The sequence below is a fragment of the Sphingobium sp. DN12 genome (assembly GCF_051058005.1).
Classification (GTDB): domain Bacteria; phylum Pseudomonadota; class Alphaproteobacteria; order Sphingomonadales; family Sphingomonadaceae; genus Sphingobium; species Sphingobium yanoikuyae.
The window spans coordinates 169433-223936 of the sequence record NZ_CP173718.1 but is presented as its reverse complement, the minus strand read 5'-3'; the positions used below and the strand labels follow the sequence as shown (position 1 = coordinate 223936).

Sequence of the window (54504 nt, the reverse complement as noted above, 5' to 3'; positions counted from 1 at the left end):
GCGAGCTGCCTGCGGGCGAGCGAATTGCGATCCTCGCCGCGCTGCTGGAAGTGGACTCATAGGCCCCTGTGCATTATTCGGCCACAGATTCACGGTAGGCGAGCTTGAGGGACGTCGGCGCCAGCTTCTCTGCCAGGGATTGCGCTACGTAAGCCGTCGCGGCCACACAAAAAGGCCGGCACAACGGCCGGCCATAGTTTTAGGAGAGGATGCCTGAAAGGCATCCTCATGCTGCACCTGCGAGCAGCCGTGCGCAATACAAATCCGCAGGCACCGTTGGTGAAGGCGGCTCCAGTGTCTATCAGGCGGCCAGCATGTCCTTCATCGTTGCGGGGTCAAGCCGTCACCGGCGCAGTTCTTCGATCCCGAGTTCCTGCCATATCCACCCGAAGTCGTACGTCGCCATCGGATCATCGATGTCAGCGTGTCTCCCACTGAGATTTTCGAGATGTTTTAGCCACGTGGCGAGTTGGTCGCGTCCGGCCTTGCTGCCGGCGCATTGTCGCGGCGTTTTGTCGCCGAGCATCGGGACAGGCTCATCGAGGAGTGTCCGGTATTGACGATCGAGCATGCCGTGGACAAGCGGGGTGGCGACCTCGACCGGGATGTCCGGTGCCGGCTCCGACACGGTTCGTCCTTCCTGACGCGCAGCCATCGCCTGTTCGATCGTCTCGATCTCGGTCAAAGGTGTTCCCACCAGGGCGCCGAGCGCCTGGGTGACGAGTGCAACGCCGCGTTCTGCACGTTCGGCCGAGGTGACGGAGAGGATCAGAGCGCGGCCCTTGAGTTCCAGATTCCCAAGCACCGGCGTGCCGTCTTCCATTGACACACCCCACGCCATCTGGCCGGTGCCTTTCTTGCCCTGTTTTGTTCTGGTGCCGAGCCAGTTCCAGAAATGTGACGTTTCCCGCTGCAGGGCGGGCACGGTATCGAGGCGGTCGCCGATGAGTGCCTGCGTCGTCCCCCGCGTGAACGGAAAACGGACACGGTGGAAAACAACCTCCTCGCCATCGGCGTTATGCAGCGTGGGGATGGCGACAGGCTCGAGCATCCTGGGCAAGATGTCGAACAGCCAGACCATCGAGATGAGCGGCGCCAGGTCGCGCAGTTGATCATCGTCGATCACTAGTTTCGCGCGCGGGCCGCGCTTGCCCTGTCCCAGGCGCAATGCCTCGAGAAGGGCGCTGGTGGCTTCCGCTGTAAAGGACAGCAGGCCGCCTGCCAGGATCCTATGCCCGCTCACCGGAATGATGCGCACGCCGATCCGATCCCACGGGCCCAGCGTCCTGGACGCGGTGCGCTCGCGGACCTGGACGGGATCACCGCCCCGGATCAGATCTCGCGCGAGGAAGCCGACGCCGGGCTCGATCGCGCTGACTTCATAGACGCTCATGACGGAGGTCTTCAGCGCGCGCATGTAGAGCTTGTTGGGGCCGGCCTCGTTCCATCCGCGGCGCTTGAGATATTCGTCCACGATGTTGCGGCCATCGGGCTCGAAGACGCGGGTCACCAGGTCCTCGAACGCGCAGCCCCACAAGGTCATGGCCCAGTGATCCCCGATGATGCCGGGCAGTTCGTCGGAATCGATGTCGAACTGCGTGAGAACCGGCCCCAGATGATCGTCGAGCGCGTCATGCAGGTCGTCGGCCCACTCGGGCCGTGTCGCGAACTTCATCAGCCCGGTCAGGTCGTGGCCGCGTTTCATGCCGGTAGCTCCATAGTCTGTCGGTGCGCGGCGACGATGCGCGAAACGGTCGGCTCGCTGACATGATAGAGCCGCGCCATCTCGGCGCCGGATTTTCGTCCGGAGATGACGGACTCCGCGATCTCGCGCCGTTGCTTTTCGCCGAGTTTGCGCCGGCGTCCGCCGATCCGCCCTTCGGCACGCGCCTGGGCGAGGCCGGCGGAGGTGCGCTCGCGGATCATGGCGCGCTCGAACTCGGCGAAGCTCCCGACCATCTGCATCATCATGCGACCTGCGGCCGTGGTGGTGTCAATCGCCTCGGTCAGCGAGCGGAAGCCCGCGCCCGCCGCCTCGATCCGCTCCATAATGTGCAGCAGATCCTTGAGGCTGCGCGATAGCCGGTCGAGTTTCCAGACGACGACGACGTCACTGTCGCGTAACTGGCCGATCATCTCCAGGAGCTTTGGCCGGTCCCAGCGCCCGCCACTGGCAATTTCCTCGAACACGCGCCTGCACCCAGCCGCGTCGAGGGCGCGGCGCTGGGCGGCGTTCGACTGCTCGTCACCCTTCGACACCCGCGCATAGCCGATCAGATAGGGTGCCCTGGTCAAATCCTGCCTTTCACAAACGGCCGTATCTGCAGGTCTTTACGACACGAACGGATTTCCGCGTCCTTCCGTCTTTCACAATCCTCTTGCAGAATTAAACTGAAAGGCAAGCAGTTTTTGGAGGTTCGTAAGTGCCCGGACGCATTCCGATGACGAAGCGGCAGCGCGCCACCCTGCTGGCGCTGCCCGAGGACGAGGCCATGATCGTGAAGCACTATAGCCTGTCTGACGATGACATGGCGGCGGTCGGCACCGCGCGAACCCCTGCGACCCGGCTCGGCTATGCCCTGCAGCTTTGCTGCCTGCGGTATCCGGGTCGGCATCTGCGTCATGGCGAACTGCTGCCGGCACTCATGCTCGACCATATTGCCGAACAGGTCGAAGTGGATGCGGGTGTCGTCGCTGATTTCGCGAGACGCACGCCCACACGCTACGACCAGCTCGCCGCGATCAAGACGCGGTTTGGCTTCAGCGACCTGAGCCGGCCACAGCGCGCGGAATTGATGAGTTGGCTGACAGGCGAGGCTGCGATCACCATCGACGGGCGCGAACTGCTGGACCGGCTCCTGGATGAGATGCGTGTCCGCCATATCGTCATCCCCGGTATCAGCGTCGTGGAGCGCATGGCGGCCGAGGCTATACACCATGCGGAAACGGATCTCGTGGCCGCAATCGATGGCAGCCTCACGCCCGAGATGCGTCAGCATCTCGACACGCTCATCGATGACAAGATCCATGACCGACAAAGCCGGTTGTCCTGGCTGCGCGAACCGGAACCGCGTGTAGCGGCCGGTTCGCTTATGGAACTCATCGAGAAGGTCGCCATGATCCGCAGGACCGGTGTGTCGGCCTTGTCGATCGATCCCCGCGCCACACCACGCTTGGCGCAATTTGCCCGGGAGGGCGTGCGTTATACAGCGCAGGCTTTCCAGCAGATGCGTCCCGCCCGCAGACGGGTGGTGCTTCTCGCGACGCTGCGCGAGCTGGAAGCAACGCTCACCGATACCGCGATAGATATGTTCGGCGCGCTGGTCGGCCGCTCTCATCTCCGTGCCCGCAAGCGGCTCGAGCAGCGCGTGGCCGTTTCCGGTCGCGAAGGGCGCGAACGGTTGCTGCGCATCGCCAGAATTCTGGAAGCGATGAGCCAGGCAAAAAGAACTGGCGGCGATATCGTCGCCGCGGTCAGCGCCGTGACATCCTTCGATACGATCGACGCGGACGCCGCGATCATTCGACGGACCGCTGCACCGCACCGGGATGAAGTGCTCGATGAGATCGCCGCCGAATATCGCACTTTCAAGCGGACGGGGCCGCTGTTCGTGCGTGGTTTCGATTTCCAGGGCCGGGCAGGCATGCAGGAGTTGCGCGAGGCGATGGCAATCCTTGCCGATCTCGACGGAGATTGGCGCAAGCCACTGCCTGCCGGCGTACCGCTCGGTCACATCGAGCGGCGCTGGCGCCGGTATGTCGTTACGCCCGGTGGAATAGATCGCACCCATTGGGAACTGGCGACCTATAGCGCCCTTGCCAATGCGTTGGCGTCGGGTGGGATGTGGGTGCCAACAGCCCGCATCCATCGATCGCTTGGCGTGCTGCTCACCCCTCCCATCGGTAATGCCCTGTCGAAGCAAGCATTCTCGCTCGGCGATCCGCATGCCTGGCTCGAGGAGAGAGCGGCACGGCTCGACGACGCCCTGCGCGATGTCTCCAGCAATCTCGACAAGCGCGACCCCGCGCTCTTCGCCGGAGAACGGCTGCGGTTTCCGAAAGAGCCGGCTGAAGAGGCCGGTCAGGATGATGGCCGGCAACTCGCGCTTGCCTGTTACGGCATGGTGCCCGTGACCCGGATCACGGACGTACTGTCGCAGGTCGAGTGCTGGACCGGGTTCATCTCGCACTTCGGTCATGTCTCGACGGGCCTGCCGCCTTCCGACGAACGCGCTTTCCTCGCCACGCTGATCGCCGAGGCAACGAACCTCGGTCTGTCCCGCATGGCCGAAGTCTGCGGTGTTGCTTCCCGGCGCGTCCTCTTGCGTATGCAGACCTGGCATATGCGCGAAGAGACGTTCCGCGCCGCGCTCGCCTGTCTGACCGACGCCATCCATGCCGAGCCGCTCGCCGCCTGGTTTGGTGCAGGGCATCGTGCCTCGGCTGATGGCCAGGCTTTTTATCTCGGTGGGCCCGGTGAAGCCGGCGGGACGATCAACGCGCACTATGGTCGCGACCCGGTGGTCAAGATCTACACCACCATCACCGACCGATACGCGCCACTCCATCAGACGGTGATTGCCGGCACAGCAGGCGAAGCCATCCATGCGCTCGACGGGGCTCTGTTGCAAACATGGGGCACGGCCGCGCGGCGTCACCCAGTTGGGGGATTAGGCAGCATTGGCGAAATGCTTATTGAGCATAATCATGGTTTCGGTCAGGGCCGAGGGTCCAATTCCGAATGCTCTTTCAACCAGGCGCACCTCCCCCATGATACCTGGCTGCAGGCACCATGCCTGGGCCTGTCCTTTGCGTAGGGCGCGCATGACCTCGAAGCCCTTGATCGTGGCGTAGGCCGTTGGCATCGACTTGAAGCCACGTACCGGCTTGATCAGCATCTTCAGCTTGCCGTGGTCGGCCTCGAGCACGTTGTTCAGATATTTCACCTGCCGGTGCTCGGTTTCCGCCGCCAGTTTGCCTTCGCGTTTCAGCTCAGCGATTGCTGCGCCGTAGCTGGGTGCCTTGTCGGTATTGAGTTTGGCCGGCTTTTCCCAGTCCTTCAGGCCACGAAGAGCTTTGCCCAGAAAGCGCTTCGCCGCTTTGGCGCTGCGTGTCGATGACAGATAGAAATCAATCGTGTCGCCCCGTTTGTCGACCGCCCGGTACAGGTAGGTCCATTTGCCCCGCACCTTTACGTAGGTCTCATCCAGACGCCAGCTCGGATCAAAGCCGCGCCGCCAGAACCAGCGGAGACGCTTCTCCATCTCCGGCGCGTAGCGCTGCACCCAGCGATAGATCGTCGTATGATCGACATCGATCCCACGCTCGGACAGCATTTCCTCGAGATCACGGTAGCTGATGCCGTATCGACAATACCAGCGCACCGCCCATAGGATGACCTCGCCGGTAAAATGCCGTCCTTTGAAATCGTTCATCGCAACTGACCTTGACAGTACATGAGCCCAATCTTGGAAACCGTGTCAGAGTTTGCAACAGAGCCGTCACGCCCAATCGGGGCGGTGCGCCGCAGCACCTGTCCGACCGCCCAGCCCCCCACGACTACAGCGCCGAGCCCGACCGCCTGCCTCCGACTGAGTGGCCCCGGCACGCTCAACGCCCTCCGGGCTTGCTGCGCGCCGTGGCGACGAGGCGGCGGAGCGCCGGCAGATCGACCGCGCCGGCCACGACCTGCGAGCCGACGATCAGCGCCGGCGTCCCATTGAACCCGATCGCTTCGGCAATCGCATTGGTGCGTGCGAGCAGCGCATCGATTTCCGCGCCACGCGTCTTCAGGTCACGTTGCAGACGCGGCCAATCCACCTTGGCTTTCACAGCAGCTGCCCTGATACCGGCGCTGTCGAGCCGCGCCGGCGAGGCAAGCAGCGCTCCATGGAAGGCGGCATGCCTGCCCTGCCACTGGCTCGCGACGGCCGCCCGGGACGCCTCACGGGAGGCGGGTCCGAATATTGGCCAATCCCGATACACGATCCGGACCTTCGGGTCGGAGCGAAGCAGCGCGTTCAGCACCGGCTCCATGCGACGGCAATAGGGGCAGTTGTAGTCGAAGAACTCGACAACGGTGACGTCATAGGCGGTGCCGGCCCGCTTGGGGGCTACGGGATCGTCGACGACTGCCTTGCGCGACAAATCAGGCTGCTGCTGCCCGACCGCAGGTGTCATCGGCACGGCGAAAGCAAGCGCGGCTAGAGCGCCGCGAAAGAGAAGGTTGCGGCGGTTCATCGGTGTTTCCTTGCCTTATCAATTCCATCGGCGAGCGCGGCGCGCGACAACTCTCCGAGCTGAAGCTGCACGATCGTGCCATTCGCGGCGACGAAGGCGGTTGCGGGATAGCCGGCGACTTCGAAGGCTCGGGAAAGCCTACGGTCGGGATCAAGCGCGACGTTGCCGGCACCGATGCCTTCGCGGGTAAGGAACTGGGTAACGGTCGCCGGCGCCTCACCCTGATCGGCGAGCAGAATCGGAACCTCTCCACGGCGCGACGCAGCAGCATCGAGCATCGGCAGCTCGCGCCGGCATGGGCCGCACCATGTCGCCCACAGATTGACCACGAAGGGACGACCCCGGAAACGATCAAGCGGGAGCGGAGCGCCGGATGGCGTCGTTAGGGCGAGATGATAGGGAAAGGGGCCGTAGGTCACGGGCGGGATCAGCGCCTGAAGCGTGAACCAGAGGCCGCCAGCTACGGCAAGCGCTGCCCAGCCTATCGCCAGAGCGCGCGTTCGGCCGAGCCGGAACGCCAGCGTTACCGCAGCGCCGGCGAGGCCGGCGACGGCCGAGAAGCCTCCCTGCCATATAGCTAGGATGGAAAGTGGAGCATCGGCGTAGCTCGCCCAATGCGTCGCGACATAGCCGATCCGGGCCGTCACCAGCCCGACGACAATAGCACTGGTCGCGACCATCGACACTCGCGGGAAGCGGAACCGTCCCGCCAGCGCCGTCAAACCGAGGAACACGGCGACGCACAGAACCGCCAATCCGCGATCGACCGCCATCATCAGCGGCCCGATGGCAATTGCGCTGCCCATCACAGAAACGCGCCTGCGCTCTTCCAGAGCATATAGGCTGCGACCACGAAGATCAGCATTGCGAAAACCGTGGTGAGCGTACTGCCCGTGCCCAGACGCTTAGCGATCCGCGTACCGATCAACCCGCCGATAACTCCACCGCCGATGAAGGCGAAGGCGAGCGGCCAATCCACAAGCCCGGAGAACGCGTAGTTGGCAGCGGTCGTTAGCCCGAACGCGGTGACGGCGATCAGCGACGTGCCGACGGCGTTGAGGATCGGCATGCCCGTCGATCCAATCAGTCCGGGAACGATCAGGAAGCCACCACCGATGCCAAAGAAGCCTGAAAACAGTCCGGTGCCGAGGCCATAACCCAGCACCTTGGGCGCCTTCTCCCGGTTGCATTCTGCACCGGGATTACCAGCGTCACCCCGCCCGCGCAGCATCACAACGCCGACGACGATCATGACGAGCGCGAATAGAAAGAGGAGCTTGCCGCCATCGACGGCCTTGCCCGCGGTGGATCCGAGTAGCGCACCGATGACGCCGGCAGTCGCATACATGCCGCCGCACCGCCATTTTACGGTATGAGCCTTGGCATGACCGATCAGACCGGTCGCGGCATTGGCCGCCACGGCAAACGCGCTCGTACCGATGGCGAGGTGCGCGTCGGGAACGCGCACCAGATACACCATGAGCGGCACGGCGAGGATCGAGCCACCGCCACCGACGAGCCCGAGGGTGAATCCGACCAGGCTGCCGGACAAGGCGCCAAGCAGATACTGGATTGGTTCGAGGATCATGCCGCCTTGCCGATCTCGTGTGGAGCGGCCATCCACTCACGGCCTTTCAGCATGCCCTGCCAGTAGATCGGGGGCAGCATCCGCTCTTTCAGGAACCACGCGGTGCGCGTCGGACGCGTTCCGTCCAGCAGCCAGGATGGGAAGCTGGGCAGCAGCTTTCCGCCATAGCCGAACTCGGCGAGGACGATCTTACCGCGTTCGACCGTGAGCGGGCATGAGCCGTAACCATTATAATCGGCAACGGGGGGTCTGCCGTCGAGCGCGGCCAGCGCGTTGACTGCGACCACGGGCGCCTGGACGCGAGCAGCAGCGGCGGTCTTGGCGTTGCTGGTGCCAGCGGCATCGCCAAGGCCAAAGATGTTTTCAAATCGCTTGTGCCGCAGCGTAGTCTCGTCGACCTCGACGAAGCCGCTCGCAGCCGCAAGCGGGCTATTTGCGACGACCGCATGTGACACCTGAGGTGGCACGACATGGAGCATATCGAACTCACGTTCGATCCGCTCGGAGACGCCGTCCTGCTTGCGCTCGAACGTGGCGACGCGGCGATCGGCGTCGACCGCGACCAGGTTGGACTCAAGCCTGAGATCGATACCGTACTTCTCGACATATTCCATCAGCGCCGGGACGTAGGTCGGGACCCCGAACAGGGCTGCGCCGGCATTATGGAACTCGACGTCGATAGCTGGGAGAACGCCGCTATCCCGCCAGATGTCGCAGGAGAGATACATCGCTTTCTGCGGTGCGCCGGCGCACTTGATCGGCATGGGTGGCTGCGAGAACAGCGCCCGCCCCTGCCGCAATTCCTTGACGAGCTGGTAGGTGTAGGGTGCCAGATCGTAGCGATAGTTGGAGGTGACGCCGTTGCGGCCGAGAGCCTCAGGCAGCCCTTCGATCTTCTCCCACGCCAGGCGCAGCCCGGGCGCGACGACCAGAACGCGATAGGTCAATGTGTCACCGTCTTCGAGCTCGACCGTGTTACGGTCGGGGTCGATGGCAACGGCGGGCAACCGTACCCACTTAACGCCCTTTGGCATTATGTCGGATTCGGCCTTGCGCGTCTGTTCGGGAGTGAAGACGCCGGCCCCCACCATCGTCCAGCCGGGCTGGTAATAATGGTCGGTCGCCGGATCGACGACCGCGATCGTCACTTTGGCGTTGCGCTTCAGAATGCTGGAAGCGGTCGCGATGCCGGCGGCACCGCCCCCGATGATGACGATGTCGTAGGTCATTGATCAGCCCTTTCGGAACGGCGCTTCAGCGCAGGCGTGAGATCGGCAAGGTCGTACCCGGCTGCCTTTGCTTGGTCGACGATCGTCGCCGGGTCGGCGCGATCGGCCTCGGCCAACGCCCACAAGGTCGCCGCGCGCGTCCCGCTACGGCAGAAGCCGAGCGTCGGCTGTGACAGCGTGGCTAGCGCCTCCTTCATGCGATCCGCATCGGCGTCAGTCGCCTTGCCCGGTACGATAGGGACATGGGCAAACGCGAGACCGTGGTCGCCTGCCATTCGGGCCATTTCTTCCGCGCTTGGCTGGCCCGCCTCCTCGCCGTCCGGGCGGCTTGAGATGATCGAGCGATATCCTGCCTTCGCGGCAGCGGCGAGGTCGTCTTGCGTCAGCTGGGGGGCGGCAGAGAAGGACGAGGTGATCTGCTTGAAAGCCATGTGATGTCTCCTGTCTGATCAGGCCGAACGGCGGGAAGTGAATGCAAAGCGGTGGACGGCAACGCCGAGGGCCATTGCAGCGATGAAGACCAGTGCCGGCAGAGGCTGGATCGCCAGTGCGGCAATGGCGGGACCTGGGCACAATCCGACGATGCCCCAGCCTATGCCGAACAAGGCCGCACCGCCGATGAGGCGCCGGTCGATCGGCGAGGTGGCGGGCGTGTGGAATTGTTCGGCCGCGATCGGGGTCGAGCGACGCCGCACGACGAACCAGGCTATCGCCATCGGCAGGATCGCGCCTGCCATGACGAACGCCAAGGTCGGGTCCCACGCGCCGGTGACATCGAGGAACGCGCGCACCCGCGCCGGATCGATCATTCCGGAGATGGCAAGGCCGGCGCCGAACAGCGTCCCGCTAGCGAGTGAAATGAGGTTCTGGCGCATCACAGTATCACCCCGGACAGACGCATGATCGTGACCGTGACGACGCCGGTCGCCATGAACGTGACGGTCGCGGCGATGGACCGGGGCGACAGGCGGGACAGGCCGCATACGCCGTGACCACTGGTGCACCCGGACCCAAGCCGCGTTCCGATACCGACGACCAGACCGGCGACGGCAATCAGCGAAAGCGATGCCGGAAAGCTGGCTTTCACGCCCAAACTGGTCGCAGCAATACCCGCGCCCAAGGGCAGACCCGCGGTAAAGAGCAGCGCGAGGGCCCATGGTGGACCTCCATCGGTAAGACCCAAAACTCTTGCGAACATGCCGCTGACACCGGCGATGCGCCCGTTGCCCAGCAGCATGATCGCCGCGGCGACACCGATCATCAGCCCGCCGATGAAGCCTTCGAGCGGCATGGCATGGGGAAAGCCTGGCATCACAGCGCATCCAGCGGAATTTTGAGGTAGCGGGTGCCGTTGGCTTCCGGCTCCGGCAGATGACCACCGCGCATGTTCACCTGGATCGAGGGCAGGATGAGCTTCGGCATCGACAAGGTGGCGTCGCGACTGGTCCGCATCGCGACGAAGTCGTCTTCGCTGACCCCTTCGTGGACATGCACGTTGCCGACACGCTGTGCGCCTACAGTCGTCTCCCAGACATATTGGTCGCGACCCACCGCCTTGTAGTCGTGGCAGAGGAACAGGCGCGTCTCGTCCGGCAGCTGCATGAGCCGGCGGATCGAGCGGAATAGCTGGCGTGCGTCGCCACCAGGGAAGTCTGCCCGCGCGGTGCCGTAATCGGGCATGAAGAGCGTATCGCCGGTGAAGACCGCGTCCCCAATCGCATAGGCCATGTCCGCCGGCGTATGGCCGGGCACGTGCAGCGCAATGGCGTCGATGTTGCCGATGGCAAAGCGGTCGCCGTCCTCGAACAGCCGGTCGAACTCGGAACCGTTGCGCTCAAAATCGGTGCCGGCGTTGAAGATTTTGCCGAACACGTTCTGAACCCGGATGATCTCACGACCGATCGCGAGCTGCCCGCCAAGCGCCTGCTGAAGATAAGGTGCCGCAGACAGGTGATCGGCATGAGCATGGGTTTCCAGCAGCCAATCGACCGTCAGTCCCTGATCCCGCACGTAAGCGATCACTGCGTCCGCCGACGCGGTTTTGGTCCGGCCAGCCGCGGCGTCAAAATCGAGGACGCTGTCGACGATCGCAGCCTTTTTCGTCGCCACGTCCCAAACGACGTAGGTCGCTGTGTTGGTAGGCTCATCAAAGAAGGACTGAACGACCGGCGATCCGGCCGCTTTTGCGCGTCTGATCTGGGCGTTGGCTTCGCTCAAAACCGGGTCCATGACCATCTCCATTTAAACAAACTCATGGTTTATGTATCTGTGTAAGCGTATTGCGTCAACGGGGTGTTCGTGCCATTTGGGAGGAATGGAAATGATGGAAGCGAACATGCCGCGCTCGCTGCGCATCGGGGATGCAGCCCCGAACTTCACCGCCCGCACCACTCAGGGCGAGATTGCGCTCGATCAGTATCGTGGGCGCTGGATTGTGTTTTTCTCGCACCCTGCTGACTTCACGCCGGTTTGCACGAGCGAGTTTGTGGCCTTGGCTAAAGCGGCCCCTCAATTCGAGGAGCTGGATTGCGTATTGTTGGGGCTGTCGGTCGACAGCCTCTACTCTCATGTCGCCTGGCTTCGCGCGATCCACGACGTTTTTGATGTCGAGGTGCCGTTTCCGGTGATCGAGGATCCGTCGATGGCGGTTGGGTATGCCTACGGCATGCTCGACGAGCAGGCTGGCGATGCCTCAACGGTACGTGCAACCTACTTCATCGATCCCAAAGGCATTATCCGCGCACTCAGCTGGTATCCGATGAATGTCGGGCGCTCGGTCGACGAGATGCTTCGCACGGTCAGGGCGTTGCAGCGTTCGGCCGATGGCGAGGCCTATACGCCCGCTGACTGGCAGCCGGGCGACGACGTGCTCCTGCCTCCCGCTTTGCCGGGGAACGCAGGCGCCGACTGGTTTCACCAGACGAAGGCTGACCGGTGATGGCGATCTACCAGTCCCGCGCGCTTGCCGACGTTGCAGTCGAGAAGCTGCGCGTGTTCGCGCAGCCGCAGCGCCTTATGATCCTGTCCTATCTGCTGGGTGGCGAACGGCAGGTGGCGGACATCGAGGCGGCCACGGGCGTGACCCAACCAGCGCTCAGTCAGCAGCTTGCCGAGCTGCGGCGCGCCGATCTGGTGAAGACCAGGCGTGAGGCGAAGCAGGTTCACTACCGTCTTGCCGACGATGCAGCCGCACTGTGTGTGCGAACCCTGGAGGCGATGTTCGGAGCCGACGATCTGTCGGCTCCCCAAACGGCCCCGGCCCCCCGCCCAGTGCGACCGCGCGAGACGCCGTCCGTGGTTCGACCGCAAAACATCGGTGCGGCCGTTTTTGCGAGAGTTGGCTGATCATTTCGGCTGAAGAAGGAAAAAGCGGATGCGTATGCCAATCATTGCTCTTGCAGGATGCTTGTCACTCATGAGCAGCGTCAGTGCTTCAGCCGGCGTGCCTAGGCAGGCGGTGATACCGGGATATGGCGCGATCACACCCGTCGAAGGTGCTGCGGAACGGCCCGATCGCAAGTTGCGCTATCGCGTGCTGTTCAATGTGACCAAGGCCGCGGCAACGCCGGATAAAATCAATCCATCGCTGGAGAAGGTCGCCCGCTTTTTGAACCTGCTGGGCAACGATGGCGTTCGTCCAGAACAAGGCGATGTCGTCGTGATCGTCCACGGTCCGGCGACGCCCATCGTTACCGAAGATCGCGCCTATGCGACAAAGACGGGAGTAGCTGCGAACCCCAACCTTGCCTTAATTGAGGCGTTGAAAAAGGCGGGTGTATCCGTTCGGGTATGCAGCCAAGCTCTTATCGGAAACGGGATCGACCCCGCTACGGTAGGAAAGAGTGTCGAAACTGACGTGTCTGCGCTGACGACTATGGCGACTTTGCAACTGCGTGGTTGGGCACTGATCCCCGACTGATCACGCCGACACGTTTACTGTTTCGCCGTTCTAGTCCGTAACGCTGCTGGTGTCATAACCGGTCGGGGCTGTTGAAAAAGGCGCCGCTGGTGGCCGGGTCCGGTTGGGGGCGGAATGACACCCCAACGCATAGCGATCCCGTCTCGCATGGGATGGTGTTTTGGGAACGCAGGCTGCTGATGTTCGCAGTTGCGATATGGTGCGATTAGTGCTTATCTAGAGGTCTTCGACGGACCCGGATTGATTCGGGTGGCTCGGCCCGGCGCCTATCCCCGGGATAACCTTAGCGAATTTGGGCCTCGCTTCCGAGCATCGTTGATTGACCGCGTCTGACGGCGTGCGCCCCTCGCTATTGCGATCAGGTTTCCACATGACATTTGCTACTTCGCTTCGACGCGAATGGCTCTCGAACCCGCGCGCGGACGTGCTGGCGGGTATCGTTGTCGCGCTCGCGCTGATCCCGGAGGCTATCGGCTTCTCGATCATTGCCGGCGTCGATCCCAGCGTCGGGCTGTTTGCCTCCTTCTCCATCGCCGTCATCATCTCGCTCGTGGGCGGTCGCCCCGGCATGATCTCGGCCGCAACCGCGGCGATCGCCGTTCTCGTTCTGCCGCTGATCCGCGATCACGGCGTCCAGTACCTGTTTGCCGCCACCATCCTCATGGGGCTGATCCAGGGCGTCGCCGGTTTCCTGAAACTCGACCTGCTGATGCAATATGTGTCGCGCTCGGTCATCACCGGCTTCGTCAATGCGCTCGCGATCCTCATCTTCATCGCGCAGCTTCCCCAGCTCACAAACGTCGGATGGGAAACCTACGCGATGGTCGCGGCGGGTTTGGCGATCATCTATCTGTTTCCGCGCCTGACCAAGGCGATCCCGTCGCCGCTGGTTGCGATCGTGATCCTCACGATCGTCTCGATCTATGCCGGCATCAAGGTCAACACGGTGGGCGACATGGGCAAGCTGCCCTCGTCGCTGCCGGCATTCGGCATTCCACAGGTGCCGTTCACGCTCGAGACGCTGCGCATCATCTTCCCCTACTCGCTGACGATGGCGGCGGTGGGCCTGCTGGAATCGATGATGACCGCGCAGATCGTCGATGATCTGACCGACACGCCCTCGAACAAGCGGCGCGAGATGAAGGGGCAGGGCATCGCCAATTTCCTGACCGGCTTCTTCGGCGGGATGGGTGGCTGCGCGATGATCGGACAGTCCGTCATCAACGTGAAGTCGGGCGGCTCGACCCGCCTCTCGACCTTCGTGTCGGGCGCGTTCCTGCTGTTCCTGATCGTCGTACTGGGGCCGCTGGTCGCCCGCATCCCGATGCCGGCGCTGGTCGCGGTGATGATCATGGTGTCGATCGGCACTTTCTCATGGGGATCGATCAGGAACCTCAAGAGCCATCCGTGGCAGTCGTCCGTCGTCATGTTGGTGACGGTACTGGTCGTCGTCTCGACGCACGATCTGGCGCAGGGCGTGGTCGCAGGCGTGATCCTGTCTGGGCTGTTCTTCGCCAGCAAGGTCAAGCGCCTGTTCGACGTGGCAACCGAGCTGAGCGCGGACGGCAGGACGCGGACCTATCGTGTCTCGGGTCAGGTGTTCTTCGCCTCGTCCGAACGGTTCGCAGACGCCTTCGACTTCAAGGAGGTGCTGGACAATGTGGTCATCGACCTGACCGCCGCGCACTTCTGGGATATTTCGGCGGTGGGGAGCCTCGACAAGGCGATCCTCAAGTTCCGCCGCGAAGGCACCCATGTCGAGGTCATCGGCCTCAATCAGGCGAGCGCGACGATGGTCGATCGCTTCGCCGTCCATGACAAGCCAGGCGCCGAAGCAGCGCTCGGCGCCCACTAAAGGAGAGGGCTTATGAACCGCATATTGGCCTGCATCGACGCATCCACTTACGCCACCAGCGTCGTCGATCTGGCGGCCTGGGCCGCTACCCGGCTCGGTGCCGATGTCGAGCTGCTACACGTCGTCCAGCGCAAGGATGCCGTAGCATCGCGCAACGACCATAGCGGCGCGATCGGCCTAGGCGTCAAAAGCGAGCTGCTGGAAGAGCTGACCCGCATTGAGGAAGCGGCGGGGCGTCTTGCTATCGAGGAAGGACGCATCCTGCTGGACGCAGGCGGTGCCCGCCTGAAGGAGCAGGGCATCACGGTCGCGTCCATGCATCTGCATGGCGGAATCGTGGAGACGATCGTCGAGCGTGAAGCCGATGCTGAATTGGTCACCATCGGCAAGCGCGGCGCGTCAGGCGAGTTCGCGACCGACCATATCGGCTCCAAGGTCGAACGGGTCGTGCGCGCCAGCGACAAGTCGGTGCTGATCGCCTCGCGCGAAGCCAAGGCACCTGGCGCGGTGGTGATCGCGTTCGACAACAGCCCGGCCGCCTGCCGTGCTGTCCGTCACGTCGCTACCTCGCCGTTGTTCGGCGGTTTGCCGGTCCACCTCGTCATGGCGGGGCCGGATGATAGCAAGCATCGCGATCAGCTCGACGCAGCGGCAGCCACGCTGCCCGCCTGTTCCGAACCCGTCCTGCGTGACGGCAAGGTCGAAGCGGTGATCGGCGACCATATGGCGGCGCATCCCGGCGCGATGCTGGTGATGGGTGCCTATGGACACTCGCCGCTTCGCACCCTGATCGTCGGCAGTACGACGACGACGATGATCCGCACCGTCCGCGCGCCAGTATTGCTGGTGCGCTGACATGGCCGGGGACGCAGCGATCCTCGATGCGCCGCGTCGGCAACTGCTGGCGCTTCGCGATCAGCTCGTCGCTGACGATGCAGCGGCCGAGGAAACACGCGCCCCGGTCGCGCTCGATCAGGAAAGCGTCGGCCGCCTGTCGCGGATCGACGCCATGCAGGTACAGGCGATGGCTCTGGCGGCGCAGCGGCATCGCCAGGCCGAACGAAGCCGCATCGATGCTGCGCTGATGCGGATCGACAGCGGCGACTATGGCTGGTGTGCGCGCTGTGGCGAAGAAATTGAGGCCAGGCGCCTCGATCATACGGCCGCGACGGCGATGTGCCTCGCCTGCGCCAAGGAGGGCTAAGCTCGGAAGGAAGGCATCATGCCGACCGGAACGATCAAATATCTCGACCGTGGCGGAGCCTGGGGCTTCATCTCGCGTGACGACAAACAGCCCAAAGTCTTCGTCCACGTCCGAGCGGCCGAGCGCGCCGGCTTTACCGAGCAACGACGCGGACAGCGCTGGCGCTTCACCCTCGTCGAGCGCCCCAAGGGCGGATTTGAAGCCGACAATCTCGAATTGCTTTTCGACGACCCGCCACCGCCCGGACGGTAGATGACGCAAAGCCGGATTTCATAGTATCCCGGTTGTAATCGGTCCGAGGCAATGCAATGAATGCATCTGGGTGTCCGCTACATTTGGAGCAGGCAGGTTCTTTACGTTGGTCGGGCCGCCAACGACGAACCCTTATGCCTGGAGTATCGGCTTGCCCGATCAGCCCCCTTTTTGCCTCACTCTCACTGTTGGTGCCGCCGGCATGATCCCAATCCGATCTGTGCTGCCCGAGGCGATGCAGCCATGACCTTGCTGACCCTCCTCTGTTTGCCCTTCCTTGCTGTTGTCGCTCTGATGGCGGCACGTTGCGCATCTCGCCGCACCCATATGCTGATTGCTGCGACGGCCAGCGTGGCCGGGCTGGTGATCTTGCTCTCGCAGGCAGGAGTTGCGCTGTCAGGGCGTCCGCTGATGACGACGATCGCGTGGATTCCGGCGCTGGGCCTCGACTTCGCGTTGTGGCTTGACCCGCTGGCTTTGCTGTTCGCCGGCCTGATCCTGGGCATCGGACTGCTGGTCGTTATCTATGCGCAGGGATACCTGAAACCGACCGAGCCGACTGCGCGCTTCCTGTCGTTCCTGATGCTGTTCCAAGGAGCGATGGTCGGCATCGCCCTATCGCGCAACGTACTGCTGATGCTGGTATTCTGGGAGATGACCAGCCTTGCCTCGTTCCTGTTGATCGGCTTCTGGCGCGACAAGGCGGAAGCGCGGCAGGGCGCACGCATGGCGCTGACCATCACCGGTGGCGGGGGCCTTGCCCTGATCGCGGGGATGGTGCTGCTGGGCAAGGTTGCCGGCAGCTATGACCTGGCAGCCATCCTGTCGCGCGGTGATCTGGTCCAGGCCTCGCCCCTATACCCTGCGATCCTGCTCCTGATCCTCGCCGGCTCGTTCACGAAATCGGCGCAGTTCCCGTTTCACTTCTGGCTCCCGCACGCGATGGCCGCACCGACGCCGGTCAGCGCCTATCTTCATTCGGCGACGATGGTGAAGGCAGGCGTGTTCCTGCTCGCGCGGCTGTGGCCGGTGCTGGCCGGAACCGATCTGTGGTTCGGTATCGTGACGACCGTTGGGCTGGCGACGATGCTGTTCGGGGCGGGCGTCGCGCTGTTCCGCCATGACCTGAAGGCGATCCTTGCCTATTCGACGATCAGCCAGCTCGGGCTGATGGTGATGCTACTGGGCTTCGGCACCGTCGCGGCGGTGAGCGCGGCGGTGTTCCACGTCCTGAACCACGCCGCGTTCAAGGCGGCTCTGTTCATGCACGCCGGGATCGTCGACCATGAAACCGGTACGCGCGATATCCGCCGGCTAGGTGGGCTTGCTGCCATCATGCCGCTGACTGCAACGCTCGGCGTACTGGCGGCGGCCGCAATGGCGGGTCTGCCCCCGCTCGGCGGGTTCATTTCCAAGGAAATGATGCTGGAGGAGGCCACGCACACGTTGTTGGGCGGACAGGCACTGCTCGTGCCCGTGCTCGCCACCATCGCGGCCTTGCTGTCGGCAGCCTATTCGATACGCTACGCCGTCGCCCTACATTTCGGCGCTCGCCGCACAGGGGACGTGGTGGCTCCCCATGATCCGGGCACGCTGCTGCTCGGCCCGCCTGCGCTGCTCGGCCTATTGGCGCTGGCCTTGGGGTTGCTGCCCATGACGCTGGCGGGGCCGCTGGTCGCGGCGGTTGCCGCCGCAGTGACCGGTGGCACGACCCCCGAACTGCATCTGGCGTTGTGGCACGGCATCAATCCGGCGCTGCTCATGAGCCTTGGCGCTGTCGCGGTCGCAGTCGTGCTGCTGAGCCGCTACCGATCGGTCGCGGCGCTGGTGACCCGGCTGCCGTCACCCGATGCCAAGCGCTTGTTCGATGCCACGATGGCACAGACCGTCGCAGCGCTGCGCCGTCTGTTGGGCGTGATCCATGTCGCGTCGCTGCAACGGTATCTCCTGATGCTGTTTGCGGTTGCGCTGGCGTTCGGGATCGAGGCGGCACTGCGGAACGGTATTTACGCTGGTACGCGCCCGACGACCCCGGCATCCCCCGTCGCCGTGGTTGCCTGGTTCGCGCTGGTTGCCGCCACCATCGCCGTCGTCACGGTCGATCGCCGACGCTATCTGGCGTTGATCTTCATCAGCGTCATCGGCCTCGTCATGGCGCTGGCCTTCATCCACCTGTCCGCGCCCGACCTTGCGTTGACCCAGATTTCGGTGGAGGTCGTCACGATCCTGCTGATGCTGCTGGCGCTGCACTTGTTGCCGGGCAATCCGCCGCGCCTGTCGGCTCTGCCCCGCCGACTGCGCGACGCGGCCATTGCAGTGGCGGGGGGTTTGGGCGTCGGATGGTTGGCCTGGGCGATAATGACCCGGCCGGAGCGCGAGGGCATATCGCGCTTCCACTGGGACAACAGCTATTCGGGCGGAGGCGGCACCAACGTCGTCAATGTGACGCTGGTCGATTTCCGTGCGTTCGATACGCTGGGCGAGATCATCGTGCTCGGCATCGCCGGGCTTGCCATCTACGCGCTGCTCGAACCCGCCGCACGGGGGGTCGCCGGACGACGACTGCGGGAATGGCGATCGAACGACCGGCACTCACCCGAACGGCATCCGATGATGTTCGTGATGGCAACGCGCCTGCTGCTGCCGCTGGCGCTGCTGGTCGGCAGCTACATCTTCCTGCGCGGTCATAATCAGCCAGGGGGCGGGTTCATCGCCGCGCTCGTGTTCTCGATCGCGATCCTGCTGCAATATCTGGCGTCCGGGTTCGACTGGACCGACGAGCGGCGCAAGTTCGGCGAACATGCGCTGATCGGCGCTGGCGTGCTGATCGCGGCTGCCACCGGCCTTGGGTCGCTGCCATTCGGCGCGCCGTTCCTGTCGAGCAGCTTTGGTTATTTCCATCTGCCGCTGATCGGTGAGTTCGAGCTGGCCACCGCGATGGCGTTTGACCTGGGCGTCGCCTGCGTCGTGGTAGGGGCAGTGCTGATGGCTTTGGCCCAGCTCGCCCAGGTCGCCCAGCGCGCCGCCAAGGCCGAAGCGGAGGAGCAGGCATGAGCCTTGAGTTCCTCGTCGCGTCCACCATCGCCGTGCTGGTCGCGGGCGGCATCTATCTGGCGCTTCGCGGGCGGACGTTTCAGGTCGTGCTCGGCCTCACGCTGCTGTCCTATGCTGTCAATCTGTTCCTGTTCGCGATCGGGCGACTGATCGTCGACCGGCCGCCGCTCTATGCGAAGGATGTCGTGCAACATGCCGACCCGCTGCCGCAGGCGCTGGTACTGACCGCAATCGTCATCACCTTCGGCATGACCGCGCTGACCGTCATCCTCAGCCTGCGCAGCTTTCTCGAAAGCGGGTCGGATCAGGTCGACGGCGATCCCGATCCGGTTGGGAAGGATGCGGCATGACGCTGATCGATCATCTGTCGGTCGCACCGGTCGTCATCCCCGCCATCGTTGCGCCGGTCACGATGCTGGTGATGCGCCGTCGCCGGGTGTTCAGCCTGATCCTGTCGCTCGGCGGCTGTGTCGCGATGCTGGCCGCCGCGTGCGCGCTGTTCGGCATCGCGCAGGACGATGCGATCCGTAGCTATGCGCTGGGCGCATGGGTCGCACCGTTCGGGATCGTGCTGGTAGTCGACCGGCTCGCCGCGACGATGCTGGTGCTGGCGGCGGTGCTGGCGTTGGTGGTGCTGCTACATGCGATCGTCACCGGTGCGGATCGCAAGGGCTGGCATTTCCACCCAATGTTCCATTTCCAGCTATTGGGGTTGAACGGCGCGTTCCTGACCGGTGACCTCTTCAATCTGTTCGTGTTCTTCGAAGTGCTGCTGATCGCCTCCTATGGCCTGATGCTGCACGGGCAGGGCGCGCTCAGACTGAAGGCGGGGATTGCCTATGTCGTGATCAACATTGCCGGCTCGGCGCTGTTCCTGATCGCGCTGGGGCTGCTGTATGGCCTGACATCGACGCTGAACATGGCCGATCTGGCCGTCCGGGTCGCGAACCTCCCCGCGGAGGATCAGGGGTTGCTGCGTGTCGCCGGACTGCTCCTGATGGCGGTGTTCGCGCTAAAGGCGGCGGTGGTGCCGATCCACCTGTGGATGCCGCGCACCTATGCCGCGACGATGCCGGTGGTAGCCGCGCTGTTCGCGATCATGACCAAGGTCGGCGTATATGCGATGATCCGCACCGTGCCGCTGATTTTCGGCGGCCAGGCCGGCTCGGCAGCATGGGTGCCCGCGCCTTATTTGCTGCCCGCCGCGATGCTGGGCGCGGTGCTTGGCTTCGTCGGCGTACTAGTGGCCCGAGGAATGCGTGAGCAGGCGGCCTATGCCGTGCTGGCCTCGACCGGCACGCTGTTGATGGCAGTCGCGACCTGGCGGGAGGCGACCTTGGCCGCCGCCCTCTATTATCTGGTACAGGCGACGCTGGCCGGTGCCGCGCTGTTCCTTGTTGCCGACGCGACGATACGTCGCCGAGGGCAATATGCCGACGCAATCGCGCCCAGCCCACGCTTCGCCGGACAGGATGTGACGGGCCTGCTCTATCTGGTCGCTGCCGTCGCTGCGGTCGGCCTGCCACCACTGGCAGGATTCGTCGGCAAGCTGCTGATTCTCGACGCGAGCTTCGCCGTCGCGTGGTGGGGTGCGATCTGGACCACCATCCTTGGCTCGACGCTGATCGGCGTGATCGGTTTCTCGCGTAGCGGATCGACCCTGTTCTGGAAGGCGGCACCGCCCGGCACCGATGTCATCGCTGCGCCTGCACGGTCGCGCGCAGATTTCACCGCGCCGCTCACGCTGCTGATGTTGCTGGCGGTGCTGACCGTTGCCGCCGGGTGGGTGACCGCGCAGACCCGGGCGACCGCGCGACAGGTAATGGCCCCCGATCGCTATATCACCGCCGTGCTGGGGCGCGCGGGATGAACCGCCTGTTGCCGCATCCCGCGCTGTCAGCAATGCTGCTGATCGTTTGGCTGCTGATGGCCAACAGCATCACCGTCGGCGGTATCGTGCTGGGCGGCGTGTTTGCGCTGATCCTGCCGAAGTTCACGCAGCCCTTCTGGCCCGACCGACCGCGGATGCGCTTCGGTCGCGCCCTTGTCGGTTATCTGGTGATCGTGCTGTTCGACATTCTGGTCGCCAATTTCCAGGTGGCGTGGCTGATCCTGTTTCGCCGTAACCGCGACCTTCGCGCCCGCTGGCTGGTCATTCCCATCGACCTGACCACGCCGGAGGCGATCACGATGCTGGCCGGCACGATCAGCCTGACGCCGGGCACGGTATCGTCGGATGTCTCGGCCGATGGTCGGTTCCTGCTCGTGCACGCGCTCGACGTCGATGACGAAGCGGCGGAAATCGCGCGGATCAAGAAGCGCTACGAGGCGCGGTTGCAACGGGTATTCGCATGATCGGGATCGCACTCCACATCGCTGCAGGCTGTATCGCGCTCGCGCTGCTGCTCAACGGATGGCGATTGCTGCACGGACCGGCCCTTGGCGACCGGATCGTCGCACTCGACACTATGGTCATCAACGCCATCGCGCTGATCGTGCTGATCGGCATGATCGGCGGCAACGATACCTATTTCGAAGCGGCGCTGCTGCTGGCGATGGTAGGGTTCGTCAGCACCATCGCATACTGCAAGTTCATCCTGCGCGGGGATATCGTCGAATGAGTGTTATCGCCGACATTTCCATTGTTGTCCTGCTGCTGCTCGGCGCCGGCTTCGCGCTGATCGGCAGCTGGGGGCTGGTCCGCCTGCCCTCGACGATGGAGCGCCTGCACGGCCCTACCAAGGCGACGACGCTGGGCCTCGGCGCGCTGCTCCTCGCCTCGGTCGTGTATTTTCAGGCGCGGCTCGGGATCTGGACCGCGCACGAACTACTGATCTCGCTGTTCCTCTTCATCACCGCGCCGATCTCGGCCAACATGATCGCCAAGGTCCATCTCCATCGCGTTCGCGTCGGTGCGATCAGCGAACCTGACAGCATCGCCGGAGCGCCGCCCCGTCCGGGCGGGGAGGGCGACTGGGCAACGTTTGAGGCGCCTAAGCGCGACAATCCCGCCTCGACCGCCAATACCTGATTCCTGGTCGGCCATGGACGGAAGCGACGCGACGCCACACTATCACCTGTACCGGCGCAGCCGGACGCCGGTCTGGTTGGCCCTGTCGTGGCGGGCTTTGCTGGCATTCGCGCTGATCGGCATCGCGCTGGCGGTTCACTGGTTCGATCGCGACGGCCTGCGCCAGTCGTCGGGTGCGCCGGTCACCTTCGCCGACATCCTGTACTTCACCATGATTACCGTCACGACGGTCGGTTATGGCGACATCGTGCCGGTCACGCAGCAGGCGCGCCTGTTCGATACCTTCGTCGTCACGCCGATCCGGCTATTCGTATGGCTGATCTTTCTGGGAACCGCATATGATTTCCTGCTCAAACGTGTCTGGGAACGGTGGCGCATGTCAGTGATCCAGAAGCAGCTTCGCGACCATGTCGTCATCGCAGGCTTCGGCAACAGCGGATCGGAAGCAGCAAGCGAGCTGATCCGTCGCGGTGCCCATCCCGATACGATCGTCGTCATCGACGAGAACCCTGCCGCGCTGCGCAGTGCGGAGGCGCTCGACGTTGCCGTCATGGAGGGTAACGCCACGCGCGATGCCGCCTTGCAGGCCGTCCGCGTCGCCACCGCCAGCGCCATGATCGTGGCAGCCGGTCGCGATGATACATCTATTCTGATCGTCCTCACCGCACGCCGGATTGCACCCACGCTACCGATCAGCGTGGTGATCCGGTCGCAGGATAACGAAGCGATTGCACGCCAAGCCGGGGCCGACACCGTCATCAATCCGGCGAGTTTCGCCGGGCTGCTGCTTGCCGGATCGACGCATGGCGCGCATCTTGCCGACTATATGGCCGATCTCGCGGCGACCCATGGTCGCGTCGCGCTCCGCGAACGGGCGGTCACCGATGCGGAGGTCGGCATTGCGTTGCGCGCGATAACGACCGGCCTCGGACACCGCGTCTATCGCGGCGATGCCATGTACGGTTTCTGGGAAGCCGAGGTCGAGCGACTGGAGGCGGGCGACATCATCCTCGAAGTCATTCCCGCCACGTCCGCCGATGCGACGCCGCGCCGGTGACCCACCTGCTGGCGCTCATAGCCGCGCATCGCCCGATATTGGGGCTGGTAGTCATCGTCGCTTTATTCGTCGCGTTCGCGCTCGAACGCTTCCCGCCGGTCACCATCGCTGTCGCCGGGGCAGCGCTGATGATCGCGCTGGGCTGGCTCACCCCGCCGCTCGTCACCGCCGCCTTCGCCAATTCCGCGCTGATCACCATCGCAGCCTTCTTCATCCTGTCGGGGGCGCTGGTCCGTACCGGCACGATCGAGGCGCTGGCCAGTCTGATCGTCCGGCGAGCGGGTAAGGCACCTCGGCGCACGGTTGCAGAAATGCTGACGGGCGCCGCGATCGCGCCGGCGTTCATTAACAATACGCCCGTCGTGATGGTGCTGATCCCGCTGGTACGCCGGCTCGCGCGATCAGTGGGGATACCTGCCACGCGGCTGCTGATCCCGCTGTCCTATCTCTCGATCCTTGGCGGAACGCTGACACTGGTCGGAACATCGACCAACCTGCTCGTCGACGGCGTTGCACGCGCGAACGGGCAACCGGGGTTCGGCATCTTCGACATCACGCTCGTCGGGCTGGTGACGATGGCAGCGGGGGTTGCGACCATGCTGCTGCTCGGACCGAAGCTGCTGCCCTCGCGCCCCGACAATGCCATCGCCGACCGACATCAATTGCCCTATCTTACCGAGATTGCGCTGTTACCCGAAGTGCTGGGCAAATCTGTTCGCATCACCGACCTGCCCTTCCTGCGGCGTGATGCAGTTCGCTTGATCGCGGTCCGCCGGGGGACACGCGTCGACCGGAATCCGTCGCTCGAGCTGACGATCAATGCCACCGACCGGTTGATCGTCAGTGCGACCGCCGATGAGCTAGACGACCTGGCGCGTAGCGAAGGCTATCTGGTCGGGTTGCAGAATGTCGGTCGCCCGATCCGCCTTGCCGCCAGTGCGCGCAGCGACGACGTGCAACTGATCGGCCTGACGATCAGCCCGACCCACCCTGCGCTCGGCCGTGAGCTGCGCGACATTCCCTTACTGTCGAACCTGCCCGCGCGCGTCCTAGGGATCGGGCGGGCGCGGCACTTGCCCGGCCCTGATCTTGGCAGTGTCCGGTTGCGCGCGGCCGACAGCCTGCTGGTCGCGGCAAACGATGCCGCCATTACCGAACTGCGCGCGAACACCAACCTGATCGCGGAGGATACAAGTCATATCCGCCGCTTCCGCCGGCACCGTGCGCCGATCGCGATCGGGACGCTGGCCGGCGTCGTCGTGCTAGCGGCGCTAGGCGTTCTGCCAGTCGCGCTGCTGGCGATGGTCGGCGTCGGTATTGTCCTTGTCACGCGCTGCGTCGATGCCGAGGAAGCGTGGCGATCGATCGACGGCAGCGTGCTGGTGCTGATCTTCGCAATGCTTGGTATCGGCAGCGCGTTGGAGGCGATCGGGACGATAGATCTGATCGTCAGCGCAATCTCGCCATGGCTGGCCACGCTGTCACCGCTGGGGTTGATCCTCATCCTCTATTTTCTGACTTCGGCGCTGACCGAGACAGTGACGAACAACGCAGTCGCGGTCATCATGACCCCGGTAGCAATCGGGCTGGCGCAAGCCACAGGGCAAGACCCCCGTGCATTAATCGTTGCGGTCATGTTCGCCGCATCCGCCAGCTTCGCCACACCGGTCGGGTATCAGACCAACACCATGGTCTATGCTGCTGCGGATTACCGCTTCTCCGATTTCGTGAAAATTGGATTGCCGATGAATATTGTGGTCGGATTGGCGACCTGTTTTGCGATCAGCGTTTGGCTGTGATGGGACGATCTCGCTGGGCAAGATTCTCTGCACCCGTATAGGGCTGCTCGAACGCGGATTTGCCGCCGTGGTGATCGCGATCGGGACCTACATTACTGCATCGTCAATCTAAGTCGTACCTTTCCCACAAACGAAGGTCGATCGAGATCCTGGGCCGCAAACCGGCTACGCCTCGCGGCTCCGGGGCTGATTTTCCCGAAATATGTTCCCGATTGTATTTTCCCGAAATGCGGCATCGGACATGGAGTTTCGGGAAAGGTCAGCCGCGTGAAAACCAGGGTAACCAAGCCCGCTGCTGGCGCAGCGGGTCCGGGGTCAGGAGCCGTGAGGTAATGGCATCAGCGGGGGCAGCGCTGCGCTGTTTGGATGGCTCCACGCTGCCCCCGCTGCTACCAGACGGTGTCATTTCTATCTGGTGACGATTATGTCTTCTCTAAATCGCGGGAACATATCGAAATGATCTTGTGTTGCTGTTTTAGCTGGAGTTTGTGGCGGGCGGCAACCGGATCGTCATAGAGGTCGCGCAGCGCTCGGAAGCGAAAGGCATTCCACCATCGCTGCCAGCGGTGTTCCTCGGCGTCGTGGAGGATGTGGCACCGCTGGCAGAGCGCGGCGAGATTGGCGGGGCGGCAGTTGCCAGGGTCATGATCGAGGTGCGCGCAGGCGAGAACGACATAGGTCGTTCGCACCAGGTCGAGCGAGAAGCCGGTGGCAACCTTGACCTTCCTGCCGCGCCCGGAGCGCCAGGCGCGTGCTTCGACGTCCCACCAGCGGCCGTCACCCAGATGCGCGACACGCCGCTTGTGCGGTCGGCCGCACTGTTCGCAGCGTCCCCCTGCCCGCCCGAAACGGATATGATCCGAGATTTGCGGCCAGTCGATCGGGTAAAGCCAGCGGTTTTCGGGGCGGATCGGCATCGATGACTCTATGAGTCATCGCGCAAAAGAACAAAAGGGGAAAAATGCGTTCCCCTGATGTTCCTTTGCGGATTATCATGCGCGCATGTCGACCTGCGTGATTCCCCTCTCCCGTCCCGTTCCGATCGCCCACATACCCACTGACCTGTGCCTCAAGATCGTCAGCGCAGCAGGGGCCGGCTTCCCTTCACCCGCGCAGGATTGGGAGGAAACGGCGGTCAATCTGGTCGAGTTGCTGCGCCTCGATCGCGCCGCCAGTTTCGTGTTCCGGGTCAGCGGACATTCCATGCTCGACGCGGGCATCCATGACGACGATGTCGTCGTCGTCGACCGGGACGTGACCCCGTCCAACGGACGGATCGTCATCGCCGTGGTCGATGGCGGGTTCGTCATCAGGCAACTGGTATGGCGCGAAGGAAAGCCGACGCTGGAGGCACGCAACGCTCGCATGAGATACGAGCCAGTCGTCGCGGATGAAGCCGTCGAGATCTGGGGCGTCGTGCGCGCCACTGTCCGCAACCTGCAAGGCTAGACAGGCGATGTGGGGGATAGCGGACGTCCAGAATTTCTATTGCTCGTCGGAGCGGGTCTTCGATCCCTCGCTCCGGGGCAAGCCTCTCATCGTGCTGTCGAACGGCGACGGGTGTGCGATCGCCCGCTCGGAGGAAGCCAAGGCGCTGCACATCAAGATGGGCGCGCCGCTTTTCAAGATCCGGGACATCGTGCGCGAGCACGGTGTCCAGTGCCGATCGAGTTCATACGAGCTTTACGCGGACATGAACCGGAGGTTCAACCAGGTGCTCGCCGATCACAGCGACACCATCGAGATCTACAGCATAGACGAATCCTTCTTCCGCCTGCCGGTCCTGGCGAACGGACTGGGCGACGTCGAGAGCGCGCATCGCATCATCGCGGACGTGAAGCGGGCGACAGGCTTGCCGATCCGGATTGGCCTTGGACCGACGCGGACCCTGAGCAAGGTCGCCAATGCGCTGGCGAAGGCGTCAGAGAAGGTCTGGCGCGGGGTGGTCGACCTGCACGATGTCGAACTGCGCCAGCGCATGTTCGCACAATGGCCGGTCGAGGAAGTCTGGGGCATCGCGCGCGCGATGACACAACGCCTGCGACCGCTGGGCGTGCGCACCACGGCCGATCTTGCAGCGCTTCCGCCCGAGGTCGCGCGCGATGTGGGGACCGTCGTGCTCGAGCGCCTCGTGCGTGAGTTGAACGGGGTGGAATGCACCGATTTCGAGCCTGAGCCGCCGGCATCCAAGGCAACCGCTGTGACGCGGTGTTTCGGGGAGCCGGTGAGCGACGTGGACGCGCTGCGCGAAGCGATGGTTCGGCGCGCCGTTCGCGCGGCCGAGAAAATCCGCAATCAGGGTCTGGCTGCGACGAGGCTGATCGCGTTTGCGCATGGCAGCAGGTTCAAACCGAACGCGCCATCGGCATCGCGCGTCGGTCGATTGTCGCCGGCAACCAACGATCCCCGCGTCATCGCCGGCATGGCCGCGCGCATGGCCGAAGCGATGTTCGAGACGGGCCGGGTCTATACCAAGTGCGGGGTGATGCTGGAGGGATTGGAAAGGATGGCGGCGCATCAGGCCGACTTGTTTGCAAAGCCCGACCCGCGATCCCCTGCCCTTCTGTCCGCGATCGACGGGCTCAACGGTCGCTTCGGCCGCAATACCATGCGCCTTGCATCCGAGGGGTTCGGAACCAAGTCCTACGATACGAAGCGAGCGTTCAAAAGCCCGTCATGGACGACGCGGATCGATCAGGTGCCGATCGCGCGGTGATAATGTCAGCGCGCCCCGTTCCCGCATGTGCAGTGCCTGTTCGATCGGCGGAGAACAGCCAGGTCTTCGCGGCTTCGTCGTTGTCGAACAACTTGCCATTCTCACCGATCAGTCTCTTTGCCTGAAGGCGCTGAAGGGAAGAATCCGATCCGACCACCGCGATGCGTCTGGCCAGCTTGCCATAGAGCGGAATGAACTGCGCGATCTCCTCGGCGATCGGTAAGCGGTAAAAATCCCCCACGTGGCCTTGAGAACGGGGCTGTAATTTGGACGATCAGGCGGCGCTTGCGATGCTGCTCAGTTCGAACGAGGTTTGCGCGGCGTTGGCATCGGTCCAGCAATAGGGCAACAGATCGTCGATCGGATCGGTATCCGCGCGGGTGATGATCCGGGTAAGGACATCGCAGAGATAGGCGTAGGGGTTGATGTCCAGCATCTTGCAGGTTTCGACCAGCGAGGAGATCGCCGCCCAGTTTTCTGCACCGAGCTGGTGGCCGGTGAAGAGTGCATTTTTTCTTTGGAGAGTCACCGGCCTGATAGCCCGTTCGGCGGTGTTATTATCGATCTCGATCCTGCCGTCGTCGAGGAACCGGGTGAAGCCCGCCCAGCGCTTGAGCGCATATTTCATCGCATCGCTCGTTGCCGATCCGGCCATCATGCGCGGTGCGGTGGCGGCGAACCAGGCATGGAGCTTGTCGACCAGCGGACGGGTCCGCTCCTGCCTGACAGCGAGGCGTTCTTCGGCCGTGCGCCCACGGATTTCCTTTTCGATGCCATAGATTTCGGCAATGCGCTGCAAGGCGTCCTGCGCGACCGGAGCATCGCTGCCTGCATCGACGAACCCGCGCCGCAGATGAGCCCAGCAGTAGGACTTGGTGACGCCGGTGTCGGCGCCATCGTCCTTGCCGAACTGGTCATAGGCCTGCCAGGCATCGACCTGCAGGATGCCTTGGTATGACCCAAGCAACTGCTTGGCCCACATCTTTCCGCGTCCTGGCATATATGTGTATAGCGCCAGAGGCGGATCGACGCCGCCATGAGCGCGATCGTCGCACACTATGACCCACATATAGCCGGTTTTCGTCTTGCCCGTTCCCGGCGCCAGCACCTTGACCGTGGTTTCGTCGACGAACAGACGGGCACGGGCAAGCGCATCGGCGCGCATCCTGTCGGTGATGGGCATCAGCGCAGCGATGCCACGACCAACCCAGTTCGCCATAGTGGCGCGGCTGATCTCGATGCCTTGCCGGGCGAAGATCTTCGATTGCCGATAGAGCGGCAGGTGATCGCAATATTTGTTGATCAGAACATCGGCGATCAGCGCTTCGGTCGGCAAGCCGCCCGGCACTACATGCGCCGGGGCCGACGCTTGGCGAACGCCGTCGCTGCAGCAGCGGCAGGCATAGCGGGGGCGGATCGTCACCATCACGCGATGCTGGGCCGGGATGATGTCGAGCCGTTCGGAACGGTCCTCGCCAATCTTGTGCAGCGTCCCGCCACAGGCGCATTCCAGGTTTTTGGGCTCGATCACCGTCTCGAAGCGCGGCAGATGGGCCGGCAGCGATGCGCGCTCGGCATCTGGAGCCCGCCGGCGACGCGGCCTGAGGCCGTAACGTCCGGCCTCCTCGGCCGCCTTGTCCTGCAAGCCATCGGCTTCACCAAGCGCGACGTTCTGGTCTTCCAGCGTCAAGGCCAGTTGATCGACCGGCAGCTTTTCCGAACGCTTGCCGAAGGTCGAGCGGTTGATCAGCTTGAGGATATGTTCGAGCCGTGCCGCGCGAGCGCGCTCGGCCAGCACCATCGCCTTGAGCTGCTCCACATTGTCGGGAAGCTCGTCATATCCAGCCTCCGGGCCGGTCTCGACAGGGGGTTCGGGATGCGCCACCACGCCCGCATTCTAGCCAGTTCCCCACGTCTGGGAACAGCCTTGCGTCAGGTAGAATCAGGCGTGCGATCTACTGCGCATGAAGTGGCTTTGGCACCCGCGGCACGTGCATGCGCGACCAGTCCAGCCCCTCGAACAGCGCGGAAGCCTGGGCCGCCGACAGCTTCATCACTCCGTCTCCCGGGCGGGGCCAGCGGAACTTCCCATCCTGCAGCCGCTTCGTCACCAGTACGAGCCCGGTGCCGTCCCACAGGAGGAGTTTTATTCTGTCCGCCCGGCGTGCCCGGAAGACAAAAAGCATGCCTGAGAATGGGTCGAGCCGCAGTTCCTGCTGCACCAGTGAGGCGAGGCCCGCCATACCCTTCCTGAAGTCCACAGGCTGCGTCGCGACAAGCACCTTCAACGGTCCGGGCGGAATGATCATGTGTTCACCTGCGCGGCCAGGAGCACCCGCTCGATATGGTCGGCATCCACGTCGGACGGGATGCGGATCGACAGCCCGCGGGTCTCGATAATAATCTCACCGCCACTCCTCGAACTCGCGGGCAACGATGACACTGCAGGCGCCGGTGGCCCAGAAGATGGCGACGGTACGGGAGGTGCCGGCGGGCTTTCAATCACCGCGGGAACAAAGCCCATCCCCTCGGCCCGTTCCCGGAAACGCCCTCGCCAGTTATAAAGCTGTTGCGGGAGCATGCCGTGACGCCGGGCTACCTCGGCCACATTCGCGCCCTGCTTGAAACTCTCCTCGATGATCCGCGCCTTCGCCGCAGGCGTCCATCCACGGTTGCCATTCGACAAGGGAATGACGTCAAGACGCTCGACCTTGCCTGCCCTCCCACCCCTTTCAGTTTCGAAACTGGTTTCGAAATCACCACTCATCACCACCTCGCAAATGCAAGGCTCAACACCTACCAAATCGCGAAATCATGAGAATGTGGGGGATTTTGACCGCTTACGGCGATCGTTCGATCCTGAACCGGAAATCCGTTCGCATTGACCAGGATATGGCCTTCGCCGGGCGTTGCTCCGTTGGCTATTGCACGCTGCAATACAAGCCGGGCCTCATCGTGGAACCGAGCTAGGACTTCCCGCGTCCAGAAACCCCGCAATTCGACGTACAGAAAGCGGCGTGCCATATCGTGATTCAGTCGAAACATAAGACATATCCCCTTTCTTCAAAAAGGCTGAGCGGTCGCAACGACCTCTCCACCCTTTGAATATGCTTTTTACAAGTAAACCGATCATTACGGCGCTGCGCGGCTGCGACGATCTGCGCGAATGCTCATGCCCGCCGGGCAGTCATTCCATGACGAGGACCGTGGCTCGTCTATCTGGCACCGGGGTCGGTCTCGTTGTCCCTGGCGCAGGCGGTCGCGCGGAACCAATGGCAACATGGTGCCAATTTTCAGACAGACTTTTCCAATCCAGCGCGGCCGCGATCGGACGATAGCTGGCGGGATGGACGCCATCGGCGGTCGGCACCGCGCTCAACTGGATGACGGTATCGCCAAAGCTGCGGGCAACTGCTGCAACGATGCGGGAAGCGCGTGCATGGTAGGGCGCCAGCCATGTCACGCGAAACGCCGTCGTGCGGCTGCGCAGTGTCGTGAGATTGCGGGCGAGCGCTGGGTTTTCAGGGTCGTTCGATCCGAGCGCAATCAGAGCGAGCGGTGCTGGCGATCGCGACCGGGGCATGCGGGCTATCTCGGCCGACGGCGCACCGACGCGGGCATGGACCTCGCAGCGGATACCCTGGGCCGCCAGCGCGGATGCGGTGCCGATCGCGGTGCTGTCACCCAGGATGAGGCAAAACAGTATCATCAGCGAACTTGCTGCCCGGGGAGGGTTTTGGACGGGGGCTTCTCCAGAATGTGCAGTCCCTCAGCTGGCAAAACGTGTACGCCGTGATTGGTATAAATCGCGATCCGGTCGGAAGTCTCTGCAATGGGATAGCCACGAACCCGAATATTGCCGGATTGATAGAAGGCGCAGCAGCCCTTCTGAACCTTCGCAATCGTCGCTTCGCGCTCGAACTTGGCGGCTTCGACCCCGGCCGGTCCTGAGCTGACGGCTACGACAACGACTATGCCCCCAGCGATAATGTAATTAGGAAGATTGACGACGCGGTTGGCGACGGCGTGCAGGATTTCCAGAATGAGCTCTGATGAGTTCGAACCTTTCCGTTTGCCGTAGACGAGTGCCCCAAGGGCAACAGCGATAACTGACCAAATGAGGAGCGACGACACCATCACCCGCCACAGCCAGTCGAAAAAGTGTGTGATAGTGAGATACAGTACGACGGTGTAACCCTGGCCCATGACCTCACCCGTCGACATTGTCGTCGCTCCGAACGTGAGCCCGAACGATCGCAGGTAGGTGTCGATGTAACTGTAGCCCGCAAAGTAGAGGAACGCGCCACAGACGATCGCCAGCGACGGGATCAGCGCTAACATCGACGAAAAAAGGCCAGTGATCCGAACCGGAACTGCTGAGGCATCCGGGGACGGCGACGTGGGCGCGGGAGGCCGCTCAGGGTTCATGGTCTTGTGGTTTGAACGTCGGGAGGCGGAGCCGAGCCTAATGGCGCGCCGTGTATTTCACCGAACAGCATGATGCCGATCACGGCAACCGCGCATCCAGCGAGACCGAAGACAATGCGTAGCATGCCGATTGTTCGTGCAGCACGTCCGCGCCTGATTTTCAGGAACAGCCGTCCGATGCCCGTGCGACAGGCAAGCCAGCCATCGGCTATGTCGATCGCCCCGAGGGCGGCGATCGGCAGCGCGACCGCGAACACCAGCCATGCCGGCGGTGCATCGAGCAGGATGGCCGTGCCCACCCCCAGTATGAGTGCGAGTGCGGCACCGGCGTGAATTACGGCCGCAAGCGGCGCGATCCTCCACGTCCGGCTCTGGAAAAGCAGCCGGAAAAGCACCAGCGGTCGCCGGCATGTCTCGCAACGGTGGATGCGGTGACCGGGCTCCCACGGCATCATCGCACGATGGCAGTAGGGACAGGGTGTAAGCCCGAAGCCGGCCATCATGTTCATGACGTCTGAACCGTCTGGATCGATTTCTTAGCGATCATCGCATTTCCCGGTCATTGCGGTCTGGAGGGAAGCGGCTGCGTCGTCGGCGTGGACGGTGCGGCAGCAGGCGGCGTCGCAGGCACGAGCCTTGGCTCAAGGCGCGGCCGTGCGTCCCCGATGAGCTTTCTGAAGGCATCGAGGGTCGCAAGCGTGGTGATCTTGCCGATGTCGGTCGAGGCATAGCTGCCGCCCAGAGCGCCTACACCAAGCCCGAGCAGGACACCCCCACCGATCACACCGACGTCTTTCTTGCGCGCCGAGCCACTGGCGACCGCCTCCTGGATGCCGGTGTTGACGTCGACCAGGGTCATGAGGACCTGGCTTTCGAGCGTCTTGGATTTTAGGCCGACCGCACCGCCGAAGACACCCCCGATGCCGCCACCGGACTCGCGGGACTTGGCATCGGAATAGACCACCTTCACCTCGATCAGATAATCAGCTTTGGTAACGGGCCGGGTGGCAGCGGTCGCGCCGGCGATCGCCCGCTCCCGCTCGAGCGCGCTGAAAGCCTCCCCGCGATCGGCTACGCGGAAGCAGTTCGAACGTGCGATCATGAGCTTGACCAGAGGAAGGGCATCGACGCGGGCGGTCGATCCGCCATTCTGCATTTCCGCCATACGCATCAGTGCCTGCAATTGCGGGGAAAGGGCGTCGGCGGGGTCCGCAGCTTTCGTTTCTACGAGCGCTGCGACGCCGAGCGGCACCGGGCATTGGGGCAGTTGCGTCGTCTCGTCGACGCCCGTCCCGCCCTGGCCAAGCTTTTGCGCGAAGGCGATGGAAGGTGTGACGGCCGCAAGCGCGGCCGTCACGGCGAACAGGCAGACGCGCTCAAGCACCGGCCTTATCCTTTTTGGCGTGGGCCAAGGGATCGCAGATCCCCGCGCGCTCTTCCTGCGTCACGACTTTCCTGGCCGCTTCGTCGCAATCCTTGCAATCGGGGCAGTCGGCGCAATCCTTGCACTTGCCCTTATGATGGCGATGCCTGGCATAATGTGCCTTCTTCGCCGCAATCTGCGTCGCAGCGTCGTCTCCAGCCCGCTCTCCGACATAGGCCGACATGGCGACGAGGATGGGCGTTGCCGATTGCGCGCTCGCCGCTGCGGGCATGGCGGCCGAGAGAGCGGCAAGGCTCAGCGCGGCGATAATTTTCAGTTTCATGATGCTGTTCTCCAGTTCTGGCCGATTGTCAGAAGAAGCCGTTGCGTCGGCCGTCGCGACGGTCATCGTGGCGGGTATCGCCATCGCCGAGGGCCGAGCGCCGGACCTCGAGCTCCACCCCATCCCCCTTGCGGCGGATGCGGACATCCTGCGGGGCGAGGTTGTTGCGCTTCGCCCAGCGGTCGGCGTCGGCGTCCGAGCCGAACTCGCCCATTTCCTCAAATTCCCAGTTGCTCATGTCGATGCTCCTGACTGATCGCCTCGCCGGCGCGCGGAGCCGGTCGGGGCGTGACGATGTGCGGGGTTCCGCGCATGATCGGGGCGGCAGTCAGTTGACCGCGCTTCGTCGTCGCTGCGATGCGTCGAAAATCCCGACAGCATTGCATGGTCGCGTAGCGCCACCTCGATCGCGCTGATTTCGTAAGAGGGACGCCCGGGATCGCGACGCACGAAGAGAATGACGGTCGAAGGCCCGGCCAGCCACCGGGCGATCGACACGGGAGCGATGCCTGGCGTGCGGTCTGCGATGCCGGCAATGCCGGTCATCACGGTTGCGCGCACGGTCTCCCCCCAGCGCAGTGCCTGCGGACACGACGGATCGTGACCTGCGACCTCGGCGATCGCGCTGGCGGGCAGCGCATGGATTAGGCGGCGGACCCCTGAGAGCGTCTCTGCCGGCTCATTGCCGATATGGGTGATTGCGCGCAGCAGGACGTAGCGCGCGGCATAGGTGAAGGCTGTGCCGCGCACGTTTTCGACCGGCAGGAACGCTTCGATCGCGGAGGATCTGGCATAGTCGCTCGGATGATCGGCAAAAAAGTCCCAGTTGCCGAGCGCCGGATCGATCAGGACATCGCGGGTCTGGTCGGCAAGCGCGGTGAACGCGTCGCCATCGCCCAGGATGGCGAGGCGGTCGCCCGTGCCGTTTCGGACCGTGCGAAGCCGGTCGGCCGAAGCGGTCTGGACGGTCGCGATCGTCAACAGCGGGCGCGCGGGTTCGCATTCTCTCTGGAAGGAGAGCGGGTAATCAGCGCGCATGGACCCCGCCTCCCCTCTCTTGCATCGCTCTTGAGCGAAGGAAGCGGCCGAGCGGCATGAGGACGGCGTAGGTAAGGCCGAAGATCGCGGCCATCGCCAGGGTTTCGCCGCCCCAGTCGAGAGCGTCCTCATGCTTCGCCTGCTGGATGCACTGGGTCATGGTGTTGGTGTCGAGGTTGCAGGGATGCCAGTGTTTGCTGGCGATGACCTGTTCGAAGGATAGCGGGGCGGCGGTCATGGTCTTGACTCCTTTCGGTGGGGGGCGGCGTCGTGAAACCGGCTGCGCTGCTGCGGCAGATAGCGTTCGAGAAGGCGCTCGATTTCGGGATCGCCGAAGGGATCGTCGTCGAGGCCGGTGTAGGGATTGAGCGACGACAGGCCGGTGTCGAACGCGAGCGGAAGATGGTGGCATCGAGGCAGGTCGAGGTCGGTCTCGAAGGGGCCGGGTTCCCGTCGAGGGAGAGGCATCTCGATCGTGATGGCCCGCGAAGAGACCGACTTTACCGAAGGATGGTTGCCGACCTGCCCTGCTGAACGCGCGCGGGGTGCCTTGGAAGCGCGTCGCTGTATCCGAGGTGCGGGAGCGGCTTTGGACACATATACGGGCGGCTGCGGGGCCTGATAGCGGGCAGACAGACCGATCCACCACATTCCGAGGGCGACAAGGGCAAGGACAGAAATGAGCATGAGCGCCATCACAGTTCCAGTCCGATGTCTTTTTCAGGGAAGGGAAGTTCCGGCGCTTTGGGCTCTACGATTACCCTATGTTTGGTAAGGTCGAGTGAGGGGTCGGTGCGGATATCGATTTTACCGAGAGAGTTGTCCTTGTTGGCTACTTCGGCATTGCTCCCAAGCTTTTCCGGAGCGCGATCGAGGTCCGGCGGAAGCGAGGGGTTGAACGGCTCGTTCGACGTTGCTGCGGGTTGCGCGCCGGCGACGCCCCGCGCCGGATCGACCGAAAGTTCGCCCACGGTCTCGAGCGCCGATGTCTTGTTGCCTTCGTTGCGCTCGATGGCCTGTGTCAGCTTTTCGCGATCGTCGGTGAACAGCTGGATATCGTCGCGGACGCGGGTCACGGTCACGTTGAACAGGCGCTGGTTGGAAAGGTTGGATTCCTTGTGGCTCATCACCGCGATCGCGGTGTCGGTCGTGATGCCCTGCGCCGCGTGCATGTTGAGCGCATAGGCAAGGCTGATCCGCTCCATCATCGGATCGCCTGCCTTGAGATCGTGGATCGTGCCGTCGCTCGCCTCGACGCGGATGCCCGCCTTGTCGGCCGAGATGACGCGGGCGATATCGTTGTTGTTGAGGCCACGATCGCGATCGTTTTTCGTCCAGCGGATCTTGTCGCCTTCGTGCAGCCGGATCTGCTCGCGTTGCGCGAGCTGCATCGCATCGCTTTTGTCGAGGGGCGATATGCGCTGCGGGTCGAAGCTGCGCACACGCGAGCCGATCCGCACCTGGACGCGTCCCTTGTGGTCGACGCCGATGACATCGTAGGTGCCCGGTCCAAGGCCGAGGTCCCTGACGGCTTTCGGGATGTCCAGCACCTGGCCGGGCTTGTAGCTGTGAGCGTAGCGCAGTTCCTCGCGGGTAATGTTGATCTTGTCGAGGACGCCGATCGCGACGCCCTCGCCCTTGATCGCCCCTTCGGCGGCAAGCCCGTCTTGGATGCGCACATTGAGTTCGGCGCGCGCGACCCGGCCCGACGAGAACATGGCCGTCGTCTCGCGCTGTTCGGGCGTAAGGCCCAGCCAATGCTCTGCGGCCGCCTTCACATGCTCGGGGTTGGCCGTGACCTTGTCGCCGAGCACCGCCATCGCCTCGCGCACCTGACCGAGGTTGGTGAGCGCAGCGACCGTGCGCAGCTGGTCGGTGCGCTGGCGCAGGTTTTCGTCCATCCGCGCCAGCGTGATCCCGCCGGCCTGTGCGATCGCGAAGGCCTTGCCGGCATCGACCGCGGTAATCTGCTGGCGGTCGCCGATCATCAGGAAGCGATCGACGCCGAGCGCATTGGCGATGCCGACGAGGTGCTTCATCTGTTCGGAGCCGACCATCGAGGCTTCGTCGAGGATGATCGTCGTGCCGGCGAGCGCGTCACGCGCGCCGTCATAGCCTGCGCCCTTCCCTGCGAGCGCATGGCGCGCATAGCTGTGGACGAAGGAGGAGACGGTGCGACTCTCGATGCCGGTTTCGGCGCCGAGCCGGTCGGCGGTGGCTTTCATGAGCGCCAGGCCGACGACCTTGCCGCCTTCCTGCTCGACATTGCGCGCGACGCTCGCAAGCATCGTCGACTTGCCCGCGCCCGACACGCCCTGCACGGCAACGATCCGATCGCGCGAGATGAGCGCCATGGTGGCGGCGGCCATCTGCCCCTCGTTAAGCTGTTTGTCGCCCGAGGCGGCATTGATGCGGTCGATCACCACATCGGCAGGGACGATCACGCGCCCCTCGCCTTTCCCGCGCTCGATCTCGGCAAGGATACCGCGCTCGGTCGCCAGCGCCTCGGGCGTCGTGACATGGGTCACGAAATCATCGATCCGGTCCGACTTGCCGGGGATCAGCTGCTCATTACGGATCAGTTCGGAGACGCGGGCATCGATATGACTGGCGGTGACGCCCTTGAGACCGAGATCGAGCGCAGTTCGGGCGACGGCGGATACTTCGAACGCCGCTTCACGCTGGGCGTGGATACGGATCGCGGATGCAACAGCATGCTGAGCGCGAATCTCGACGGGCGAAAGACGTAGCCGCTCGATACCTCTGGATACGAGCGGATCGCCGGGGCGGAACATCTCTCCGAGTGTCTCGCGAATAGTCTCGATCACCGCACCGACCCGTTCCATCGTGCCGAGCCGGGTATCCGGCCTGTCAAGACCGGCACGATCCCGGGCGGCATCGACCAGCGCCTTTCCGTCGAACCCGAGCGCGGTTGCCCGATCACGCCATTCCGCGCGCAAGGCATCGCGGTCCTCGACATTCAATTTTGCGTCGCGGGTATTGGTCGTGATCCGGTCGATTGCCTTGGGATTGGTGATCCCCAGTTCAGCCGCCTTGGCCGCTATCTCGGTGCGGCGCTGACTAAAGGCTTCGATGACGGCTTTGGGCACGCCATTGATCTCGAACTGGCCGTGCTTGCCGGTGATGCTGGTTTCATAGCCAATCTTTGCCAGCTCGGCGCGGAACTGGGCATGATAGGCCGCGCCGATGGTGGTGTTGTTCTTCCACAGCTGGCCATTGTGCAGCGCCTGCCAGGCCCCGTTTGCCATCTTCGTCATGTTCGCGACGAGGACGTGGATATGTCCCTGCGGATCGAGCGCACGGCTCGTGTCGTGCTGGAACATGGCATAGACGAGATTGCCGGTTCGCACAGCGTCGCCATGCCTGGAATGCTCGTAGGTCCGCCCTTCGGCAAAGGTCTTCTCGACCCATCCCATGGTCGCACGAACGGCGTTCATATGCGCGGCGAGAACGCGGGCGTCGCCGGCGACATAGGCCATGACGCTGGCCGACTTGGGCATCGAGAAAGTCAGGTCTACACCGGACTGGCGGTTCTGGACCTGCCCGACCTTTTCCCCGTCGGGCATTTCGCCGTTGAGGATCTTCTCGAAGTCCTCCTTGGTGACCTCGCCCGACAGACCGAGCGCTGCCGCCCCCTCCCCGCCCCACGCGGTCGCCTCGGAGGCATGCTCGGCAGTGTAATAGTCGTCCTTGGCGAAATAGTTCGCCGCGCCCGAGGCCGATTTGACGGAAGCGACCGAGAGCATCGGTTACATTTCCGGGTCCATGTCATCGTCGATCTCGGGCGAGCGGTCATGCCCGTGATGACGATGATGATGGTCCTCGGTGCGATCGGTCGCGAACCCGTCGCGCAGTTCGCGCGTCGACTGGTCCTCATGCCGGTCGCCATCGGAACGGTTCGACGGACCTTCATGACTGTGCATGTCGGGGTTCGATCGTGTCTGTTCGGCACCCTGCGCAGCTGTGCGGTTATCGATGAGTGACATCCCCATGCCAGTCAGTTTCGCATCGAGGTTGAGCTGGCCGTGGGTTCCGCGCGCGGTCTCGGCATTGGACGCCGTCCTGCCATCAGCCGACTGCCCGGGTTCTGTTCCGCCGGCTGCTTTGTTCGCTTGTGCGATCTGGATCTGATCCACCACGACCGGCGGTGCGGCGATCACCTCCATCGCCGCTGCCGCCTTCTCCGCTTCGCTCCGGGCATGACCAGCTTCAGACTGCGTCTTCTGTTGCTCTTCTTCCTCGCGCTCTTCCACGCCTCCCACGGGCCGCGTGGGCGTATGCTCACGCCCACCTTCACCCCCCTCATCCGCGCTTTCGTTCCGGCGTCGCCGGTCCTGCGGCGAGACGTATTCGGTCGGCTTGAAGTCCTTCCGGGGAACGGCGCCTGGGGCGATCTCGGGATAGGAGCGTATCTTCAGTTCGATCCGCGAGGCGGGAAAGCCGTCGGGGAATTTGACGAAGCCGTGCAGCGAGGGGAGATTGTTGATGTCGTCGGGCAGGACGAGCGGTTCGATCGCGGTGCGCGGCGTCAGCGTCGAGGCATCGCGGGTATTGTTATAGCCGTAGCTGTAGGCTTCATCCATCTGGCGCACTTCGCGATTGCCGATGAACTCGGAGCATTTTTCGGCGGTCGTGCGGTCGGCGGTGGCGAGGATCAGCTTGGTGCGCGCAAGGCCCGTCAGCGCGGTCGCGTTCTGGAGCCCATAGGTGGCGACCAGCTTGTCGAACGAGTGGATGCCAAGGACGAATGCACCGCCGAAATTGCGGGCGGACTGGAGGCCATGTTCGATGCCCGGTAGCGCATGGAGCGCGTGGACCTCGTCGAAGAGATACCAGGTCCGCAGATCGCGTGTCTTGGGCAGGCGCATGAGGTTGTTGACGGCGAGGTCGATCCACAGCGTGAAGAGCCCGCGGGTCATCTCCAGATCGTTGTACGAGCCGGTGATGAACATGATCGACCCGTCGCGATTGTCGGTCGCGATCCAGTCGCGGATCGAGAAGGCCGGAGGCCCGCCCTTGACCGGGTCCGGCATGAAGCGAAGCGCCTGTCCGTTGACGTTGAGGACGGAGCGGATGGACTCTGCCATCCGCGCCGCCTTTTCGGTCGTCAGCGGGGCAGCGACGGTATCTTCGAGCTTGGCGTGGATCTTCTTGAGGTCGGCCTGCATCAGGTGGTGGGCGATGGCGGCGTTGTTGCCTTCGCCATCTTCCTGAAGCTTCAGGCACATCTCGATGAAGAGCATGCGCGCGGCGTTCTGCCAGAAGGGTTCCTTGTCCTCGGGATGGGAGGGAATGAGCGCGGCGGCGGCCGACACGAAATCAGCATAGTTGCGGCATTCATCGAACAGCGTCCACGGTGCGCAGCGCTCGTCCATGGGGTTGAGGATGACGTCGGTTTCGGGATCGTAGAAGCTTTCGACGAAGGCGCCGGTAAGGTCGAAGATGACGGCGCGGTGGCCGCGCGCACGGATCTGCGAGACGTGACTGCGCAACTGCGTCGTCTTGCCGGTGCCGGTGGTGCCGATGAGCATCGTATGGCTCTGTTCGAGCCTCCATGGATAGGGGATGCCGGCGATGCGGTAGGGCACATGGATGCCCTGGTCTACGCGATCGATGACCGGCGCCTTGGCGACGCGTGCGGGATCGAATGGCGGGTCGTGCTCGGCGCATTCCTTGCGGAAGTTTTTGGCGTTGTGGGCGCGCACGGCATTGAGGAGAACATCGTTCTCGACGAGCATCGCGCCGCGATTGTGGCGCTCCTGGAGCATGTCGCGCCCGCGCTTGTTGGCCCACATGATGAACCACATGATGAGCGGCGCGGCAATGAAGACGGACATGACCAGCGTGGTCAGGAAGATTTTGACGGTCTTCGCCCATGCGTGAACGACATGGGGTTCGTAGGGGACGTAACCGATCGGAACCTTGGTGACGATGCCGCTGGGAAGGGTCAGGTTGATGAGGTGGAACTTGTCCGCGCCGACCCATGTCCAGACGGCGGAATAGAGCTTCATGAGGTCCAGCTGGAACTCATGTTCGGCAAGCCCCAGCCAGACGAAAATGTTGAAGAGGACGATGAAGGTTCCGAGCCAGATCCAGATGGGCACCTGGATGCCGGCCCACGTCATCTTGTACTGGCTGGCGAGCAGCTGTGATCCGCGCGTGAAGTTGCCCGAATTTCGGGTGATCCGTCCGCGTGCGGAGTGATGTTTGACGGTCGCGGCCTGGCCGTTGAAGCGGATGTCGTTGCTACGCATGGAAGGTCTCCAGGCGTTGCTTTGCGGCTGCTAAGAGCTGTGGGACGACGTCACCGTGATCGCGCGTAATGATGACGTCGATCGCCGCTTGCATGTACTCGAGGACGAGCACGGCGCGGGTGATATTGAAGCTATGGTCCGCCTCGGCAAATCTGATGCCGAACATGAGAGCGTAGCGAGCGGCTTCGGACCGGGAACAGCCTCGCTTTGCAGCGATCTGATCCAGTGCCGCCAACTCACTCGGCAAAAGCCGAAAAGCTATGGTTGACTTAGACATGTACCACCCACGGTCAAGTGGATGGTGGGGCTTCCGAGCCTCTTAGATACCGCGATTTGCAGGGGGTTTCCAGCAATAACGTGTAGCTAAATTGCAAACAGAACTTATCGTGCAAAGACAAGTAGTTAGCGTGGGTGTCGTGAGGCGTTTGCACATGCAAACAGGCAAGCGTATGCAAACGGTCGATATTTCAATGTCTTAACCTGCGGCCTGCCGCATAGGGTGTGCAAATCTCTAGGGACTATCGGTGGTTGTCGGGGCATCAGGGGATGTTGTCCGATCGTTGGCTCCGATTCCGGCAGGGAAGCGCCGCAGGCAATCATCCTCGGGATCGTCGGGACGGGGTTTCGCGGAGCAATTCCGCCCCACGACGGACCTGGCCATAGGCCAGTGTCCGTCGCCCTTATGCTGGTCCGGTCAAGACCGGATCAGCGAGCGAGATGGTGGCTCCATATGGAGATGATGCTGCGTGCTATTGTGTCGTCGTCGGCACGCTGGCATCCTGTGTCGTGGAGGCTGGTCACACGATCAGAAAAGGCATGTCCCATGGCACGGAGTATCGAGCAGGAACGCAAGCAGCTTGAGGCGGAGGAACAGCGGTTGAGCGAGCGACGCAAGCAGCTTGCCGAACGGGAGCGAAGCGACCGGCTGAAAGAGGTCGAGAAGTCGGGGTTGATGAAGGCCGACAGCGCGCAGTTTACCGGCATCCTCGAAGCGATCCGAAAACTCGGGGCGACAGAGACGCTCAAGCGCCTGACCGCGTAAGTCGGTCGGCGCTGTGTCGGGCCTCAAGCCCGACAGGCAAAATGATGGGGGAGCGGCCGTCAGGCCCTCCCCCATTTTGCAGAGGCAAAGATTGTCACGGATCTTGTGCCATGCAGGCAGAAAAAAGGGGCACCGGACGAATGTCCGGCACCCCCGACGCAGGGACCGTGGAGGGAGGCTAACCCCAGACCATGCGTACATCGTCGGCGACCGTGGAGGTCGCGGCAATCCTGTCGAGACGATCGAGATAGCTGTGCAGGCCATTGTCGGTCATGGCTTTGCGGATGTCGGGTTTTCCGAGCCGCGCGCGCAGATCGTCGAGGGGAATGTCGCCGCACGCTTCGGTGCCAAGACCCATCGCCTCGAGAACGGCGTAACCGTTCTGGTTGGAGAGATCGATTTCGGCTGCGCCGTCGGGTGAGGAACCGACGCACATGCGGATGGAGCGGGTCGCATCGTCGCGCCAGAACCGGATGGTAAGGCCGCGAAACTGCGCTTCCTCGACCACGGCTATGACGGCTTCGTCATGATCGAACAGGGCGCAGATCGATGCGAGCGACCATGGACATACGCGGGCCTCGAAACTGGCGCTGACAAGCGGGTCATCATCGTCGTCCTCGATGAGTTCACCACGCTCGCGAGCGAAGGCGCGGAACGCGGCGAGCTGGCGAGCGGTGATGATGGCCGGTTTGGCGACGGCGCGCTGCTGGACTGCGAGCGAGAATGTGATCGACATGGGCTTGTCTCCCGATTGAAACCGCATTCCCGATCCCCCTGCTCTTCGACCCGTCAGGGTCGCGCTGGTCGGTTCAGGATTGTCGGTCCGAAGGACCGTGATCGACCCGGCATCCCGGCATCGGGTGCGTTGGTGGTGCGCGGTGCGATCGGCACTGGCGAGGCGTAGCGAACGGGCGACCCGCAGGGGTCGCCGTGACGCGAGCGAGCCGTGCCGGTCGGCTGTCATGGAGGGCGTCCCGGGACCGCGCGAGGCGCAGCGGGTGCGCAGGCGATGCGACGGCATCGCCGCGCCCGCCAGCGAGCCGGACCGGGCGGCGGTGTGCCATGCCCGATGGGTGCCGCGCCGCTCGATGCGGAGCGAGCGCGACACGCGCAAGTGTGGCCGCGATGCGAGCGAGCCGGCGCGGCTGTGGTGCGCGGTGCGATCGGCACCGGCGAGGCGTAGCGAACGGGCGATCCGCAGGGATCGCCGTGACGCGAGCGAGCCGTGCCGGGCGACGGTCATGGAGGGCGTCCCGGGACCGAGCGAGGCGCAGCGGGTGCGCAGGCGATGCGACGGCATCGCCGCGCCCGCCAGCGAGCCGGACCGGGCGGCGGTGCGCCATGCCCGATGGGTGCCGCGCCGGTCGATGCGGAGCGAGCGCGACACGCGCAGGCGTGGCCGCGATGCGAGCGAGCCGGCGCGGCTGTTGTGCGCGGTGCGATCGGCACCGGCGAGGCGTAGCGAACGCGCGATCCGCAGGGATCGCCGTGACGCGAGCGAGCCGTGCCGATCGGCTGTCATGGAGGCCGTCCCGGGACCGCGCGAGGCGCAGCGGGTGCGCAGGCGATGCGACGGCATCGCCGCGCCCGCCAGCGAGCCGGACCGGGTGGCGGTGTGCCATGCCCGATGGGTGCCGCGCCGGTCGATGCGGAGCGAGCGCGACACGCGCAGGCGTGGCCGCGATGCGAGCGAGCCGGCGCGGCTGTTGTGCGCGGTGCGATCGGCACTGGCGAGGCGTAGCGAACGGGCGACCCGCAGGGGTCGCCGTGACGCGAGCGAGCCGTGCCGGTCGGCTGTCATCGAGGCCGTCCCGGGACGGCGCGAGGCGCAGCGGGTGCGCAGGCGATGCGACGGCATCGCCGCGCCCGCCAGCGAGCCGGACCGGGCGGCGGTGCGCCATGCTCGATGGGTGCCGCGCCGGTCGATGCGGAGCGAGCGCGACACGCGCAGGCGTGGCCGCGATGCGAGCGAGCCGGCGCGGCTGTGATGCGCGGTGCGATCGGCACTGGCGAGGCGTAGCGTGCATCGGCAATGCGACGGCATTGCCATGCCGCGAGCGAGCCGGGCCGCTGCCGTCTATGGGCGTCATCGACCGCAAGGTCAGGCCCACGCGGCGCGATGGGGCTCGATGCCCCGGAGCGCCGCCCAGGGCGACGTAAAAAAAGGGAAGGACCCCGGTTTCCCGGAGCCCTTCCGACAGATGCGTCAGGCGCGGCGGCTGCGCGCAGGCTGCATCGGTGCCTGTTCGTTGCGACGGAAGACGTGCAGCGGGACGCCAGCGGTGCGCATCTTGCGGGCGAAGTCGATCTGGACGCCCGATCCTTCGCACACGACTGCCTCGACGGGACGCAGGCTTGCGATGCGGTCGTTGCGCAGGAACCCCGCCTTGTTGCCGTGACGACGCTCGAGCATCATGCGCACCAGCTTGACGTCGCGCGAGGACGCCCATGCTGCGGCGATGGCGTCGGCTCCCTTGTTCATCGCGGTGGTCATCAGGACCATCGAGGGGATGCGGCGCTTGATCTGGTCGAGGCGTTCGAAGAGCTGCTCGTGGTCGTGCCATTCCATGCCGCCCGAGAAGGCGACGACAGGCCCGGTCGGGTTGTGCTCTTCCCGCTTCTTGGCGGCGCGTGCGGCCAGATAGTCGGCTCCGTCGATCATCGAGGCGGTGAGCTTGGAGGAGACGCGGCTGCCGCGCACGGTCGAGAAGGGACGGCCAGTCTCGATGCGATAGACTTCGCCGGCGTGGTCGCGCATGCAGCGCATCGCCTCGGCGCACCCTTCCAGTGTCTGGCAGAGCAGCTGGGTCTCTTCGAGTTCGACAGCGTAGATCTCCGAGGGGTCGTAGCTGCGGACCAGATCGCCCAGCTTCTTGGCGGCGTCATCCTCCCGGCCCTCGATGCGCTTGGCCACCATGTGGAAGCTGTTGACGAAGCCCCATGCGAGGTCGGCGGCGAACTCCTCCATCCGGGTGTCGCGGAACACATCGAACATCGTCGAGAGCATCTGTTCGACGGCGGCTGCTGCCTGATCGGGATCGGGCATTTCCAGCTTCTCGGCTTCTCCCACGATGCTGAGCTTGGCCATCTCGCTGGCTTCGATGAAGCTGCCTTCGTAGGTCTGGCGGGTTTCGGTGTCGACGCGGCGCTCGTTGAACGCGCGGCCCATGTCGTCGAAGTTGCTGTACTTGGTCATGATAGCCTCCATGTGTTGAAAATCTCACCTTCTCTCGGTGAGGAATCTCATCCGGCATGCGGCGGTCAGGGCGGTCAGGGACGTTAACCGGGAAGCCGTGCCGCGCAGACGGCACGGACCCCGGTTAACGCTCGCGAGCGGTGGAGCCGATTTTCTCGTGCCCGAAAGCGGAGGCGCAGCCGGAGTGTCGGGTGCGTGAAAATTGGGGGACCGCTCGTCCTTGACGGCCCGCAAATCCCCGCATGCCAAACTTCCTCATCACAGAGAGAGAAAATATTATGTTGTGGCAGGCACGCCGGGTCGGACCGACGGCGGGCGACGATGGCGTGCCGCAAGGCACGGCATCGTAAAGCGGGCGCCAGAGAGCCCGGGAGGGCGAACCAGCCCGCGCCGCCCCCAAGGAGGACGCCCGGCGCAGCGAGCGGATCGTCACCCGTCAGGGCGGAGACCCCGCAGGGGGCTCCGGGAGGCCCGCCAGGGCCGAGTAGAGCCGCGTGCCCGCCCATAGGGCGGGACGCCCAACCTCTTCTTCTACGCCCTTCTCTCAACCACCATGGCAGGACCGACCGCCCGAACCGGATGCAAGGGAGCGGCGGCCGCGACAGCGGCCGCAGCCGCAGCCGGAGAGGCTGCGCGTTGGATCACGCGGTCATGGATCGTAGTCGTGGCTATCGCCGTCGTCATGGGCGTCCCCGTAATCAGGCATCTGGGTGTGACCCGGATCGTCGGGGTCGAAATTGTCATCGTGATCGTCGGTTACCGGATTGATGTGTAAATCCGGTTCGTCGTCATATCCGGTATGGCCGACAATCCGGTTCGCCGGCTCCGGCTCAACCGCGCTGTCGTCGTCGAACCAGCATTGGCGCGGGCAAAAGAGCAGCAGCCGGTCGCGATGGACGAAGGGCTTGCCGTCCATGAGGATCGGACGGGTCGCGAGACGGCGGCAGGGCTGGTTCCGGCGATCGTAGAAGCCGCATGGCACCGCGAGCGGCGTGGGGGCGACGGCATCGCCGTCGTCACTGCCGCGCGCCGGTGCCGGGATTTCGGGTTCGGGGTCCGGCGCGAACGGATCGCCGTCGAACATGTCGCGCTGGGTGGTCATGATGCCGATCCTTTTCGAGCGGAGGCGCGCGCGCAAGGCGCGATGCGTCAGCATCGCGTCGAGGGCGGCGCGCCGGTCAGAGTGAGCACGCGGCAGGGGCGGTGCCTTGCGGCACCGCCCCGTGCGGTTCGGGTCAGTAGAATTCTGCCCGGTCGGCGATGATCTCGCAGCCGTAGCGGTCGTTGCCGTCGACGTCCTGCCAGCGGGTGTAGTGGAGGCGGCCTTCGATGGCGATGAGGTCGCCTTTCTGGCGGTTGTTGGCGATCGCCTTGGCGAGGCCGTTGAAGCAGGTGACCTTGTGGTATTCGGTTTCCTTGACCGTGAAGCCGTCCTCGCCCTTGTAGGTGTGGCCGTCCTTATTCAGCTTGGGGCGATCGGTCGCCACGAAGATCGTCGCGACGCTGGTGGTGCGGTTGACCTCGCGCAGCTCGGGGGTGCGGGTGATGCGGCCGACCAGGTTCACGTTGTTCATCTCGAAGCCTCCTTGGGATGTGGCCGGCGGTTCGTCCGCCGGTGTCACCTGAGGAGCGCCGGGAGCTGGGGCGCCGCACCGCAGGGCGATCGGGACCGTCGCGCAGGCGGCGGGATCGATCGACCGGAGGGGAACCGCTTTTGCAGGGGTGGTGCGGGCAGCCGCGCAACGCGCGGCAACACGGCCCTGCCAAAGGGGTTGCGGGGTTCCGGCTCCCGGCGCAGGTGACACGAAACGGCGGATGGACCGCCGGTCGCAGCCCAAGGTTCCCGCAGGCTTCGAGATGGACAAGTCTCGTGAACCGACAGGGTCGGGTGCGTCATCCGTATCCCCGGGCGATGGAGTGCGGGGGGCAACCGGACCACCAGCGTCGCGACTCCTTGGGATGGTGGCGACAGCCCGGAGCTGAACAAGGACGGTCACATGCGGACGTGACGGCCGTGTCGAGGAAGCCGGATGCCGCAAGGGCACCTTCGGGCGGAACGCTTGCCAGGGCGATCGCCAGCAACCGCCATCCCCGGCACCGTTCCGATCGCCATCGAAGGCTGCTTTCAGGGCGCTTCCGCTGGCAGGGTGGCGATGGCTTTACAGGCCGCCGGATTGCGAGATCAGGGCCGGTTGGCGGACAGTTGCGATCCCAACCGTCGGGGCGGTGCCGCAAGGCACCGCTCCTTTCAGAGGGCGATTGTCGATGGCGATTGGATGAGAGACCCGTTAGCGACGGTCCAGAGGCTTCAGGAGCCGTGCCTGAATGGCGCGGATGATCTTTGCGAAATATCCCGGCGGGGTTCTACCGTAGAGAAAGCCGCCACTCTTGAGATCGATCACGTCGTGGCCGCGCCAGTCGAACTCATTCGCTTCGTTGAGAACGACATAGCTTTCCTGCGGGCGCGGCAAACCCATAGCGGTCGCGACAACCTCAGGGATCGCATCGGTGTCGCTATCGGGTACCTCGCCCTTGGTGGTGATGGGCGCAACGACGATGCCGGAGGCATCGGCGGCAAGGACTATAACGGGGCGTTCCTTGACGCCTTCGTCCCTGCCCGCCGCGGCGTCGGTGCTGAAGAGATAGACATAGTTGAGGATATCACCCGGGCGAGGCGGCGGTGCCGGGGGTGTCGTGGTCCCATCGATCGGCGGCAATTTCGGCGTCACTGGGAAGCGAGGCTTCAAGACGGGCCGCGAAGTCATTGGGGAAGGTTCCTTCGGAATAGACACGGCGGTTTCCATGAAGCGCAGCGAGCGCAGCTTCGGCATGTTCGAGCCACTGGGCACTGACGACGGCCGCGAACGGACGCTTGTGCTTGGTGAGAATGACAGGCCGCGTCTGGCTTTGATCGACATAGACGCCGGGAGACTTGTGAAAGTCGGTGAGGTTGACGGTGTCGTCGTCAGCGCGGGTCGCCATGATATCCTCCTGCGGTGGAAATGGCAATTATACGCATTGTGCGCGGAATAGCCAGAATGAAGACGGGGACCGCTTCGGGGGGAGCGAAGCGATCCCCGTCGAGGGAGCGAAAGGGGCGACGCATATGCGCCGCCCGTGGTCGATCAGGCGTTCTCGAGCGGCGCGGTGGACTGGCCGAGACCGTCCGGGGTCGGTTCGCTGCCGGTGTCGCTGACGCTGCTGCCATCGGCCCCGAAGGGCGGCGCGATATCCTCGTCCGACTTGATCCCGAGCGCGGACGTCACGTCGCGGCGCTTCTGGGCGCGCTGCCACACGACATTGTACGAGCCGTCGTCCTGGCGGAACGCCGAGACCTGGAGCGGCTGCGCCAGCGAGGGATCGTCGATGCGGCCGTTGAGGAAAGCTTCGCCGGTGTTGGTCGAGGTGAGTTCGAAGAAGGCCCCGACCTGCACCCACGTCCGGCTCGGGGTGAGCGCGTGGATTTCGTAGCGCGGCGCGCGCGGGTTGGCGGAATGCACCGGCTTCAGCGCGATCGTCATCGCCACTGTCAGCGTCGAAATGCGGCCCATGAAAATGCCCGCGTCGTTCTGCTTGATCGATCCGATGTTCATGTCGTGTCTCCGTGAGATTGTGCGTCTGGACCCCTTGTCCTCGACACTTTCTCCCATCCTCCTCCTCTCCCCGGCCCCTTGGCCGGGCAGGGCGCGAAAGCGCCCCTCACCGAACGCGTTCTTCACGCGGACGGTGGTGGTTCGAAGAGGGGCATTTTGGCGACTGGACTGTCGAATTGGGTAACCCTTAAGGGTTACTCACATGAAGATTGTGCTTCAGCTGCATCGTCCGGCGCCTTGATGGGGAGGATATGGAGCGGCGGAGGGATGTAGTTGGCCTGACGGAAATGCTCCATGATCGCCTCGTAGGAACCTAGTTGCGACGCTTCGTCGGCGGTCAGGACGGCCTTCTCGTCTTGTGCGGCGGTATAGACCTGTCGTGGACCTTCGCCGATCCAGATGCGGATTTCAGGTGTAAAATGCCCGTAGTTACCGTCGGACCAGCTTCTGAAAGGCAGGTCGTTATGGCAGCAAAAGTCCTCCATGTCGTCGATATCACCGCCGACCACTTCATGGGCGCGTAGGCAGAGAGGTTCTCCAGAGGGTATCTCCGTCAGCGGCCCCCCATTCCATTCAAGAGAAAGGCCGCATCGGTTGGCGGTTTCGATGAGTTCGGGCACCCGATCGGCAGGGAGTATCCCTCCGATGGTAATGGATACCGAGACGCGATCTGGCATGGTGCAGACTCCTGAGGCCAATGACTTGCCGGTCCCGTCCGAGGCTTGCGCTCCATTCGTCCAGCTGCCAGTCATCACCCTCTCCTCTTCATGCTCCAGTTTCTGCCATTCACTCTGTGCTCATCGGTGAAACGAATTGAGGCGATAAACGGGTTCAACACAACGATGAATTGACTCGTCATGGATGAATGATCGAGGAACTCGTTCCCGGCAGGCAAAAAAAGGGCGATGCCGTAACGGCACCGCCCCTTTGAATTTCAGGCGTCTTCGGCAACGCGCTTGGCGCGACCGCGACCCTTGGCGACGGGCTCCTCCACCGGCGCGGTGGACTGGCCGAGACCGTCCGGGGTCGGTTCGCTGCCGGTGTCGCTGACGCTGCTGCCATCGGCCCCGAAGGGCGGCGCGATATCCTCGTCCGACTTGATCCCGAGCGCGGACGTCACGTCGCGGCGCTTCTGGGCGCGCTGCCACACGACATTGTACGAGCCGTCGTCCTGGCGGAACGCCGAGACCTGGAGCGGCTGCGCCAGCGAGGGATCGTCGATGCGGCCGTTGAGGAACGCCTCGCCGGTGTTGGTCGAGGTGAGTTCGAAGAAGGCCCCGACCTGCACCCACGTCCGGCTCGGGGTGAGCGCGTGGATTTCGTAGCGCGGCGCGCGCGGGTTGGCGGAATGCACCGGCTTCAGCGCGATCGTCATCGCCACTGCCAGCGTCGAAATGCGGCCCATGAAAATGCCCGCGTCGTTCTGCTTGATCGATCCGATGTTCATGTCGTGTCTCCGTGAGATTGTGCGTCTGGACCCCTTGTCCTCGACACTTTCTCCCATCCTCCTCCTCTCCCCGGCCCCTTGGCCGGGCAGGGCGCGAAAGCGCCCCTCACCGAACGCGTTCTTCACGCGGACGGTGGTGCGATCCGGCCATGCCGGGGAGAGTTTCAGTTGGGCAGATGTCCTGCGATCAGCGCGCTATCTGCCGGGTCAAGGCAGTGCCGATATCGGCATGCGCGGCGACAAGGGCGCCGATCGCGCGCGAAACGACAGCGCTCGCTTCGTCGTCGGGCGTCATGCACCAGCGTTTGCCTGCGTGTCGGATGTCGATCAGTCGATCGGTCCGGTTGTCTATGCCGAACGTATAGCCGTCGCGCTCGCTGACGCCCGCAACCGTGACGTCGGTGGTTTTCTGCATGACAGCGACGATGGGCGGGATCGCGGGCGTCAGCGTCACGATGTCGACGATTTCGGCAGGTGGGACCTTCGCGGGTGCAGGCGGCTTGCCGAGACGGGGCATCGCAGGGATGGGCACCAGGCCATTTACGGCGTCCTGGGCCATGTCCGCTGCCATCGCGGTTGCCATAAAGATCGCGGTGCGCGCGAGATCGTGAGCGATGGCCTCGCGATGCGCGTCGGAGAGCGTCGGCAAAAGATGGCAGAGTTTGGTGTCGAGCGCGAAGGCGACGGGTTCGGCATTGGGATCGATGCACATGGGTCATGACCTTTCGGCAGAGATCCGGACCCCATGTCCGGATTGCCGATCCGCTCCCCCTTCCCTGCCGGCGCAGCCGGTTCCGGCATCGTTCGACGATGCCGGGGCGACGATAAGGGTCAGCCAGAGGGATGTGTGGGATGTTCGAGCGGAGGATGCTCGGACAGATGCCTGCGGGCCGTCGCGAGCTTGCGCAGCGTCGAGGCGAGAAAGAGTCCGTGCGACGTCTGGGGATCGACCAGTCCGGCGCGTTTGTTGAGCCGCGTCTCGTGATGTCGGATCGCGTCGACTGCGACCATGATGTCGTCGAGCGTCAGTGCGACGACCGTGCAGGTGACAGGCAAGGGCACGTTGCGCAGCGCGAAGGCGAGAAAATGGGGTGCGACCGGCAAATGGTGGGCGAGTGCCAGTTCGACGGCGTGTCGCAGCTGGTCCCTGTCGTGTACCAGTTCTTCGAGCAGCCGCGACGCCGGCATCGCGGGAACCGCGCGGAACGCGCCATGTTCGAGCGTGATGGCGATGGGATCGCTCGAGGCGAGACCGATGACATGCTCGGAAAGGATGGCGATGACATCGCCCTCCTCGATGCAGGGTGTGTCGAGGCAGGCGTCATACGCCGCTTCGCTGCTGTCGTAATAATGGACGCGGTACATGGCGCTGTTCCTTTCGAGCTGGGAGGGATCAGGCGTAGCGGGGGCGCTCGGCGGGAAAGCGCGCGGGCGGCAGTCCGGAAAAAACGAAGGCCCGATAGCGTCCGCCGCTATAGGTGACCGAGCTGACCGGCGTGCGATGGCGCTGGAGGCGTGCGAGAAGGCGGTTGGCGCGGTGCATCGCGTCGATCGCGGTCCGTTCGTCGAAATGGAGCGCGATCGCGCGGACGAAAGTGCCGGTATCGTAGAACCAACCGCCCTCTTCAGGGCCGCCATAGGCGCGATCGATCTCGTAGAAGGCAAGGATGCTGCGCATGGGGGACTCCGTTGTTGCCGGGGCTGGAATTCATCCCCGATCCAAGTCCCTCGCTTCCCTCTTCCTTCGGTCAGGCGTCCGATGGTGCCGTCGTGGGGACGGTCATGACGCATCGGTCCGTTGGCGACGTATCGCAGCCTCGGCATGGAGACTGTCAACCAGATCGTTGCGGTCCGAGCGGATCTCGCTGTCGGGATCGGCGATGACCGCTGCGGCGCGGTCGAGCAGGTCGGCAAGGTCGCGATCCTTCCTGCCGCCATCGGGCCGTGTCGGGTGCGCAGCTTCTTCCCCGGCCTTGTCGAGCGAGAGGACCAGGATCGTTGGCTTGCGGGCCTCGTCGAGAGAGCGGCTATCGGCGACGAAGCGTCCGCCGCGGGTTATCGCAAAGGCGTTGAACGTCGGCGAGACCCCGCCGTCGGCGTTGGGAATATGGGTGCCGCGGTCGTGGAACTGGATGTCGATGAACCGGGGCGGTCCGCCGTAAGTCTTTTCGAGAAAGCAGAAGGTGACGCGGCGACCCTCGCTTGTTCTTGCGGTGATGGTGAACGCCCCGTCGGGGACGTCGATCGCCTTGTGCGGGACATCGTTGAACCCGGCAAAGCCGATGGCGAGGGCATCGGCCCGGCTCATGACGGGGAGATCGGTAATATCGGCCATGGGAAGCGGTCCTTGCTGGGGTCAGGCGGCGCGCTTGACGTCGATGAGGTCGGCAAAGCGCGCGCGAACGGCGTTTGCGGTCGGGTAAAGGTTGGAGAGATCGTGGCGCGCCAGGATCGGTGCCCGTGACGCCGCGATGATCGCGGCCTCGTCATGGGTCGGAATGCGGGGCGGCCAGCCCCTGACGTAGCGCAGTTCGGGCGGCATCGCGGCTTCGAGGCGGCGACGCTCGGCGGCGTCGGCCTTGGCCGTGCCGATCCGTCGCGCGAGATCGTCGGGTAGCAGGCGCGGATCTGTGTCCGCGAGCCACCGGCCAGGCTGAAAGGAAAAGGTCGAACTCGCTTCGAGATCGACCAGATGCAGAAGCGCGTCGCGATTGGCCGGCGCCGATGCTGACGCTCTGGCGTCGGCGAGCGACTGGAGAACGCAGAAGCGGCAGGAAAGGCGCGAACTGCCATGGCAGGTATAGGCGATGTGGAGCGGGATATGCAGCGTGGCGTGGGCAGCCAGCACTTGCGGCGTCGTCCAGTGCGTCAGCGGGTTCCACAGCATCATGCGGGTGCCGTGGGGATTGCCCGCCGGCGCGTAGCGAGGATCGGGTTTCCATTCGGGCGTGCGAGCGCGAGCGGGACTTTCGTCGCGCCGAAGACCCAGGACATTTACGATGGTCGCGCCGCGGAGGGTTCGTGCGAGGTGCGGCCCGATGACATGGGCTTTCATCTCGGATGTGCAGAACCGAAGCGCCGAGGAAGACCAGGGGCCTATCAGATTGTAGGTTTCGAGCGCCTCGTAGCGCGCCTTGCCGTTGGCAAAGCGCTTGGCCCAGCGATCGAACAGATCACCCGCAGCGCGGCGGACGATCGTGAGGGGCAGACCTGCCAGAGCGGCAAGATCCTCAACCGTCGCCGGGGTCTCGTCCCATTCGGCGCGGCCGAGATCGGCATGGAGGGCAAGGCGACGTTCACGGGGGTGACCGAGTGCGTCGAGCAGCGGGTTGACCGTGAACATCGCGGCCGAGCTGTCCTTGCCGCCCGAAAGGTTGAACACGACCCATGCGCCTGCTGCGATGGCCTCGAGCATGGCGGGAGGCAGTGCGATCGCGGGCAGACCGGATATGCGATGCGATGTATCGGTGTCGAGCATGGCCGATCAGGCCGCGAGGTTTTGCGGAAGTGCCATCCAGTCGAATTCTTCGAATGGCACGTTTTCCCAGGATGCGGCGCGCGAGGGATGATAGACGCTCGCGTGGCAGAGCAATCCGAGACTTTGGGTCGCATCGTTCCAGAAGCCGATATCGCCGCTCGAGGGATCGCGAACGGCGAGCACGACGCCATCGACGCCACTGTCTGCCCCCGCTTCGATGCGGTGCAGTGCGCGCTCGAGGATCGTCTGGGTCGAATGGAAGCGGACGCCGTCCCCTGTGACGACGACACACCCTCCGGCAAATTCGCCGGGACGAAGCCGGTCGCAGTCCGACACCCAGGCAAAGCCGCAGGGAAG

Annotated in this window: 63 protein-coding genes, 1 pseudogene and 1 other annotated feature (2 of these 65 only partly in view); of the genes and pseudogenes, 22 read left to right on the top strand and 42 right to left on the bottom strand. The window is 64.1% G+C overall.

Features of this window, described 5'->3' with window-relative positions; genetic code table 11:
• Window positions 1-62: the 3' portion of a DNA adenine methylase gene (locus ACI6S0_RS24510; protein WP_006954176.1), read on the top strand. The gene continues 643 nt to the left of window position 1, outside the view; the window shows 62 of its 705 coding nt (coding positions 644-705); its start codon lies beyond the left edge, outside the window; the stop codon is at window positions 60-62.
• A 281-nt stretch (window positions 63-343) separates the two neighbouring features.
• On the opposite strand, the gene ACI6S0_RS24505 is transcribed toward ACI6S0_RS24510, so the two are convergent.
• Window positions 344-1705 carry a hypothetical protein gene (locus tag ACI6S0_RS24505; RefSeq protein ID WP_007683476.1) on the bottom strand — a complete coding sequence of 454 codons (1362 nt, stop codon included), beginning with the start codon at window positions 1703-1705 and terminating at the stop codon, window positions 344-346.
• Window positions 1702-2295: a recombinase family protein gene (locus ACI6S0_RS24500; protein ID WP_007683474.1), complete on the bottom strand. Its 594-nt coding sequence runs from the start codon at window positions 2293-2295 to the stop codon at window positions 1702-1704. The genes ACI6S0_RS24505 and ACI6S0_RS24500 overlap by 4 nt, the downstream gene beginning before the upstream one ends.
• 146 nt (window positions 2296-2441) lie before the next feature.
• Between ACI6S0_RS24500 and ACI6S0_RS24495 the strand changes: the two are divergent.
• A pseudogene (locus tag ACI6S0_RS24495) lies at window positions 2442-4592 on the top strand (Tn3 family transposase); the annotation flags it as partial.
• A 78-nt stretch (window positions 4593-4670) separates the two neighbouring features.
• Here the strand turns inward: ACI6S0_RS24495 and ACI6S0_RS24490 are convergent.
• The 9 genes from ACI6S0_RS24490 to ACI6S0_RS24450 all read right to left on the bottom strand — a co-directional run bounded on the left by ACI6S0_RS24490 (window position 4671) and on the right by ACI6S0_RS24450 (window position 11298).
• Window positions 4671-5435 (bottom strand): IS6 family transposase, encoded by a 765-nt coding sequence (locus ACI6S0_RS24490; protein WP_006949122.1) that lies wholly within the window; start codon window positions 5433-5435, stop codon window positions 4671-4673.
• Window positions 5436-5610: 175 nt separating this feature from the next.
• Entirely contained in the window at window positions 5611-6240 is a 630-nt protein-coding gene (locus ACI6S0_RS24485; RefSeq protein ID WP_008830454.1) for a DsbA family protein, read from the bottom strand.
• The gene (locus tag ACI6S0_RS24480; protein WP_008830453.1) at window positions 6237-7046 is read right to left on the bottom strand and encodes a TlpA disulfide reductase family protein; all 810 of its coding nucleotides are present in this window, start codon (window positions 7044-7046) and stop codon (window positions 6237-6239) included. The genes ACI6S0_RS24485 and ACI6S0_RS24480 overlap by 4 nt, the downstream gene beginning before the upstream one ends.
• Complete coding sequence (locus tag ACI6S0_RS24475) at window positions 7046-7828, bottom strand: sulfite exporter TauE/SafE family protein (RefSeq protein ID WP_008830452.1); 783 nt, start codon at window positions 7826-7828, stop codon at window positions 7046-7048. Before ACI6S0_RS24475 ends, ACI6S0_RS24480 begins: the two co-directional genes overlap by 1 nt.
• Window positions 7825-9057 carry an NAD(P)/FAD-dependent oxidoreductase gene (locus ACI6S0_RS24470; RefSeq protein ID WP_008830451.1) on the bottom strand — a complete coding sequence of 411 codons (1233 nt, stop codon included), beginning with the start codon at window positions 9055-9057 and terminating at the stop codon, window positions 7825-7827. Before ACI6S0_RS24470 ends, ACI6S0_RS24475 begins: the two co-directional genes overlap by 4 nt.
• Complete coding sequence (locus ACI6S0_RS24465; protein WP_122129150.1) at window positions 9054-9488, bottom strand: TIGR01244 family sulfur transferase; 435 nt, start codon at window positions 9486-9488, stop codon at window positions 9054-9056. Before ACI6S0_RS24465 ends, ACI6S0_RS24470 begins: the two co-directional genes overlap by 4 nt.
• Before the next feature lie 18 nt (window positions 9489-9506).
• Window positions 9507-9932 carry a DUF6691 family protein gene (locus ACI6S0_RS24460; protein ID WP_008830449.1) on the bottom strand — a complete coding sequence of 142 codons (426 nt, stop codon included), beginning with the start codon at window positions 9930-9932 and terminating at the stop codon, window positions 9507-9509.
• The gene (locus tag ACI6S0_RS24455) at window positions 9932-10369 is read right to left on the bottom strand and encodes a YeeE/YedE family protein (protein ID WP_185707954.1); all 438 of its coding nucleotides are present in this window, start codon (window positions 10367-10369) and stop codon (window positions 9932-9934) included. Before ACI6S0_RS24455 ends, ACI6S0_RS24460 begins: the two co-directional genes overlap by 1 nt.
• Complete coding sequence (locus ACI6S0_RS24450; RefSeq protein ID WP_008830447.1) at window positions 10369-11298, bottom strand: MBL fold metallo-hydrolase; 930 nt, start codon at window positions 11296-11298, stop codon at window positions 10369-10371. The genes ACI6S0_RS24455 and ACI6S0_RS24450 overlap by 1 nt, the downstream gene beginning before the upstream one ends.
• 73 nt (window positions 11299-11371) lie before the next feature.
• Between ACI6S0_RS24450 and ACI6S0_RS24445 the strand changes: the two genes are divergently transcribed.
• From ACI6S0_RS24445 to ACI6S0_RS24375, 15 genes are all read left to right on the top strand, one after another.
• Window positions 11372-11995 (top strand): peroxiredoxin, encoded by a 624-nt coding sequence (locus ACI6S0_RS24445; protein ID WP_037519507.1) that lies wholly within the window; start codon window positions 11372-11374, stop codon window positions 11993-11995.
• Window positions 11992-12402 (top strand): ArsR/SmtB family transcription factor, encoded by a 411-nt coding sequence (locus ACI6S0_RS24440; RefSeq protein ID WP_086013073.1) that lies wholly within the window; start codon window positions 11992-11994, stop codon window positions 12400-12402. The genes ACI6S0_RS24445 and ACI6S0_RS24440 overlap by 4 nt, the downstream gene beginning before the upstream one ends.
• 70 nt (window positions 12403-12472) lie before the next feature.
• Window positions 12473-12976, top strand: a complete 504-nt coding sequence (locus tag ACI6S0_RS24435; RefSeq protein ID WP_008830444.1) for a DsrE family protein — start codon at window positions 12473-12475, stop codon at window positions 12974-12976.
• 228 nt (window positions 12977-13204) lie between these two features.
• Window positions 13205-13259, top strand: a sequence feature (sul1 is cis-regulatory element that is thought to sense ions involved in sulfur or methionine metabolism; They are found in Alphaproteobacteria).
• Window positions 13260-13346: 87 nt separating this feature from the next.
• Window positions 13347-14831 (top strand): SulP family inorganic anion transporter, encoded by a 1485-nt coding sequence (locus ACI6S0_RS24430; RefSeq protein WP_122129153.1) that lies wholly within the window; start codon window positions 13347-13349, stop codon window positions 14829-14831.
• Window positions 14832-14843: 12 nt separating this feature from the next.
• Window positions 14844-15686, top strand: coding sequence for a universal stress protein (locus ACI6S0_RS24425; RefSeq protein WP_122129154.1), 843 nt, complete (start codon window positions 14844-14846; stop codon window positions 15684-15686).
• Window position 15687: 1 nt separating this feature from the next.
• The gene (locus ACI6S0_RS24420; RefSeq protein ID WP_234831430.1) at window positions 15688-16035 is read left to right on the top strand and encodes a TraR/DksA family transcriptional regulator; all 348 of its coding nucleotides are present in this window, start codon (window positions 15688-15690) and stop codon (window positions 16033-16035) included.
• Window positions 16036-16053: 18 nt separating this feature from the next.
• Window positions 16054-16287 carry a cold-shock protein gene (locus tag ACI6S0_RS24415; RefSeq protein ID WP_122129155.1) on the top strand — a complete coding sequence of 78 codons (234 nt, stop codon included), beginning with the start codon at window positions 16054-16056 and terminating at the stop codon, window positions 16285-16287.
• Between the two features lie 243 nt (window positions 16288-16530).
• The gene (locus ACI6S0_RS24410; protein WP_122129156.1) at window positions 16531-19341 is read left to right on the top strand and encodes a monovalent cation/H+ antiporter subunit A; all 2811 of its coding nucleotides are present in this window, start codon (window positions 16531-16533) and stop codon (window positions 19339-19341) included.
• Entirely contained in the window at window positions 19338-19691 is a 354-nt protein-coding gene (locus ACI6S0_RS24405; protein WP_122129157.1) for a Na+/H+ antiporter subunit C, read from the top strand. The genes ACI6S0_RS24410 and ACI6S0_RS24405 overlap by 4 nt, the downstream gene beginning before the upstream one ends.
• Window positions 19688-21211 carry a monovalent cation/H+ antiporter subunit D gene (locus ACI6S0_RS24400; RefSeq protein ID WP_122129158.1) on the top strand — a complete coding sequence of 508 codons (1524 nt, stop codon included), beginning with the start codon at window positions 19688-19690 and terminating at the stop codon, window positions 21209-21211. The genes ACI6S0_RS24405 and ACI6S0_RS24400 overlap by 4 nt, the downstream gene beginning before the upstream one ends.
• Entirely contained in the window at window positions 21208-21696 is a 489-nt protein-coding gene (locus ACI6S0_RS24395; protein WP_122129159.1) for a Na+/H+ antiporter subunit E, read from the top strand. The genes ACI6S0_RS24400 and ACI6S0_RS24395 overlap by 4 nt, the downstream gene beginning before the upstream one ends.
• Window positions 21693-21962 carry a K+/H+ antiporter subunit F gene (locus ACI6S0_RS24390; protein ID WP_122129160.1) on the top strand — a complete coding sequence of 90 codons (270 nt, stop codon included), beginning with the start codon at window positions 21693-21695 and terminating at the stop codon, window positions 21960-21962. The genes ACI6S0_RS24395 and ACI6S0_RS24390 overlap by 4 nt, the downstream gene beginning before the upstream one ends.
• A complete protein-coding gene (locus ACI6S0_RS24385; RefSeq protein ID WP_122129161.1) occupies window positions 21959-22372 on the top strand; it encodes a Na+/H+ antiporter subunit G in 414 nt (137 codons plus the stop codon). Before ACI6S0_RS24390 ends, ACI6S0_RS24385 begins: the two co-directional genes overlap by 4 nt.
• Window positions 22373-22385: 13 nt before the next feature.
• Window positions 22386-23429, top strand: a complete 1044-nt coding sequence (locus ACI6S0_RS24380; RefSeq protein ID WP_122129162.1) for a potassium channel family protein — start codon at window positions 22386-22388, stop codon at window positions 23427-23429.
• A complete protein-coding gene (locus tag ACI6S0_RS24375) occupies window positions 23426-25228 on the top strand; it encodes an SLC13 family permease (RefSeq protein ID WP_122129163.1) in 1803 nt (600 codons plus the stop codon). The genes ACI6S0_RS24380 and ACI6S0_RS24375 overlap by 4 nt, the downstream gene beginning before the upstream one ends.
• A 422-nt stretch (window positions 25229-25650) precedes the next feature.
• On the opposite strand, the gene ACI6S0_RS24370 is transcribed toward ACI6S0_RS24375, so the two are convergent.
• On the bottom strand, window positions 25651-26145 hold the full coding sequence (locus ACI6S0_RS24370; RefSeq protein WP_234831431.1) for a hypothetical protein: 495 nt from the start codon (window positions 26143-26145) through the stop codon (window positions 25651-25653).
• Window positions 26146-26230: 85 nt separating this feature from the next.
• Here ACI6S0_RS24370 and ACI6S0_RS24365 point away from each other — a divergent pair, with 85 nt between their 5' ends.
• Both ACI6S0_RS24365 and ACI6S0_RS24360 read left to right on the top strand, forming a co-directional pair.
• Window positions 26231-26677 carry a LexA family protein gene (locus ACI6S0_RS24365; protein ID WP_069338484.1) on the top strand — a complete coding sequence of 149 codons (447 nt, stop codon included), beginning with the start codon at window positions 26231-26233 and terminating at the stop codon, window positions 26675-26677.
• Window positions 26678-26684: 7 nt separating this feature from the next.
• On the top strand, window positions 26685-27944 hold the full coding sequence (locus ACI6S0_RS24360) for a Y-family DNA polymerase (RefSeq protein ID WP_069338483.1): 1260 nt from the start codon (window positions 26685-26687) through the stop codon (window positions 27942-27944).
• On the opposite strand, the gene ACI6S0_RS24355 is transcribed toward ACI6S0_RS24360, so the two are convergent.
• The 15 genes from ACI6S0_RS24355 to ACI6S0_RS24285 form a co-directional block, all read right to left on the bottom strand.
• Window positions 27892-28185 (bottom strand): hypothetical protein, encoded by a 294-nt coding sequence (locus tag ACI6S0_RS24355; protein ID WP_163000183.1) that lies wholly within the window; start codon window positions 28183-28185, stop codon window positions 27892-27894. The two genes, ACI6S0_RS24360 and ACI6S0_RS24355, sit on opposite strands and share 53 nt — an antisense overlap.
• A 33-nt stretch (window positions 28186-28218) precedes the next feature.
• Window positions 28219-29745 carry an IS66 family transposase gene (gene tnpC, locus ACI6S0_RS24350; protein ID WP_099232373.1) on the bottom strand — a complete coding sequence of 509 codons (1527 nt, stop codon included), beginning with the start codon at window positions 29743-29745 and terminating at the stop codon, window positions 28219-28221.
• Between the two features lie 154 nt (window positions 29746-29899).
• A complete protein-coding gene (gene tnpB, locus ACI6S0_RS24345; RefSeq protein ID WP_037523654.1) occupies window positions 29900-30253 on the bottom strand; it encodes an IS66 family insertion sequence element accessory protein TnpB in 354 nt (117 codons plus the stop codon).
• Entirely contained in the window at window positions 30250-30711 is a 462-nt protein-coding gene (gene tnpA / locus ACI6S0_RS24340; protein ID WP_122129165.1) for an IS66-like element accessory protein TnpA, read from the bottom strand. The genes tnpB and tnpA overlap by 4 nt, the downstream gene beginning before the upstream one ends.
• A 420-nt stretch (window positions 30712-31131) precedes the next feature.
• Window positions 31132-31653: a hypothetical protein gene (locus ACI6S0_RS24335; protein ID WP_069338481.1), complete on the bottom strand. Its 522-nt coding sequence runs from the start codon at window positions 31651-31653 to the stop codon at window positions 31132-31134.
• A complete protein-coding gene (locus ACI6S0_RS24330; RefSeq protein ID WP_069338480.1) occupies window positions 31653-32285 on the bottom strand; it encodes a hypothetical protein in 633 nt (210 codons plus the stop codon). The genes ACI6S0_RS24335 and ACI6S0_RS24330 overlap by 1 nt, the downstream gene beginning before the upstream one ends.
• A gap of 83 nt (window positions 32286-32368) precedes the next feature.
• Window positions 32369-32881 carry a hypothetical protein gene (locus ACI6S0_RS24325; protein WP_069338479.1) on the bottom strand — a complete coding sequence of 171 codons (513 nt, stop codon included), beginning with the start codon at window positions 32879-32881 and terminating at the stop codon, window positions 32369-32371.
• 50 nt (window positions 32882-32931) lie between these two features.
• Window positions 32932-33756, bottom strand: coding sequence for a CsgG/HfaB family protein (locus tag ACI6S0_RS24320; protein WP_069338478.1), 825 nt, complete (start codon window positions 33754-33756; stop codon window positions 32932-32934).
• Window positions 33749-34144 (bottom strand): hypothetical protein, encoded by a 396-nt coding sequence (locus tag ACI6S0_RS24315; protein WP_139150105.1) that lies wholly within the window; start codon window positions 34142-34144, stop codon window positions 33749-33751. Before ACI6S0_RS24315 ends, ACI6S0_RS24320 begins: the two co-directional genes overlap by 8 nt.
• A complete protein-coding gene (locus tag ACI6S0_RS24310) occupies window positions 34107-34316 on the bottom strand; it encodes a hypothetical protein (RefSeq protein WP_069338476.1) in 210 nt (69 codons plus the stop codon). The genes ACI6S0_RS24315 and ACI6S0_RS24310 overlap by 38 nt, the downstream gene beginning before the upstream one ends.
• Window positions 34313-35116 (bottom strand): type IV secretion system DNA-binding domain-containing protein, encoded by an 804-nt coding sequence (locus tag ACI6S0_RS24305; protein WP_069338475.1) that lies wholly within the window; start codon window positions 35114-35116, stop codon window positions 34313-34315. The genes ACI6S0_RS24310 and ACI6S0_RS24305 overlap by 4 nt, the downstream gene beginning before the upstream one ends.
• Entirely contained in the window at window positions 35106-35354 is a 249-nt protein-coding gene (locus tag ACI6S0_RS24300) for a hypothetical protein (RefSeq protein WP_069338474.1), read from the bottom strand. Before ACI6S0_RS24300 ends, ACI6S0_RS24305 begins: the two co-directional genes overlap by 11 nt.
• Window positions 35351-35812, bottom strand: a complete 462-nt coding sequence (locus ACI6S0_RS24295; protein WP_125988441.1) for a hypothetical protein — start codon at window positions 35810-35812, stop codon at window positions 35351-35353. The genes ACI6S0_RS24300 and ACI6S0_RS24295 overlap by 4 nt, the downstream gene beginning before the upstream one ends.
• Complete coding sequence (mobF, locus tag ACI6S0_RS24290) at window positions 35812-38883, bottom strand: MobF family relaxase (RefSeq protein WP_069338472.1); 3072 nt, start codon at window positions 38881-38883, stop codon at window positions 35812-35814. Before mobF ends, ACI6S0_RS24295 begins: the two co-directional genes overlap by 1 nt.
• A gap of 3 nt (window positions 38884-38886) precedes the next feature.
• Window positions 38887-41391: a type IV secretion system DNA-binding domain-containing protein gene (locus ACI6S0_RS24285; RefSeq protein WP_099231128.1), complete on the bottom strand. Its 2505-nt coding sequence runs from the start codon at window positions 41389-41391 to the stop codon at window positions 38887-38889.
• A gap of 55 nt (window positions 41392-41446) precedes the next feature.
• Between ACI6S0_RS24285 and ACI6S0_RS24280 the strand changes: the two genes are divergently transcribed.
• Window positions 41447-41659 carry a hypothetical protein gene (locus ACI6S0_RS24280; protein WP_221775552.1) on the top strand — a complete coding sequence of 71 codons (213 nt, stop codon included), beginning with the start codon at window positions 41447-41449 and terminating at the stop codon, window positions 41657-41659.
• Window positions 41660-42214: 555 nt separating this feature from the next.
• A complete protein-coding gene (locus ACI6S0_RS24275; RefSeq protein WP_069338469.1) occupies window positions 42215-42433 on the top strand; it encodes a hypothetical protein in 219 nt (72 codons plus the stop codon).
• Window positions 42434-42611: 178 nt separating this feature from the next.
• On the opposite strand, the gene ACI6S0_RS24270 is transcribed toward ACI6S0_RS24275, so the two are convergent.
• A complete protein-coding gene (locus tag ACI6S0_RS24270) occupies window positions 42612-43955 on the bottom strand; it encodes a hypothetical protein (RefSeq protein ID WP_163000185.1) in 1344 nt (447 codons plus the stop codon).
• A gap of 34 nt (window positions 43956-43989) precedes the next feature.
• Between ACI6S0_RS24270 and ACI6S0_RS24265 the strand changes: the two genes are divergently transcribed.
• Window positions 43990-44421 carry a hypothetical protein gene (locus ACI6S0_RS24265; protein ID WP_163000186.1) on the top strand — a complete coding sequence of 144 codons (432 nt, stop codon included), beginning with the start codon at window positions 43990-43992 and terminating at the stop codon, window positions 44419-44421.
• 218 nt (window positions 44422-44639) lie between these two features.
• On the opposite strand, the gene ACI6S0_RS24260 is transcribed toward ACI6S0_RS24265, so the two are convergent.
• From ACI6S0_RS24260 to ACI6S0_RS24195, 14 genes are all read right to left on the bottom strand, one after another.
• Window positions 44640-45629 (bottom strand): SLOG family protein, encoded by a 990-nt coding sequence (locus ACI6S0_RS24260; RefSeq protein ID WP_069336083.1) that lies wholly within the window; start codon window positions 45627-45629, stop codon window positions 44640-44642.
• Window positions 45630-46278: 649 nt separating this feature from the next.
• Window positions 46279-46731: a hypothetical protein gene (locus ACI6S0_RS24255; RefSeq protein WP_069336082.1), complete on the bottom strand. Its 453-nt coding sequence runs from the start codon at window positions 46729-46731 to the stop codon at window positions 46279-46281.
• A gap of 133 nt (window positions 46732-46864) precedes the next feature.
• Window positions 46865-47203, bottom strand: a complete 339-nt coding sequence (locus ACI6S0_RS24250; RefSeq protein WP_069336081.1) for a single-stranded DNA-binding protein — start codon at window positions 47201-47203, stop codon at window positions 46865-46867.
• Between the two features lie 714 nt (window positions 47204-47917).
• The gene (locus tag ACI6S0_RS24245) at window positions 47918-48346 is read right to left on the bottom strand and encodes a hypothetical protein (RefSeq protein ID WP_069336080.1); all 429 of its coding nucleotides are present in this window, start codon (window positions 48344-48346) and stop codon (window positions 47918-47920) included.
• On the bottom strand, window positions 48291-48611 hold the full coding sequence (locus ACI6S0_RS24240; protein ID WP_069336079.1) for a type II toxin-antitoxin system Phd/YefM family antitoxin: 321 nt from the start codon (window positions 48609-48611) through the stop codon (window positions 48291-48293). Before ACI6S0_RS24240 ends, ACI6S0_RS24245 begins: the two co-directional genes overlap by 56 nt.
• 143 nt (window positions 48612-48754) lie before the next feature.
• A complete protein-coding gene (locus ACI6S0_RS24235) occupies window positions 48755-49222 on the bottom strand; it encodes a DUF736 domain-containing protein (RefSeq protein WP_099234220.1) in 468 nt (155 codons plus the stop codon).
• Window positions 49223-49416: 194 nt separating this feature from the next.
• On the bottom strand, window positions 49417-49899 hold the full coding sequence (locus ACI6S0_RS24230) for a hypothetical protein (protein ID WP_122129168.1): 483 nt from the start codon (window positions 49897-49899) through the stop codon (window positions 49417-49419).
• A 257-nt stretch (window positions 49900-50156) separates the two neighbouring features.
• Window positions 50157-50669 (bottom strand): DUF736 domain-containing protein, encoded by a 513-nt coding sequence (locus tag ACI6S0_RS24225; RefSeq protein ID WP_099234222.1) that lies wholly within the window; start codon window positions 50667-50669, stop codon window positions 50157-50159.
• Between the two features lie 187 nt (window positions 50670-50856).
• A complete protein-coding gene (locus tag ACI6S0_RS24220; RefSeq protein ID WP_037444040.1) occupies window positions 50857-51381 on the bottom strand; it encodes a hypothetical protein in 525 nt (174 codons plus the stop codon).
• Window positions 51382-51500: 119 nt separating this feature from the next.
• Entirely contained in the window at window positions 51501-52034 is a 534-nt protein-coding gene (locus ACI6S0_RS24215) for a hypothetical protein (protein WP_037444036.1), read from the bottom strand.
• Between the two features lie 28 nt (window positions 52035-52062).
• Window positions 52063-52347 carry a hypothetical protein gene (locus ACI6S0_RS24210; protein WP_037444033.1) on the bottom strand — a complete coding sequence of 95 codons (285 nt, stop codon included), beginning with the start codon at window positions 52345-52347 and terminating at the stop codon, window positions 52063-52065.
• A gap of 102 nt (window positions 52348-52449) precedes the next feature.
• The gene (locus ACI6S0_RS24205) at window positions 52450-53004 is read right to left on the bottom strand and encodes a hypothetical protein (RefSeq protein WP_037444031.1); all 555 of its coding nucleotides are present in this window, start codon (window positions 53002-53004) and stop codon (window positions 52450-52452) included.
• Window positions 53005-53025: 21 nt separating this feature from the next.
• Window positions 53026-54147 (bottom strand): phosphoadenosine phosphosulfate reductase family protein, encoded by a 1122-nt coding sequence (locus ACI6S0_RS24200; protein ID WP_037444028.1) that lies wholly within the window; start codon window positions 54145-54147, stop codon window positions 53026-53028.
• A 6-nt stretch (window positions 54148-54153) separates the two neighbouring features.
• Window positions 54154-54504 carry the 3' portion of a hypothetical protein gene (locus ACI6S0_RS24195; RefSeq protein ID WP_069336077.1) on the bottom strand. The gene runs 354 nt beyond the window's last position, so the window shows 351 of its 705 coding nt (coding positions 355-705); the start codon falls outside the window, past its right edge — the gene reads right to left on this strand; the stop codon is at window positions 54154-54156.

Coding starts and splice junctions, on each gene's coding strand:
- ACI6S0_RS24505 (WP_007683476.1), bottom strand. CDS start 1,705: ATGAAACGCGGCCACGACCTGACCGGGCTGATGAAGTTCGCGACACGG.
- ACI6S0_RS24490 (WP_006949122.1), bottom strand. CDS start 5,435: ATGAACGATTTCAAAGGACGGCATTTTACCGGCGAGGTCATCCTATGG.
- ACI6S0_RS24485 (WP_008830454.1), bottom strand. CDS start 6,240: ATGAACCGCCGCAACCTTCTCTTTCGCGGCGCTCTAGCCGCGCTTGCT.
- ACI6S0_RS24480 (WP_008830453.1), bottom strand. CDS start 7,046: ATGGGCAGCGCAATTGCCATCGGGCCGCTGATGATGGCGGTCGATCGC.
- ACI6S0_RS24475 (WP_008830452.1), bottom strand. CDS start 7,828: ATGATCCTCGAACCAATCCAGTATCTGCTTGGCGCCTTGTCCGGCAGC.
- ACI6S0_RS24470 (WP_008830451.1), bottom strand. CDS start 9,057: ATGACCTACGACATCGTCATCATCGGGGGCGGTGCCGCCGGCATCGCG.
- ACI6S0_RS24465 (WP_122129150.1), bottom strand. CDS start 9,488: ATGGCTTTCAAGCAGATCACCTCGTCCTTCTCTGCCGCCCCCCAGCTG.
- ACI6S0_RS24460 (WP_008830449.1), bottom strand. CDS start 9,932: ATGCGCCAGAACCTCATTTCACTCGCTAGCGGGACGCTGTTCGGCGCC.
- ACI6S0_RS24455 (WP_185707954.1), bottom strand. CDS start 10,369: ATGCCAGGCTTTCCCCATGCCATGCCGCTCGAAGGCTTCATCGGCGGG.
- ACI6S0_RS24450 (WP_008830447.1), bottom strand. CDS start 11,298: ATGGAGATGGTCATGGACCCGGTTTTGAGCGAAGCCAACGCCCAGATC.
- ACI6S0_RS24445 (WP_037519507.1), top strand. CDS start 11,372: ATGGAAATGATGGAAGCGAACATGCCGCGCTCGCTGCGCATCGGGGAT.
- ACI6S0_RS24435 (WP_008830444.1), top strand. CDS start 12,473: ATGAGCAGCGTCAGTGCTTCAGCCGGCGTGCCTAGGCAGGCGGTGATA.
- ACI6S0_RS24430 (WP_122129153.1), top strand. CDS start 13,347: ATGACATTTGCTACTTCGCTTCGACGCGAATGGCTCTCGAACCCGCGC.
- ACI6S0_RS24425 (WP_122129154.1), top strand. CDS start 14,844: ATGAACCGCATATTGGCCTGCATCGACGCATCCACTTACGCCACCAGC.
- ACI6S0_RS24420 (WP_234831430.1), top strand. CDS start 15,688: ATGGCCGGGGACGCAGCGATCCTCGATGCGCCGCGTCGGCAACTGCTG.
- ACI6S0_RS24415 (WP_122129155.1), top strand. CDS start 16,054: ATGCCGACCGGAACGATCAAATATCTCGACCGTGGCGGAGCCTGGGGC.
- ACI6S0_RS24410 (WP_122129156.1), top strand. CDS start 16,531: ATGACCTTGCTGACCCTCCTCTGTTTGCCCTTCCTTGCTGTTGTCGCT.
- ACI6S0_RS24405 (WP_122129157.1), top strand. CDS start 19,338: ATGAGCCTTGAGTTCCTCGTCGCGTCCACCATCGCCGTGCTGGTCGCG.
- ACI6S0_RS24400 (WP_122129158.1), top strand. CDS start 19,688: ATGACGCTGATCGATCATCTGTCGGTCGCACCGGTCGTCATCCCCGCC.
- ACI6S0_RS24395 (WP_122129159.1), top strand. CDS start 21,208: ATGAACCGCCTGTTGCCGCATCCCGCGCTGTCAGCAATGCTGCTGATC.
- ACI6S0_RS24390 (WP_122129160.1), top strand. CDS start 21,693: ATGATCGGGATCGCACTCCACATCGCTGCAGGCTGTATCGCGCTCGCG.
- ACI6S0_RS24385 (WP_122129161.1), top strand. CDS start 21,959: ATGAGTGTTATCGCCGACATTTCCATTGTTGTCCTGCTGCTGCTCGGC.
- ACI6S0_RS24380 (WP_122129162.1), top strand. CDS start 22,386: ATGGACGGAAGCGACGCGACGCCACACTATCACCTGTACCGGCGCAGC.
- ACI6S0_RS24370 (WP_234831431.1), bottom strand. CDS start 26,145: ATGCCGATCCGCCCCGAAAACCGCTGGCTTTACCCGATCGACTGGCCG.
- ACI6S0_RS24365 (WP_069338484.1), top strand. CDS start 26,231: ATGTCGACCTGCGTGATTCCCCTCTCCCGTCCCGTTCCGATCGCCCAC.
- ACI6S0_RS24360 (WP_069338483.1), top strand. CDS start 26,685: ATGTGGGGGATAGCGGACGTCCAGAATTTCTATTGCTCGTCGGAGCGG.
- tnpC (WP_099232373.1), bottom strand. CDS start 29,745: ATGGTGCTGGCCGAGCGCGCTCGCGCGGCACGGCTCGAACATATCCTC.
- tnpB (WP_037523654.1), bottom strand. CDS start 30,253: ATGATCATTCCGCCCGGACCGTTGAAGGTGCTTGTCGCGACGCAGCCT.
- tnpA (WP_122129165.1), bottom strand. CDS start 30,711: ATGAGTGGTGATTTCGAAACCAGTTTCGAAACTGAAAGGGGTGGGAGG.
- ACI6S0_RS24335 (WP_069338481.1), bottom strand. CDS start 31,653: ATGATACTGTTTTGCCTCATCCTGGGTGACAGCACCGCGATCGGCACC.
- ACI6S0_RS24330 (WP_069338480.1), bottom strand. CDS start 32,285: ATGTTAGCGCTGATCCCGTCGCTGGCGATCGTCTGTGGCGCGTTCCTC.
- ACI6S0_RS24325 (WP_069338479.1), bottom strand. CDS start 32,881: ATGAACATGATGGCCGGCTTCGGGCTTACACCCTGTCCCTACTGCCAT.
- ACI6S0_RS24315 (WP_139150105.1), bottom strand. CDS start 34,144: ATGACCGTCGCGACGGCCGACGCAACGGCTTCTTCTGACAATCGGCCA.
- ACI6S0_RS24310 (WP_069338476.1), bottom strand. CDS start 34,316: ATGAGCAACTGGGAATTTGAGGAAATGGGCGAGTTCGGCTCGGACGCC.
- ACI6S0_RS24305 (WP_069338475.1), bottom strand. CDS start 35,116: ATGCGCGCTGATTACCCGCTCTCCTTCCAGAGAGAATGCGAACCCGCG.
- ACI6S0_RS24300 (WP_069338474.1), bottom strand. CDS start 35,354: ATGACCGCCGCCCCGCTATCCTTCGAACAGGTCATCGCCAGCAAACAC.
- ACI6S0_RS24295 (WP_125988441.1), bottom strand. CDS start 35,812: ATGGCGCTCATGCTCATTTCTGTCCTTGCCCTTGTCGCCCTCGGAATG.
- mobF (WP_069338472.1), bottom strand. CDS start 38,883: ATGCTCTCGGTCGCTTCCGTCAAATCGGCCTCGGGCGCGGCGAACTAT.
- ACI6S0_RS24285 (WP_099231128.1), bottom strand. CDS start 41,391: ATGCGTAGCAACGACATCCGCTTCAACGGCCAGGCCGCGACCGTCAAA.
- ACI6S0_RS24275 (WP_069338469.1), top strand. CDS start 42,215: ATGGCACGGAGTATCGAGCAGGAACGCAAGCAGCTTGAGGCGGAGGAA.
- ACI6S0_RS24270 (WP_163000185.1), bottom strand. CDS start 43,955: ATGACAGCCGATCGGCACGGCTCGCTCGCGTCACGGCGATCCCTGCGG.
- ACI6S0_RS24260 (WP_069336083.1), bottom strand. CDS start 45,629: ATGACCAAGTACAGCAACTTCGACGACATGGGCCGCGCGTTCAACGAG.
- ACI6S0_RS24255 (WP_069336082.1), bottom strand. CDS start 46,731: ATGACCACCCAGCGCGACATGTTCGACGGCGATCCGTTCGCGCCGGAC.
- ACI6S0_RS24250 (WP_069336081.1), bottom strand. CDS start 47,203: ATGAACAACGTGAACCTGGTCGGCCGCATCACCCGCACCCCCGAGCTG.
- ACI6S0_RS24240 (WP_069336079.1), bottom strand. CDS start 48,611: ATGGCGACCCGCGCTGACGACGACACCGTCAACCTCACCGACTTTCAC.
- ACI6S0_RS24235 (WP_099234220.1), bottom strand. CDS start 49,222: ATGAACATCGGATCGATCAAGCAGAACGACGCGGGCATTTTCATGGGC.
- ACI6S0_RS24230 (WP_122129168.1), bottom strand. CDS start 49,899: ATGCCAGATCGCGTCTCGGTATCCATTACCATCGGAGGGATACTCCCT.
- ACI6S0_RS24225 (WP_099234222.1), bottom strand. CDS start 50,669: ATGAACATCGGATCGATCAAGCAGAACGACGCGGGCATTTTCATGGGC.
- ACI6S0_RS24220 (WP_037444040.1), bottom strand. CDS start 51,381: ATGTGCATCGATCCCAATGCCGAACCCGTCGCCTTCGCGCTCGACACC.
- ACI6S0_RS24215 (WP_037444036.1), bottom strand. CDS start 52,034: ATGTACCGCGTCCATTATTACGACAGCAGCGAAGCGGCGTATGACGCC.
- ACI6S0_RS24210 (WP_037444033.1), bottom strand. CDS start 52,347: ATGCGCAGCATCCTTGCCTTCTACGAGATCGATCGCGCCTATGGCGGC.
- ACI6S0_RS24205 (WP_037444031.1), bottom strand. CDS start 53,004: ATGGCCGATATTACCGATCTCCCCGTCATGAGCCGGGCCGATGCCCTC.
- ACI6S0_RS24200 (WP_037444028.1), bottom strand. CDS start 54,147: ATGCTCGACACCGATACATCGCATCGCATATCCGGTCTGCCCGCGATC.